The 56,528-nt window shown below is 65.2% G+C and carries 50 protein-coding genes and 1 tRNA gene (2 of these 51 only partly in view); 24 read left to right on the top strand and 27 right to left on the bottom strand.

Going from position 1 to position 56,528, the window contains the following annotated elements; all coding sequences use genetic code 11:
- The 3 genes from WN73_RS10015 to WN73_RS10005 all read left to right on the top strand — a co-directional run.
- Positions 1-629: the 3' portion of an ABC transporter substrate-binding protein gene (locus WN73_RS10015; protein WP_333925363.1), read on the top strand. It extends 349 nt beyond the left edge of the window; 629 of the gene's 978 nt are visible here — the last part of the coding sequence; its start codon lies off the left edge, out of view; it ends in the stop codon at positions 627-629.
- A 230-nt stretch (positions 630-859) separates the two neighbouring features.
- Positions 860-1,864 (top strand): SPFH domain-containing protein, encoded by a 1,005-nt coding sequence (locus WN73_RS10010; RefSeq protein ID WP_011090475.1) that lies wholly within the window; start codon positions 860-862, stop codon positions 1,862-1,864.
- A 61-nt stretch (positions 1,865-1,925) separates the two neighbouring features.
- Entirely contained in the window at positions 1,926-2,369 is a 444-nt protein-coding gene (locus WN73_RS10005) for an NfeD family protein (RefSeq protein WP_011090474.1), read from the top strand.
- Positions 2,370-2,553: 184 nt separating this feature from the next.
- On the opposite strand, the gene WN73_RS10000 is transcribed toward WN73_RS10005, so the two are convergent.
- Positions 2,554-2,880 carry a winged helix-turn-helix transcriptional regulator gene (locus WN73_RS10000; RefSeq protein WP_271552573.1) on the bottom strand — a complete coding sequence of 109 codons (327 nt, stop codon included), beginning with the start codon at positions 2,878-2,880 and terminating at the stop codon, positions 2,554-2,556.
- A gap of 72 nt (positions 2,881-2,952) precedes the next feature.
- On the opposite strand from WN73_RS10000, the gene WN73_RS09995 reads away from it, so the two are divergent.
- Positions 2,953-3,504, top strand: coding sequence for a carboxymuconolactone decarboxylase family protein (locus WN73_RS09995; RefSeq protein WP_271552571.1), 552 nt, complete (start codon positions 2,953-2,955; stop codon positions 3,502-3,504).
- 97 nt (positions 3,505-3,601) lie between these two features.
- Here WN73_RS09995 and WN73_RS09990 read toward each other — a convergent pair whose 3' ends face one another.
- Entirely contained in the window at positions 3,602-4,609 is a 1,008-nt protein-coding gene (locus WN73_RS09990; protein ID WP_028173857.1) for a KpsF/GutQ family sugar-phosphate isomerase, read from the bottom strand.
- Between the two features lie 191 nt (positions 4,610-4,800).
- Here WN73_RS09990 and WN73_RS09985 point away from each other — a divergent pair, with 191 nt between their 5' ends.
- A complete protein-coding gene (locus WN73_RS09985) occupies positions 4,801-6,543 on the top strand; it encodes an outer membrane beta-barrel protein (protein WP_028173858.1) in 1,743 nt (580 codons plus the stop codon).
- 177 nt (positions 6,544-6,720) lie between these two features.
- Here the strand turns inward: WN73_RS09985 and WN73_RS09980 are convergent, their stop codons facing one another.
- Positions 6,721-8,172: a glutamate synthase subunit beta gene (locus tag WN73_RS09980; protein WP_271552570.1), complete on the bottom strand. Its 1,452-nt coding sequence runs from the start codon at positions 8,170-8,172 to the stop codon at positions 6,721-6,723.
- Positions 8,173-8,313: 141 nt separating this feature from the next.
- Positions 8,314-13,047, bottom strand: coding sequence for a glutamate synthase large subunit (gene gltB, locus WN73_RS09975; RefSeq protein WP_028173860.1), 4,734 nt, complete (start codon positions 13,045-13,047; stop codon positions 8,314-8,316).
- A gap of 490 nt (positions 13,048-13,537) precedes the next feature.
- Here gltB and WN73_RS09970 point away from each other — a divergent pair, with 490 nt between their 5' ends.
- Complete coding sequence (locus WN73_RS09970) at positions 13,538-14,320, top strand: hypothetical protein (protein ID WP_028173861.1); 783 nt, start codon at positions 13,538-13,540, stop codon at positions 14,318-14,320.
- 133 nt (positions 14,321-14,453) lie between these two features.
- On the opposite strand, the gene WN73_RS09965 is transcribed toward WN73_RS09970, so the two are convergent.
- Positions 14,454-15,224, bottom strand: a complete 771-nt coding sequence (locus WN73_RS09965; RefSeq protein WP_271552566.1) for an alpha/beta fold hydrolase — start codon at positions 15,222-15,224, stop codon at positions 14,454-14,456.
- Positions 15,225-15,377: 153 nt separating this feature from the next.
- Positions 15,378-15,848, bottom strand: coding sequence for an Hsp20 family protein (locus WN73_RS09960; protein WP_028173863.1), 471 nt, complete (start codon positions 15,846-15,848; stop codon positions 15,378-15,380).
- 207 nt (positions 15,849-16,055) lie between these two features.
- Here WN73_RS09960 and WN73_RS09955 point away from each other — a divergent pair, with 207 nt between their 5' ends.
- A complete protein-coding gene (locus tag WN73_RS09955) occupies positions 16,056-17,003 on the top strand; it encodes an alpha/beta fold hydrolase (RefSeq protein ID WP_011090464.1) in 948 nt (315 codons plus the stop codon).
- Positions 17,004-17,090: 87 nt separating this feature from the next.
- Here WN73_RS09955 and WN73_RS09950 read toward each other — a convergent pair whose 3' ends face one another.
- Both WN73_RS09950 and WN73_RS09945 read right to left on the bottom strand, forming a co-directional pair.
- Complete coding sequence (locus WN73_RS09950; RefSeq protein WP_271552564.1) at positions 17,091-19,889, bottom strand: di-heme-cytochrome C peroxidase; 2,799 nt, start codon at positions 19,887-19,889, stop codon at positions 17,091-17,093.
- 186 nt (positions 19,890-20,075) lie between these two features.
- Entirely contained in the window at positions 20,076-21,872 is a 1,797-nt protein-coding gene (locus WN73_RS09945; protein WP_038966174.1) for an adenylate/guanylate cyclase domain-containing protein, read from the bottom strand.
- Positions 21,873-22,094: 222 nt separating this feature from the next.
- Here WN73_RS09945 and WN73_RS09940 point away from each other — a divergent pair, with 222 nt between their 5' ends.
- Positions 22,095-22,727: a LysE family translocator gene (locus tag WN73_RS09940; protein ID WP_028173867.1), complete on the top strand. Its 633-nt coding sequence runs from the start codon at positions 22,095-22,097 to the stop codon at positions 22,725-22,727.
- 67 nt (positions 22,728-22,794) lie between these two features.
- Positions 22,795-23,205 (top strand): GFA family protein, encoded by a 411-nt coding sequence (locus tag WN73_RS09935; RefSeq protein WP_028173868.1) that lies wholly within the window; start codon positions 22,795-22,797, stop codon positions 23,203-23,205.
- Between the two features lie 8 nt (positions 23,206-23,213).
- On the opposite strand, the gene WN73_RS09930 is transcribed toward WN73_RS09935, so the two are convergent.
- Positions 23,214-23,966: a sulfite exporter TauE/SafE family protein gene (locus WN73_RS09930; protein ID WP_028173869.1), complete on the bottom strand. Its 753-nt coding sequence runs from the start codon at positions 23,964-23,966 to the stop codon at positions 23,214-23,216.
- A gap of 94 nt (positions 23,967-24,060) precedes the next feature.
- On the opposite strand from WN73_RS09930, the gene WN73_RS09925 reads away from it, so the two are divergent.
- Positions 24,061-24,951 (top strand): LysR substrate-binding domain-containing protein, encoded by an 891-nt coding sequence (locus WN73_RS09925; protein ID WP_271552560.1) that lies wholly within the window; start codon positions 24,061-24,063, stop codon positions 24,949-24,951.
- 370 nt (positions 24,952-25,321) lie between these two features.
- Here the strand turns inward: WN73_RS09925 and WN73_RS09920 are convergent, their stop codons facing one another.
- From WN73_RS09920 to WN73_RS09910, 3 genes are all read right to left on the bottom strand, one after another.
- On the bottom strand, positions 25,322-26,287 hold the full coding sequence (locus WN73_RS09920) for a Bug family tripartite tricarboxylate transporter substrate binding protein (RefSeq protein WP_271552558.1): 966 nt from the start codon (positions 26,285-26,287) through the stop codon (positions 25,322-25,324).
- Between the two features lie 18 nt (positions 26,288-26,305).
- Entirely contained in the window at positions 26,306-27,088 is a 783-nt protein-coding gene (gene hisN / locus WN73_RS09915; RefSeq protein WP_011090456.1) for a histidinol-phosphatase, read from the bottom strand.
- A 550-nt stretch (positions 27,089-27,638) separates the two neighbouring features.
- Complete coding sequence (locus tag WN73_RS09910; protein WP_011090455.1) at positions 27,639-28,529, bottom strand: N-formylglutamate amidohydrolase; 891 nt, start codon at positions 28,527-28,529, stop codon at positions 27,639-27,641.
- 377 nt (positions 28,530-28,906) lie between these two features.
- On the opposite strand from WN73_RS09910, the gene cpdR reads away from it, so the two are divergent.
- Positions 28,907-29,266, top strand: coding sequence for a cell cycle two-component system response regulator CpdR (gene cpdR / locus WN73_RS09905; protein WP_007597092.1), 360 nt, complete (start codon positions 28,907-28,909; stop codon positions 29,264-29,266).
- 72 nt (positions 29,267-29,338) lie between these two features.
- Positions 29,339-29,413: transfer RNA gene (locus WN73_RS09900), tRNA-Val, on the top strand.
- 100 nt (positions 29,414-29,513) lie between these two features.
- Here the strand turns inward: WN73_RS09900 and WN73_RS09895 are convergent.
- Entirely contained in the window at positions 29,514-29,966 is a 453-nt protein-coding gene (locus WN73_RS09895) for a DUF4440 domain-containing protein (RefSeq protein WP_271552557.1), read from the bottom strand.
- 289 nt (positions 29,967-30,255) lie between these two features.
- Here WN73_RS09895 and WN73_RS09890 point away from each other — a divergent pair, with 289 nt between their 5' ends.
- Complete coding sequence (locus WN73_RS09890) at positions 30,256-30,726, top strand: L-2-amino-thiazoline-4-carboxylic acid hydrolase (RefSeq protein ID WP_028173873.1); 471 nt, start codon at positions 30,256-30,258, stop codon at positions 30,724-30,726.
- Between the two features lie 15 nt (positions 30,727-30,741).
- Here WN73_RS09890 and WN73_RS09885 read toward each other — a convergent pair whose 3' ends face one another.
- The 3 genes from WN73_RS09885 to WN73_RS09875 all read right to left on the bottom strand — a co-directional run bounded on the left by WN73_RS09885 (position 30,742) and on the right by WN73_RS09875 (position 33,500).
- Positions 30,742-31,209, bottom strand: a complete 468-nt coding sequence (locus WN73_RS09885) for an NUDIX hydrolase (protein ID WP_271552556.1) — start codon at positions 31,207-31,209, stop codon at positions 30,742-30,744.
- A 114-nt stretch (positions 31,210-31,323) separates the two neighbouring features.
- Positions 31,324-31,908, bottom strand: coding sequence for a UbiX family flavin prenyltransferase (locus tag WN73_RS09880; protein ID WP_271552555.1), 585 nt, complete (start codon positions 31,906-31,908; stop codon positions 31,324-31,326).
- A complete protein-coding gene (locus tag WN73_RS09875; RefSeq protein ID WP_271552554.1) occupies positions 31,905-33,500 on the bottom strand; it encodes a UbiD family decarboxylase in 1,596 nt (531 codons plus the stop codon). The genes WN73_RS09880 and WN73_RS09875 overlap by 4 nt, the downstream gene beginning before the upstream one ends.
- Here WN73_RS09875 and ubiT point away from each other — a divergent pair.
- The 3 genes from ubiT to ubiV all read left to right on the top strand — a co-directional run bounded on the left by ubiT (position 33,500) and on the right by ubiV (position 36,010).
- Entirely contained in the window at positions 33,500-34,081 is a 582-nt protein-coding gene (ubiT, locus tag WN73_RS09870) for a ubiquinone anaerobic biosynthesis accessory factor UbiT (protein ID WP_271552553.1), read from the top strand. The genes WN73_RS09875 and ubiT overlap by 1 nt on opposite strands.
- Positions 34,081-35,058, top strand: coding sequence for a ubiquinone anaerobic biosynthesis protein UbiU (gene ubiU / locus WN73_RS09865; protein ID WP_271552552.1), 978 nt, complete (start codon positions 34,081-34,083; stop codon positions 35,056-35,058). Before ubiT ends, ubiU begins: the two co-directional genes overlap by 1 nt.
- 61 nt (positions 35,059-35,119) lie before the next feature.
- The gene (gene ubiV, locus WN73_RS09860; protein WP_271552551.1) at positions 35,120-36,010 is read left to right on the top strand and encodes a ubiquinone anaerobic biosynthesis protein UbiV; all 891 of its coding nucleotides are present in this window, start codon (positions 35,120-35,122) and stop codon (positions 36,008-36,010) included.
- A gap of 5 nt (positions 36,011-36,015) precedes the next feature.
- Here the strand turns inward: ubiV and WN73_RS09855 are convergent, their stop codons facing one another.
- Positions 36,016-37,107 carry an enolase C-terminal domain-like protein gene (locus WN73_RS09855; protein WP_271552549.1) on the bottom strand — a complete coding sequence of 364 codons (1,092 nt, stop codon included), beginning with the start codon at positions 37,105-37,107 and terminating at the stop codon, positions 36,016-36,018.
- A gap of 192 nt (positions 37,108-37,299) precedes the next feature.
- Here WN73_RS09855 and WN73_RS09850 point away from each other — a divergent pair, with 192 nt between their 5' ends.
- Positions 37,300-38,862 (top strand): adenylate/guanylate cyclase domain-containing protein, encoded by a 1,563-nt coding sequence (locus tag WN73_RS09850; RefSeq protein WP_271552548.1) that lies wholly within the window; start codon positions 37,300-37,302, stop codon positions 38,860-38,862.
- Between the two features lie 528 nt (positions 38,863-39,390).
- Here the strand turns inward: WN73_RS09850 and WN73_RS09845 are convergent.
- The 4 genes from WN73_RS09845 to WN73_RS09830 form a co-directional block, all read right to left on the bottom strand.
- Entirely contained in the window at positions 39,391-40,614 is a 1,224-nt protein-coding gene (locus tag WN73_RS09845; RefSeq protein WP_271552796.1) for an ABC transporter substrate-binding protein, read from the bottom strand.
- Between the two features lie 405 nt (positions 40,615-41,019).
- Positions 41,020-41,949, bottom strand: a complete 930-nt coding sequence (locus tag WN73_RS09840) for an alpha/beta hydrolase (RefSeq protein ID WP_271552547.1) — start codon at positions 41,947-41,949, stop codon at positions 41,020-41,022.
- A gap of 109 nt (positions 41,950-42,058) precedes the next feature.
- Positions 42,059-42,553, bottom strand: a complete 495-nt coding sequence (locus tag WN73_RS09835) for a hypothetical protein (RefSeq protein WP_060909038.1) — start codon at positions 42,551-42,553, stop codon at positions 42,059-42,061.
- A 24-nt stretch (positions 42,554-42,577) separates the two neighbouring features.
- Positions 42,578-42,973 (bottom strand): DUF3606 domain-containing protein, encoded by a 396-nt coding sequence (locus WN73_RS09830; RefSeq protein WP_011090348.1) that lies wholly within the window; start codon positions 42,971-42,973, stop codon positions 42,578-42,580.
- A 270-nt stretch (positions 42,974-43,243) separates the two neighbouring features.
- Here WN73_RS09830 and WN73_RS09825 point away from each other — a divergent pair, with 270 nt between their 5' ends.
- Entirely contained in the window at positions 43,244-43,384 is a 141-nt protein-coding gene (locus WN73_RS09825; RefSeq protein ID WP_007597071.1) for a hypothetical protein, read from the top strand.
- Here WN73_RS09825 and WN73_RS09820 read toward each other — a convergent pair.
- From WN73_RS09820 to WN73_RS09810, 3 genes are read right to left on the bottom strand one after another with little or no spacing between them, the layout of a single operon-like run.
- Positions 43,381-44,967 (bottom strand): ATP-binding protein, encoded by a 1,587-nt coding sequence (locus WN73_RS09820; RefSeq protein ID WP_271552543.1) that lies wholly within the window; start codon positions 44,965-44,967, stop codon positions 43,381-43,383. The genes WN73_RS09825 and WN73_RS09820 overlap by 4 nt on opposite strands.
- Positions 44,964-45,668: a response regulator transcription factor gene (locus WN73_RS09815; protein ID WP_011090346.1), complete on the bottom strand. Its 705-nt coding sequence runs from the start codon at positions 45,666-45,668 to the stop codon at positions 44,964-44,966. Before WN73_RS09815 ends, WN73_RS09820 begins: the two co-directional genes overlap by 4 nt.
- 13 nt (positions 45,669-45,681) lie before the next feature.
- A complete protein-coding gene (locus WN73_RS09810; RefSeq protein WP_271552542.1) occupies positions 45,682-47,178 on the bottom strand; it encodes a DUF4153 domain-containing protein in 1,497 nt (498 codons plus the stop codon).
- Positions 47,179-47,367: 189 nt separating this feature from the next.
- On the opposite strand from WN73_RS09810, the gene WN73_RS09805 reads away from it, so the two are divergent.
- Positions 47,368-48,711, top strand: coding sequence for a glycoside hydrolase family 3 N-terminal domain-containing protein (locus WN73_RS09805; RefSeq protein ID WP_271552541.1), 1,344 nt, complete (start codon positions 47,368-47,370; stop codon positions 48,709-48,711).
- On the opposite strand, the gene WN73_RS09800 is transcribed toward WN73_RS09805, so the two are convergent.
- The 3 genes from WN73_RS09800 to WN73_RS09790 form a co-directional block, all read right to left on the bottom strand.
- A complete protein-coding gene (locus WN73_RS09800) occupies positions 48,708-50,330 on the bottom strand; it encodes an ABC transporter substrate-binding protein (protein WP_271552540.1) in 1,623 nt (540 codons plus the stop codon). The two genes, WN73_RS09805 and WN73_RS09800, sit on opposite strands and share 4 nt — an antisense overlap.
- Positions 50,331-50,424: 94 nt before the next feature.
- Complete coding sequence (gene hydA / locus WN73_RS09795; RefSeq protein WP_271552539.1) at positions 50,425-51,879, bottom strand: dihydropyrimidinase; 1,455 nt, start codon at positions 51,877-51,879, stop codon at positions 50,425-50,427.
- Positions 51,880-51,975: 96 nt separating this feature from the next.
- Entirely contained in the window at positions 51,976-52,584 is a 609-nt protein-coding gene (locus tag WN73_RS09790; RefSeq protein WP_028173892.1) for a TetR/AcrR family transcriptional regulator, read from the bottom strand.
- 103 nt (positions 52,585-52,687) lie between these two features.
- Between WN73_RS09790 and WN73_RS09785 the strand changes: the two genes are divergently transcribed.
- The 5 genes from WN73_RS09785 to WN73_RS09765 all read left to right on the top strand — a co-directional run.
- Entirely contained in the window at positions 52,688-53,383 is a 696-nt protein-coding gene (locus WN73_RS09785; RefSeq protein WP_028173893.1) for a PspA/IM30 family protein, read from the top strand.
- 40 nt (positions 53,384-53,423) lie between these two features.
- Positions 53,424-53,699: a YiaA/YiaB family inner membrane protein gene (locus WN73_RS09780; protein WP_011090339.1), complete on the top strand. Its 276-nt coding sequence runs from the start codon at positions 53,424-53,426 to the stop codon at positions 53,697-53,699.
- Positions 53,700-53,917: 218 nt separating this feature from the next.
- Positions 53,918-54,982 carry an amidohydrolase family protein gene (locus WN73_RS09775; protein ID WP_028173894.1) on the top strand — a complete coding sequence of 355 codons (1,065 nt, stop codon included), beginning with the start codon at positions 53,918-53,920 and terminating at the stop codon, positions 54,980-54,982.
- 14 nt (positions 54,983-54,996) lie between these two features.
- Positions 54,997-56,109 (top strand): amidohydrolase family protein, encoded by a 1,113-nt coding sequence (locus tag WN73_RS09770; RefSeq protein ID WP_028173895.1) that lies wholly within the window; start codon positions 54,997-54,999, stop codon positions 56,107-56,109.
- Between the two features lie 7 nt (positions 56,110-56,116).
- Positions 56,117-56,528: the 5' portion of a Rieske (2Fe-2S) protein gene (locus WN73_RS09765; RefSeq protein WP_028173896.1), read on the top strand. The gene runs 2 nt beyond the window's last position; 412 of the gene's 414 nt are visible here — the first part of the coding sequence; its start codon is at positions 56,117-56,119; the stop codon is cut by the window's right edge — 1 of its three bases falls inside, at position 56,528.

The raw sequence follows: 56,528 nt of genomic DNA, 5'->3' as shown, positions 1-56,528 counted from the left end.
TCGCCGTGGTGACCGATCCCGTCAGCCAGGGCTTCGTCCAGAACCTCGCCCATCCCGGCGGCAACATCACCGGCTTCACCGATTACGACGGCCCGCTGGCCGGCAAATGGCTGGAGATGCTGACGCAAGTGACGCCGAAAGTGTCCCGCGTCTTCGTCGTCTACAATCCCGCCACCGCGCCGTTCGCGCCGCTGATGCTGCGCACGATCGAGGACGCCGCACGGACGCTTCACGTGACGGTCGAGCCCGCGCCGGTCCATGACGCAGCCTCGATCGCGGCGCTGGCCTTCCGCAAAGACGGCGGCCTGCTGATCCTGCCTGATTTCTTCACCCTGGCCAACCGCGCGCATCTGCTCGCGGCCGTCAGAGAGGCGCGCGTGCCTGCGGTGTTCTGGAGCCGCACCTTCGTCGACGAGGGCGGGCTGATGTCCTACAGCACCGACAGCGCCGAGCAGCTCCGCCGTGCCGCGGGCTACATCGATCGCATCCTGAAGGGCGCGCAGGCAGCCGACCTGCCGGTGCAGAACCCCACCAAGTTCGAGCTCGCGGTCAACCTCAAGGCCGCCAAGGCGCTTGGCGTCACCATTCCCCCAGGCTTGCTCGCAACCGCGAACGACGTCATCGAATAAAGTCGTCCGTGACGGACGACATGTCCGGATTCGTTAACTTTCGCCGCTAGGTCTGCGCCCGGACGCTTTCAAGAGCCTTTCGGAAATACATATCGTGACCGTTTCCCCCCGAGTTCGTCTTGTGCAGAATCGTCCGAATGCCGACGTGAATCGTAACCGCTGAACCAGTAAGGTCGCGTTCCCGACCAATGACAGCGCGGGAAAGGGCTTTTTCCCGCCTTGGAGGAAATATGAGCGGTTTCGACATTTTCGCGATTGTTCTGGTTTTGCTCGTCATCGTCACGCTGATTGCCGGCGTGAAGACCGTCCCGCAGGGCTATGACTGGACCATCGAGCGGTTCGGCAAGTACACCCAGACGCTGAGCCCCGGGCTCAACCTGATCGTGCCCTATTTCGATCGCGTCGGGCGCAAGATCAACATGATGGAGCAGGTGATCGACATTCCCGAGCAGGAGGTGATCACCAAGGACAACGCCACCGTGACGGTGGACGGCGTCGCCTTCTACCAGGTGTTCGACGCCGCCAAGGCGAGCTACGAGGTCTCCAACCTGACCCAGGCCATCACGGTCCTGACCATGACCAACATCCGCTCGGTGATGGGCGCGATGGATCTCGACCAGGTGCTGTCGCATCGCGACGAGATCAACGAGCGCCTGTTGCGCGTCGTCGATGCGGCGGTCTCGCCCTGGGGCCTGAAGGTCAACCGCATCGAGATCAAGGACATCGTGCCGCCCGCCGATCTCGTCGAGGCGATGGGCCGCCAGATGAAGGCGGAGCGCGTCAAGCGCGCCGACATTCTGGCCGCCGAAGGCCAGCGACAGTCGGAGATCCTGCGCGCGGAAGGCGCCAAGCAGGGCCAGATCCTCCAGGCCGAGGGCCGCAAGGAAGCCGCGTTCCGCGACGCCGAGGCCCGCGAGCGGTCCGCGGAGGCCGAGGCCAAGGCGACGCAGATGGTCAGTGAAGCCATCGCCAAGGGCGACGTCGCGGCGTTGAACTATTTTATCGCCGACAAATATATCAAGGCGTTCGGCCAGTTCGCGGACTCGCCGAACCAGAAGATCATCATGCTGCCGATCGAAGCCACCAGCATGCTCGGCTCGCTCGCCGGCATCGGCGAGATCGCGAAAGCAACGTTCGGCGAAAGCGCGGCGTCTGCGGCTGCCGCTGCTCGCCGCCCGGGCTCTGTGCCTCCGACCGGCAGTACGCCGCCGGCGGTGCCGCCGCGGCAGGGATAGTCACCGGCGCATGACGCGGTTCTTTTGAAAACGGCATGCGTCAATATTCAGAGGTCGTATCATGACCGACACGTTCGTATCGCTCGGCACCTGGAACTGGCTGATCTTTGCCTTCATCCTGATGGCGCTGGAGACGATCGCACCGGGCGTATTCCTGTTCTGGCTCGGGCTCGCCGCTTTGCTGGTGGGCCTGATCTCGTTCGCCGTTCATCTGTCCTGGCAGACTCAGCTCGTGATGTTCGCGATCTTCGCTGCCGCCGCCGTGCCGGTGTGGCGGCGGCTCGCCCGGCCGAGGCCCGATGCAAGCGCAAGCCCCTTCCTCAACAAGCGCACCGAGGCGCTGCTCGGCCGTGAGTTCACGCTGGAGAAGCCGATCGTCGACGGCAACGGCACCATGCGCATCGGCGACACGGTCTGGCGCGTCGCAGGTCCCGATACGCCGGCCGGGACGCGCGTGAAGGTGGTGCAGGTGGACGGCGTGAATCTGACGGTGGCGGTGGCGTAAAGACTCTTTCCCTCTCCCCCTGTGGGAGAGGGTGGCTCGCCGCGTCGCGGCGAGACGGGTGAGGGGTATGTCTCCGCAGACGGCGAGCTGAGCTTGAGGAGGCATACCCCTCATCCGGCGCTTCGCGCCACCTTCTCCCACAAGGGGAGAAGGAATTTCGGAGTGCGCGGCGGCCTTTTGAGCCCTACCTCCTCCACCTCTCCGCGAACCTGTGCAGCGGCATGAACGTCTCGCACAAGTCCCGCCCGAGCGGCGTCAGCCCATAGCCTCCGCCTTCGCCGAGCTCCACGAACCCCGCCTCGCGCAAATCGTCCAGCCGCGCTTGCAGCACCGTGGGCGAAGCCTCGTCGCACGCCGTGCGCAATGCGCGGGAGGTGAGGGGCTCCTCGCGCAACTCCCACAGGATACGCAAGGTCCAGCGCCGGCCGAGCAGGTCGAGCAGCGCCATGATCGGCCGTCCGGTGCGCGAGCCGCGGACGTTGCGTGTTGTCGAACCGGCCTGTTTCGCCATCGTCGTCCTCTTGCGTCGCGCTACAGATAGTGTAGCGTATCGCTACGATAATTGTAGCAACGGAGACGGCCGATGTCCCGGGCCACACCGCGCATTGCGCCGCTCGCGCCGCCTTATCCCCCGGAGATCCAGGCGCAGTTCGACCGCATCATGCGCGGCGCGCCGCCGCTGGTGCTGTTCCGGGTGATGGCGGGCCACGGCCGCGCCTGGGACAAGTTTCGCGCCGGCGGGCTGCTCGATCCCGGGCCGCTGTCCCTGCGCCAGCGCGAGATCGTGATCGACCGCACCTGCGCGCTGAACAGGTGCGAATACGAATGGGGCGTGCATGTCGCGGTCTTTGCCGGGCCGGCGCGCCTCACCGAGGACGAGGTCCGCGCCACCGCAGAGGGCGATGCGACGTCGCCGTGCTGGTCCCCGGCCGAGCAGGCGCTGATTGCCGCCGTCGATGCGCTGCATCACCGCGCGACGTTCACCGACGCGGAATTCGCCGCGCTCGCGGCGCATTACGACGAGGCGCAGATTTTGGAGATCATGCTGCTGTGCGGCTTCTATCGCACGGTGTCGTATCTGGCGAACGGCTTGCGGCTGCCGCTGGAGGAGAAGGCTGCGCAGTTTCCGGCGTAGCCCTCGCTGTCATTCCGGGGCACGCGAAGCGTGAACCCGGAATCTCGAGATTCCGGGTTCGATGCTTCGCATCGCCCCGGAATGACTGTGCTTGAAGCTACGCCACGCCCGCGCGCAGCAGATCGTGCAAATGCACGATGCCCACGACCTTGCCCGCCTCGGTCACCAGCAGCGTCGTGATCTTGCGGGTGTTCAGCACCTCGATCATCTCGGTGGCGAGCATCGAGGGCGGCACGGACTTGGGCTGCCTGGTCATGATGTCGTCGACCGACACTGTCAGCAGGTCTGGACGCATGTGGCGGCGCAGATCGCCGTCGGTGATGATGCCGACGGCCTCATTCGCGTCGTTGACGATGCAGACGCAGCCCAGTCCCTTGGCCGACATCTCGACCACGGCCTCCGACATCTTGGTGCCTTCAGGCTTGACCGGGATCTCCGCGCCGGTGCGCATGTAGTCGCGGACGAATTTCAGCATCGCGCCGAGCTTGCCGCCGGGGTGGAAATGCGCGAACTCGAGCGCGGTGAAGCCGCGGCCTTCGAGCAGCGCGATCGCGAGCGCATCGCCGATCGCGGCCTGCATCAGGGTCGAGGTGGTCGGCGCCAGATTGTGCGGGCAGGCCTCGCGCGCCTTCGGCAGCTCGATCACGAGGTCGGCGGCCTGTCCCAGCGAGGACGCCGCGTTCGACGTCACGGCGATCATCGGGATCGCAAAGCGCGCCGAATAGTTCACGAGGGTCTTCATCTCCGGCTGCTCGCCGGACCAGGACAGCGCCATGATGACGTCGTCCGCGGTGATCATGCCGAGGTCGCCATGGGCGGCTTCAGCGGTGTGAACGAAGAAGGCGGGCGTGCCGGTCGAGGCCAGCGTCGCTGCGATCTTGCGCCCCATATGGCCTGACTTGCCGAGCCCGGTGACGATGACGCGACCCTTGGCCTGCCGGATCATGTCGACCGCCTTGGCGAAGGTCGCACCCAGCGGGCCGCGCAGGGCGGCGGCGAGCGCGTTGATGCCGCCGCTCTCCGTCTCCAGGGTGCGGAGTGCGGATTCGACGCTTGTGGGAATGGGGCCGGATGATTGGGTCATCAGCGGTTTCGAACTCGGCATGTTCAGGTCCAGGGAGGAGGGGCGATGGCCCGTTGGTGCCTGCTTAGCACGCCTCGGCGTATGAGGCGACGCGGCCGCCCCGACCCTCAACGGGTCATTAACCATAATTGTTTTAACTCCATTAACGATGGTTTCTGCCAGCCAGCGGGAACCATCGCGAAAGTATTTGATTTCGTTGGGGTAATTCCATCGTGGGGTCGTCTCCAGGCATGGGCCGGAGCAAACGCGCGCATTTCCTGCGCGCGGCTTTGCCGTGTCTTGCGCTGACGGCCCTGCAAAGCGGTCCAGTCGCCGCCCAGAGCCTCACGCCCGACCTGTTCAATCCCAACCGCGGCGGCTTCGCCGCGCCTGAGACATTGCCGACGCGCCGCACGGCAGGCGTGCCGCAGGCGCCCTCGGACGCGCTGCCGGCGCTGCCCGATCCCAATGCCGACCCGCGCAAGCGCCAGCAGACGCCGGCGACCTCGCGCGTCGGCCAGGTGCCGACCTACGGCCTGCCGGCCGCCAACGGCGCCAGCGGCTCGGGTTACGACTCGCTCAACCGCAAGCGGCAGCAGCCCAAGCTCTATCCCGGGCAGCCGAAGCCGAAGCGCCCGGTCGGACCCGGCTCGCCGGTGCCGCCGGCAACGCCGGACAGGACGCTCGGCCCGCCGCGCATCGCGCCGCCGCCGTCGGAGACCGCGCACAAGGTGCCGGTGCCGCCGGCGATGGCCGGCAACGTGCCCGGCCAGCCGCTGCGCCGTCGCCTCAAGGCCGATGACGACGCGTTCGGCGCGGTCGGCGATTATGCCGGCAGCTTCCTGATCAAGGGCGGGCTCGAGCTCTCCGCCGGCTATGACACCAACCCGGCGCGTCTGAACAAGCCGGTCGGCTCGCCGGTCTACGTCGTCGCGCCCGACCTCCTCGTGGCGTCCGACTGGGAGCGCCACGCGCTGGTCGCCGATTTGCGCGGCTCGTTCTCGGGCTACACCAACAACATGCCGGCGACGATCGACGGCTTCGCCTCGCCCTCGCCGGTCGAGATCGACCGGCCCGATTTCACCGGTCATGTCGACGGCCGCATCGACGTCGACCGCGATCTCAAGCTGACCTCGCAGCTGCGCCTGCGGCTCGCCACCGACAATCCCGGCAGCCCGAACGTGCAGGCCGGCCTTCAGAAATATCCTGTCTATGCGACCTATGGCACGACCATCGGTTTCGACCAGACCTTCAACCGCTTCCAGGTCGCCGCCGGCGCCACCGTGGATCGCACCGCCTACACGGATTCAAAACTCACCGACGGCTCGACCTTCAGCAACAACGATCGCGACTTTAATCAGTACGGCGGGGTCGGCCGCTTCTCCTACGAGCTGAAGCCTGGGCTAAAACCGTTCGTCGAGATCCAGGGTGACACCCGCGTCCACGACCAGGCCGCCGACCGCAACGGCTATTTCCGCGATTCAAACGGCGGTTATGCCAAGGTCGGCTCGTCCTTTGAGTTCTCGCGCATCCTCACGGGCGAGGTCTCGGTCGGCTATTCTGCGCGCAACTATGTCGACCCGCGCCTCAGTCAGCTCTCGGGCTTCCTCACCTCGGGCTCGCTGATCTGGAACGCGAGCGGCCTGACCACGGTGAAATTCGCCACCGACACGCAGATCGCGGAGACCACGGTCCCCGGCTCCTCCGGCGTGCTGGTGCACACCTACGGGGTCGAAGTCGATCACGACTTCCGCCGCTGGCTCACGGCCGTCGGCAAGTTCACCTACGGCACCTACGACTACCAGAACCAGGGTCGTAACGACAAAACCTACTCGCTCGAAGGCAACCTGATCTACAAGCTCAACCGCAACATCTGGATCAAGGGCACCCTGCGCCACGACATCCTGGACTCGAACCAGCCGACCTCGAGCTCGCAGGGCACGGTGGTGATGCTGGGGGTGAGGCTGCAGAATTGACGCCTGTCGGCACGAGTCTGGAGTGAGATGAGGCGCGAGAGCGCGGCTCTCTCCGCTCGTCATTCCGGGGCGCGCCATTTGGCGCGAACCCGGAATCCATCGGGCGTCAGGGGGCGTGGATAAATGGATTCCGGGCTCGCGCTTCGCGCGCCCCGGAATGACCGGCGAGCGGCGAACCTACCGCGGCAGATCCGTCTTCCCCATCAAGAACGTATCAATCGACCGGGCGCACAGCCGGCCCTCGCGGATGGCCCAGACCACCAGCGATTGCCCACGCCGCATGTCGCCGGCGGTGAACACGTTCGGGCGCGAGGTCTGGTAGTCGAGCGTGTTGGCCTTGACGTTGCCGCGCGGGTCGAGCTCGACCGAGAGCAGCTTGAGCAGGCCCTCATGCACGGGGTGGACGAAGCCCATGGCGAGCAGGACGAGCTCGGCATCCAGCTCGAACTCGGTGCCGGCAATCGGCTTGAACTTGTCGTCGACGCGGACGCAGTGCAGCTTCTTGACCTGGCCGTTCTCGCCGGAAAACTTCTGGGTCAGCACGGCGAATTCGCGGATCGCGCCTTCGGCCTGGCTGGAGGAGGTGCGCATCTTCAGCGGCCAGTTCGGCCAGGTCAGGCCCTTGTTCTCGCGCTCGGGCGGGGCGGGCATGATCTCGAGCTGGGTCACGGACAGCGCGCCCTGGCGCAGCGAGGTGCCGATGCAGTCCGAGCCGGTGTCGCCGCCGCCGATGACGACGACATGCTTGCCGCTGGCCAAAATCTCGGTGACGCCGTTCAGCGGCTCCTCGGAGACGCGGCGATTCTGCTGCGGCAGGAAGTCCATGGCGTAGTGGATGCCTTGGAGATCGCGGCCGGGGATCGGCAGGTCGCGCGGGGCTTCCGCGCCGCCGGTCAGCGCCACGGCGTCATACTCGTTGAGCATCTCGCGCGGATCGACATTGCCGTCAGCGCCGACATGGCTGTTGTAGTGGAAGGTGACGCCTTCGCCTTCCATCTGCTTGACGCGGCGGTCGATGATGCCCTTCTCCATCTTGAAGTCGGGGATGCCGTAACGGAGCAAGCCGCCGGCCTTGGCGAACTTCTCGAACAGGTGCACGTCGTGGCCGGCGCGCGCGAGCTGCTGCGCGCAGGCCATGCCGGCGGGTCCAGAGCCGATCACTGCGACCTTCTTGGCGGTCTTGACGGAGGCGACTTCCGGCTTCAGCCACCCATTGTCCCAGGCGCGGTCGACGATCGCGCATTCGATCGTCTTGATGGTGACCGGGTTGTCGTCGATGTTGAGCGTGCAGGACGCTTCGCACGGCGCGGGGCAGATGCGCCCGGTGAACTCCGGGAAATTGTTGGTCGAGTGCAGGTTGCGCGAGGCCTCTTCCCAGTTGCCCTGATAGACGAGGTCGTTGAAATCGGGGATCTGGTTGTTGACCGGGCAGCCCGGCGTGCCGGGCGCGACCGAGCCTGTGCCGTGGCAATAGGGAATGCCGCAGTTCATGCAGCGCGCGGCCTGGTCGCGCGTTTCCCTCTCGGTCAAGGGAACGACGAACTCGTGAAAATGCTTCACCCGCTCGGCGACCGGGGTGTACTTGCGATCGTGCCGTTCGATTTCCAGAAAACCCGTGATCTTGCCCATTAAACCCGAAGTCCCTGCCGCTTAGGTTTGTTTGCCGTCGTTCCGGGATGCGCGCGCCGCGCGCAGACCCGGAACCTGGAGGTTGGTTTGCGAGATTCCGGGTTCGCGCTTTGCGCGCCCCGGAATGACGCGAGTTGAGAATTACGCCCCGATCGCGATCTTCGGCTCGGCGTCCGCGTTGGCCGCCATTTCGCGCAGCGCACGCCGGTACTCGACCGGCATCACCTTGCGGAATTTTGGCAGCCAGTCCTTCCAATTGGCAAGGATGTCGGCGGCGCGCTTGGAGCCGGTCGCTTTCGCATGGCGCGTGATCAGGACGTGCAGCCGCTCGACGTCGGAGTCGAGTAGGCCCTTGAACACGTCGACCCGGCCATGCGCCTCGAGGTCACCGGTGTGATTGTAGGTGCCGGCGTTGATCAGCTCCTCCGACAGGACCGGTTCGAGTTCGACCATGCTGAGGTTGCACAGCTTGTCGAAGTCGCCGGTCTCGTCGAGCACGTAGGCGATGCCGCCCGACATGCCGGCCGCGAAGTTGCGCCCGGTCTTGCCGAGCACGACCACGATGCCGCCGGTCATGTATTCGCAGCAATGATCGCCCGCGCCCTCGACCACGGCGATCGCGCCCGAGTTGCGCACGGCGAAGCGCTCGCCGGCGATGCCGCGGAAGTAGCACTCGCCCTGGATCGCGCCGTACATCACGGTGTTGCCGACGATGATGCTTTCTTCCGGCACGATCGCGGAGTTCTTCGGCGGCTTGACTATGATCTTGCCGCCCGAGAGGCCCTTGCCGACATAGTCGTTGCCTTCACCCTCGAGCTCGAAGGTGACGCCATGGGCGAGCCACGCGCCGAAGGCCTGGCCGGCGGTGCCCTTGAGGCTGACATGGATGGTGTCATGCGGCAGGCCGGCATGGCCGTAGATCTTGGCGACCGCGCCCGACAGCATGGCGCCGGCGGAACGGTTGGTGCTGTTGATCGTAGCGTCGATCTTCACCGGCGCGCCGCGATCGAGCGCGGGCGTCGCCTGCTCGATCAGCGTGCGGTCGAGCACCGCTTCCAGATGATGATTCTGGCGCTCGGAGTGATAGATCTTCTGGCCCTTCTCTTCCTTCTGCTTGACGAACAGCTTGGAGAAGTCGAGCCCCTTGGCCTTCCAGTGCGCGACCAGCTTGGTCTGGTCGAGCAGCTGAACCTGGCCGATCATCTCGTTGAAGGTGCGGAAGCCGAGCGAGGCCATGATCTCGCGGACCTCTTCCGCAACGAAGAAGAAGTAGTTGATCACGTGCTCGGGCTGGCCGGTGAAGCGCTTGCGCAGGACCGGGTCCTGGGTCGCGACGCCGACCGGGCAGGTGTTGAGATGGCACTTGCGCATCATGATGCAGCCGGCAGCGATCAGCGGCGCGGTAGCGAAGCCGAACTCGTCGGCGCCGAGCAGCGCGCCGATCACGACGTCACGGCCGGTGCGGAAGCCGCCATCGACCTGGACCACGATGCGGCTGCGCAGCCGCTCGCGCACCAGCGTCTGGTGGGTTTCGGCAAGGCCGATCTCCCACGGCGAGCCGGCGTGCTTGATCGAGGTCAGGGGCGAAGCGCCGGTGCCGCCCTCGAAGCCCGCGATGGTGACATGGTCGGCGCGCGCCTTGGCGACGCCCGCGGCGACCGTGCCGACGCCGATCTCGGAGACGAGCTTGACCGAGACGTCGCCCGTCGGGTTGACGTTCTTGAGGTCGTAGATGAGCTGCGCCAGATCCTCGATCGAGTAGATGTCGTGATGCGGCGGCGGCGAGATCAGGCCGACGCCCGGCGTCGAGTGCCGGACCTTGGCGATGGTCGCGTCGACCTTGTGGCCGGGCAGCTGGCCGCCTTCGCCGGGCTTGGCACCCTGCGCCATCTTGATCTGCATCATGTCGGAGTTGACGAGATACTCCGTGGTGACGCCGAAGCGGCCCGAGGCGACCTGCTTGATCGCCGAGCGCATGGAATCGCCGTTCGGCAGCGGCTTGAAGCGGTCGGCTTCCTCGCCGCCTTCACCGGTGTTCGACTTGCCGCCGATCCGGTTCATGGCGATCGCGAGCGTGGTGTGCGCCTCGCGCGAGATCGAGCCGAAGCTCATCGCACCCGTGGCAAAACGCTTGACGATGTCCTTGGCCGGCTCGACCTGGTCGAGCGGCACCGGCTTGCGCTTCTCTTCCTCCGCGCTCTTGATCCGGAACAGGCCGCGCAGCGTCAGCAGGCGCTCGGACTGTTCATTGAGGATCTTGGCGAAGGCGCGATAGCGCTCCAGCGAATTGCCGCGCGCGGCGTGCTGAAGCAGCCCGACCGACTCGGCGGTCCAGGCATGGTCCTCGCCGCGGCTGCGATAGGCATATTCGCCGCCGACGTCGAGCGAGGTCTTGTAGACCAGCGCCTCGCCGAACGCGTCGGCATGGCGGCGCACGGCTTCTTCCGCGATTTCGGCCAGACCCACGCCTTCGACGCGGGTATGCGTGCCGGCGAAGAACTTTCCGACAAAGTCCGCCTTGAGGCCGACCGCGTCGAAGATCTGCGCGCCGCAATAGGACTGGTAGGTCGAGATGCCCATCTTGGACATCACCTTCAAAAGACCCTTGCCGATCGACTTGATGTAGCGCTTGACGATCTCGTAGTCGTCGAGCGAGCCGGGCAGGCGGTCCTTCATCGCGATGATGGTCTCGAACGCGAGGTAAGGATTGATCGCTTCGGCGCCGTAGCCGGCAAGGCAAGCGAAGTGATGCACTTCGCGCGGCTCACCGGATTCGACGACAAGGCCGACCGAGGTGCGCAGTCCGACGCGGATCAGATGATGATGCACGGCAGCGCAGGCCAGCAGTGCCGGGATCGGGACCCGGTCGGTGCCGACCATGCGGTCGGACAGGATGATGATGTTGACGCCCTCGCGCACCGCGCTTTCGGCGCGCGCGCAGAGCTCGTCCAGCACCTGGTCCATGCCGGCTGCGCCGAGCCCGGCGTGGAAGGTGGTGTCCAGCGTGCGCGACTTGAAGTGGGTGTCGGCCACGTCGGTGATCGAGCGGATCTTCTCGAGATCCGCGTCGGTCAGGATCGGCTGGCGCACTTCGAGGCGCTTGGTGGTGGCCATGCCCTGCAGGTCGAACAGGTTCGGCCGCGGTCCGATGATCGAGACGAGGCTCATCACCAGCTCTTCGCGGATCGGGTCGATCGGCGGGTTGGTGACCTGCGCGAAGTTCTGCTTGAAGTAGGTGAACAGCGGCTTGGCCTTGTCCGACAGCGCCGAGATCGGCGTGTCGTTGCCCATCGAGCCCGCGGCTTCCTCGCCCGTCGCCGCCATCGGCGTCATCAGGATGGTGATGTCTTCCTGGCTGTAGCCGAACGCCTGCTGGCGATCGAGCAGCGACAGGTTGGAGCGCACGCCGGTGGTCGGAACCTTCGGCAGCTCTTCCAGCACGATCTGGGTCCGCTCCAGCCACTCCTTGTAGGGATGGCTCTTGGCGAGCTCGGCCTTGATCTCGTCGTCGGGGATCAGGCGGCCCTGCTCGAGGTCGACCAGCAGCATCTTGCCGGGCTGGAGCCGCCACTTGGTGATGATCTGGTCCTCGGGGATCGTCAGCACGCCCATCTCGGACGCCATCACGATGCGGTCGTCCTTGGTCACGAGATAGCGCGCCGGCCGCAACCCGTTGCGGTCCAGCGTGGCGCCGATCTGGCGGCCGTCGGTGAAGGCGATCGCGGCGGGGCCGTCCCACGGCTCCATCAGCGCGGCGTGATATTCGTAGAAGGCGCGGCGCTTCTCATCCATCAGCGGATTGCCGGCCCACGCCTCCGGGATCATCATCATGACGGCGTGCGGCAGCGAGTAGCCGCCCTGCACCAGGAATTCGAGCGCGTTGTCGAAGCAGGCGGTGTCGGACTGGCCTTCATAGGAGATCGGCCAGAGCCGGTTGATGTCCTTGCCGTAGAGCTCCGAGCTCACCGAAGCCTGGCGCGCCGCCATCCAGTTGGTGTTGCCGCGCAGCGTGTTGATCTCGCCGTTATGCGCGATCATGCGGTAGGGATGCGCCAGCGACCAGGCCGGGAAGGTGTTGGTCGAGAAGCGCTGATGCACCAGCGCCAGCGCACTCTCGAAGTCCGCCTCGTGCAGGTCGGGATAGTACTTGCCGAGCTGGTCGGCGAGGAACATGCCCTTGTAGATCACCGTGCGGCAGGACATCGAGCAGGGATAGTAGCCCGCAAGGCCGCGGTCGCGGCGCTGGTAGATCGCCTGCGAGATCGACTTGCGCAGGATGTAGAGCCGGCGCTCGAAATCGTCCTCGGTCTTGGCGGTGCCGTTGCGGCCGATGAACACCTGCATGCAGGCGGGCTCGGTCGGCTTCACGGTGACGCCGAGCGAGGAGTTGTCGGTCGGCACGTCGCGCCAGCCGAGCAGGGTCAGGCCCTCTTCCTTGATCTGGTCGGCGATGATGCTCTTGATGACGTTGCGCCAGGCGGTGTCGCGCGGCATGAACAGCGCGCCGATGGCGTATTCGCCGGGCTGCGGCAGCGTGAAGCCGAGCTCCTTGGCCTTGCGGCTGAAGAAGGCGTGCGGGATCTGCACCAGGATGCCGGCACCGTCACCGGCGCGCGGATCGGCGCCGACAGCGCCGCGATGCTCGAGGTTGCAGAGGATGCTCAGCGCGTCCGAGACGATCTTGTGCGACTTCTTGCCCTTGATGTTGGCGATGAAGCCGACGCCGCAGGAATCCTTTTCCAGGCTCGGATCGTAGAGGCCTTCGGCGGGCGGGCGCGAATTGTGTTCCTGAATCGGATCGGTCGTTTTCGAGGCGACCGTCGCCGACAGTTCTTCTGCCACGATGTTTGCGCGCTCGAATTGCGACCCGTTCATGTCCTCGTCCTCTCCATGCGGCAAGCTGTCTCACCGCCATCTTCGGCGCACCTTGGGCGTTCCGCGGCACCCGCCTCTGGGTCACCGCTCGTCCGCTGCGAGCCGCATTTTCTTAAATTCAGGCCAAGGCGTTCTACGTCCCCGTGAACGGCTTTGCCTGTTGCCTTCTTGGTGCTCGGAAGCACCGACTTTCGTTGCAATCCCTATGCCGGAACCGCAAGCAAAATTGAGACAGCTTTCCTGTCCTAACCATCACCTTGCCAAATTTTTGTCTATCACACAAGCACGCGAAAGTCCCGATTCCCGATCTGTCAATCAATCGCTTTCCGAAAGTTGCGCAGCCCCGGTTTTGAAGCAAACGCGCCCTGATCCGGCCCTGTGGACGCCGAAATCCCAAATGAAGCTTCGGATCGACCCTTCGGAAGGCGCGCCACGCCGCAAGAAGCGAAAGAGCGCGATCCATCCGGGGGCTGACAGGAGCGTGTCGACCATGAAGTTTTTCACAGGATGTGTGGCCGCCGCCGCGCTGGCGCTGGCTGTGACCGCGGCAGAGGCGCAAGTTCCGGCGAACGGTATTGCGGGAGGGGCCACGATCGCCGTGTCGGATTTCGACCGGCCCTATGCGCCACCGGACGCCGCGCCGCCTCCGCCGCCGCGATATGGCTATGGCTATGGCTACGAGGAACGCGGCCCGGCGCTGCTGCCGGCCACCGAGGTCTATGCGGTGCTGCGCGACAACGGCTTCTCGCCGCTCGGCATCCCGCGGCTGCGCGGCAGCGTCTACACCATCTCGGTGATCGACCGCCGCGGCGACGACGGCCGGCTCGTGATCGACGCCCGCGACGGCCGGATCATCCGCTTCATGCCCGCCGCCGATGCCTACGGCATGGCACCGGCCTATGAGCAGCCCACGGTCGCGCCCTACGGCCCGCAAAGCGCGCTGCCGCCGCCGACCGTGGTCCGCAGCGGCCCGCCGCGCCCGCCGGCCTCGATCCCGCATGTCGCAAGGCGCACGGTGCCGCTGCCCAAGGCGGCTCCGCAGCGCGGCGAGACGCCGGTCGCGGCAGCGAAGCCGGCCGAGCCTGCGGAACAGCAGGCCCAGACGCCGCAAGCTCAAGCACCGCAGGCACAGCCCGTGCAGCAGACCGCCGCCGTGCAGGCCAAGCCCGCCGAGGCCGCGCCGCAGGCCGCTGCGCCGACAGTGGGTCAGGCGAAGCCCGCCGCGACGATTCTGCCGACACAGGACATGCCGGCCGCGCAGGGACTGGATTAGCGCGCAGTTCGTTTGGCGCGACGGCGCTCACGACATTTTCGGTGTCGTCCTGGCTTTCGCCAGGACGATGTTGGAGCAAAGATAAAAGGCGCCTGAGATTTCAGGCGCCTTTTTGCATCGTGAGAATCGCCTCTCAGCTCCGCGGATACCCCGCAGCTTCCAGGATCAGGTTCGCCACGTCCTTCGGATGCGACACCAGCGAGAGGTGGCCGGCATCGAGCTCGACCGTCGTTGCGTTCATGCGCTTGGCGAGGAAGCGCTCGAAGTCCGGATTGATGGTGTCGTCGTTCTTCGACACCGCGTACCAGCTCGGCTTGGCGTGCCATGCAGCTTCCGTGGTGCGGCCGGCGAAGATCGAGGCCGCGGTCGGCCATTGCACGGCATAGAGCTCCTTGGCCCGTTCCGGCTTCACGCCATTGGCGAAATATTTCAGGAAGGCGTCTTCCGAGAGCTTGGTGTAGCCGTCGCGCTCGATGATGCCGGCGCGCACCGGGCCGGTCGGGAATTGCTTCGACAGCGCGACGAAATCCTCGTTGGCATCGGGCGCGCGTGCGGCGACATAGACGAGGCCGGTGACCTTCGGGTCGGTGCCGACCTCGCTGATCACGGTGCCGCCCCAGGAATGCGCGACCAGCACGGTCGGCCCGTCCTGCTCGGCCAGCGCGCGCTTGGTCGCCTCGACCGAGTCCGCAAGCGACGACAGCGGATTCTGCACGGCAGTCACGTGAAGGCCGGCGGCCTGGAGGATCGGGATCACCTCGGACCAGCTCGATCCGTCGGCCCAGGCGCCGTGCACCAGCACGACGTTCTTGGCCTTCACGGCTTGCGGGCTCTGTGCGTGAGCGAGGCTGAGGGGAGCCGCCAGCAGGCTCGCGGCGACGAAAAGGCTGCGCCAAAGTGTCATGATCGTTCTCCGTCTTGTTTTGGGTTCGATGCCCAAAGGACGGAGGAAGAGGCCGCGCTGTTACGAGGCTCACCAGTCTGTGATGCGGTGCAAACGAAAAAAACGCCCCGGGGCACCGGGGCGTTTTCGCAACCTGGAAGTGGCGTGCGTGTTTTACGCGGCGACTTGCGCGGCCGAGTTCTCGATCACCTGCGCCTTGGGCGCGCCGGCGTTGATCGCGATCTGGCGCGGCTTCTTGGCTTCGGGAATCTCGCGGACGAGATCGACGTGAAGCAGCCCGTTCTCGAGCGAGGCGTCCTTCACCTGCACGAAATCGGCAAGCTGGAAGGCGCGCTCGAAGGCACGCGCGGCGATGCCGCGGTAAATCACTTCGGACTTCGAGTTCTCGTTTGCGACTTTCTCGCCCTTGATCGTCAGCGTGTTTTCCTTCGCGACGATGGAGAGCTCATCCTTGGCAAAGCCCGAGACCGCAACGGTGATGCGGTAGGCGTTCTCGCCGGTGCGCTCGATGTTGTAGGGGGGATAACCGGGGCTGCCGTCCGAACCGGCCTGGTCGAGCAGGTTGAAGAGACGGTCGAAGCCGACGGTGGAACGATAGAAGGGGGTGAGATCGTAGGTACGCATGGTCAAGTCCTCCATTGAGCGACTGTTTGGTAACCCGCCCGCCAATCGGGCCGGGCTTTAGTCTGTGTGCAGCCTGATGTTCCGGTTCCGAAACACTGGTAGCGGCCTGCACCATGGTGATATGGGTTCAAGGGAACGGCGTTCAAGAGGGCGGCTACTTGCGCCTTTTCGGCGCTCCCGCCCTTGATTTTCAGCATTTCTCGCCCAATGACGCTGATCTCGATTCCGTCCAATCCCGTTCCCGAAGACGTCGTCAGCGGCACCATCAAGACACCCGATGGCGCCGAGCTGCGCTTTGCGCGCTGGGCGCCGCCGGCGAACCGCAAGGGCACGGTCTGCGTCTTCACCGGACGCAGCGAGCAGATCGAGAAATATTTCGAGACCGTGCGCGACCTGCGCGACCGCGGCTTTGCGGTGGCGATGATCGACTGGCGCGGGCAGGGCCACTCCTCGCGCCGCCTGCGCGATCCGCGCAAGGGCTATGTGCGCGACTTCGCCGATTTCGAAATCGACGTCGAGACCTTCGTGCAGCAGGTGGTGCTGCCGGATTGCCCGCCGCCCTTCTTCGCGCTCGCCCACTCCATGGGCGGTACGGTGTTGCTGCGCGTTGCGCATGCGGGCAAGCGCTGGTTCGACCGCATGGTGCTGTCGGCGCCGATGATCGACCTGCCAGGCCGCACCACCTCGTTTCCGTCGCGGGCGCTGCTGAAGACGATGCGCCTGATGGGGATGGGCGGCCGCTATGTTCCCGGCGGCAGCGATCGCATCACCGGGCTCGATCCCTTCATCAACAATCCCCTGACCAGCGATCCCGTGCGTTATGCGCGCAACGCCGCGATCCTGGAGGAGGATCCGACGCTCGGGCTGGCGTCACCGACGGTCGCCTGGGCCGATAGCGCCTTCCGCGCCATGCACACCTTCAAGGGCATGAACTACCCCTCCGAGATCCGCCAGCCGATCCTGATGCTGGCGGCCTCCAGCGACACCGTGGTTTCGACCGCCGCGATCGAGGAGTTCGCCTACCATTTGCGCGCCGGCTCCCATCTCGTGATCGCCGGCTCGAAGCACGAGATCCTCCAGGAGCAGGACCGCTACCGCTCCCAGTTCTGGGCCGCCTTCGACGCCTTCGTGCCGGGCACGCCGCTGTTCAAGTGAGCGGCCGTGACGGTGCGCTCCCTCGCCCCGCTCTCGTCCGCTGAAGCTTCAGCGAAGGCGGATGCGGGGAGAGGTGAAAGGACCGCGCTACAGCGTCTTCAGATACTCGATCAGGTCCTTGCGCTCTTCTTCTTCCAGCAGGCGGCCGACGACGCCGTCCTTGTGCGGCGGCCCCTTGCCCTCGAACGAATGGCCGAGATTGCTGTTGCCGTTGATCTCGGTGCCGTCGGGCCAGGTGGTCGAGAACTGCGTTTCTCCGGTCTTGCAGCGCTCGCCCTCGACGACGGCGAAGCCGACCAGCTTCGGATCGTAGTCGCGCTGGCCCATGCAGAATTTCTTGGGTCGCTCGGCAGCAGGCCGCAGCATCCAGTCCAGCGAGGGCACTGAGCCGTTGTGGAGATAGGGCGCGGTGGCCCACACCCCGTTCAGCGGGCGCGCGCGATACCAGGGACCGGGCTCCTTGGGATCCGGCGGCTGCGGCCCGGGATTGGGACAATTGGCGCGGGCGCCCCACCAGCGCTTCTGCGCGTCGGGCGGGATTTGAGCGTCATTCATCGCCTTTCGGCTGACGATGTCGACGATCGCCATCAGCCCAACCGAATAGGGCATTTCGGTCGAGGTCGTCTCCGGCAGGTTGGTGCATTTCCATTGGTCGCCGAGGATGCGTGTCGGATTCAGATCGAGGAAGCCCGGCACCGAGACCGTCCGCTTCTCCAGGACTCTGGCCTGGGCGGAATCCGTCCCCATGCCCGTGACGCTCTTCTGGATCGGGTTGAGCACCATCTCGTCGCCGATGCGCTCCCAGCGCGACGACGACCACACGCTCTCCTGCGGAAACTCCTTGTCGAACTCGGGATCGTTGACGGGACCGAGGTGGCACTCCACGCAGATCTTTGCGTAGAGCTTGCGGCCGCTCTTGACGCGGTCCGGATTGATCTTCCAGTCGTCGCCGAGAATCTGCGAAGGCCATCTCGGCGAGGTCAGTCCGCCGAGCTTCTTCTGCGCGTAGGGATTGGGGCCCGCCAGCAGACTCTCGATCCAGTGCAGGTTGGTGACATCGGCCGAGGACCGGTAGAGCCTGTCCTTGGGATAGGCGTCGGACAGGTTGAGCAGCGCCGTCACGCCGAGCGCCTCGCCGGCATTGCGGATCAGCGGCTGCTCGATCGAGGCATCGTACTGCGCGAATTTGAGCCACGGCACGGTCCAGATCGGAGGGAAGCTGACCGGCGCGTCCTGGGCATGCAGGTTCTTCTCGAATCCCTTGACCCCGCTCAGCGCGAAATCCTGGGAGAACACCTGGTTGCCGATGCGATTGAGCGCATCGAGACGGCCGAAGCCTTCTTCCGTGTCCTTTTGCTGCTTGCCGTCCCAGGTCTTCTTGCCGGCGATCGTCTTGTCGTAACCCTTTTGCCAGTCGAGCAGGAATGTGAGGGTCGCCTTGAGGCTCTGCTTGAGCGCATTGCGGTCGGCGTCGCTCGCATCGGGGCCGAGTACGCGGTCGGCGAACCGCTTGAAGCGGAACGGCACGTAGAGCGTGTAGGCGATCGAGAGCCCGGTCACGCTCTCGAGTTTCTTCAGGTCGGTCATGGCCGGGCCGCCGTCGAAGCGCACGTCCACGCCCTTGTAGCGCACGTGCCCGGTGTGGCAGGCGGCGCAGGTCAGCCCGATCTTGTCTTCCTCGCGGCGGCCGGTCGCGGGATCGACGACGCCCGTCATCCGCGCGAAGCCGACCGGCAGGCCGTCGACATTCTCGACCTGCGACCAATCGGTCGACAGGCTCTTCGGCTGCGTCGTGTCGTAGACATTGGCGTAGCCGAAGCTCCGCAGCGTGGTTGCGTCGGTCTTGATGGATTGCGGGCTCTGGATGAAGCCGAACCGCTCGAGATAGGCGCTGTCCTTCACCATGCCGGGGCGTGAGATCAGGCGAAGACGCGGCTGCTCCAGCGCCATGAACCAGGTGTAGGGAACCGGAAAGGTCGCGGTGCCCTGGCTGGTGTGGTGGAACCAGTGCCGGTCCTCCAGCGACCAGTTCTGCTCGAGCCAGAAGGCCGCCGTCGTCTCCGGGAGCTTTGGCAAGGGCGGCGGCAGCAGCTGTGCGAGGACTCCCTTCTGCGGCAGCATGGCGCGGACCTGGTCGGGGAATTCGGCGACCGCCACGAGAGCGACAAGAGCGGCCGCGAACAGGAACGCTATGATCCCGAGAGCCCAGCGAAACCTGAGCGCGCAGGATGACAGCAGCGACTGCGATAAAATCCGCTGGTTGATGCGGTCGGGGAATTGGCGCGCGTTCAGCAGCGTGCGCACGTCGGCGACGCTGAGATAGCGATCCTCCTTACCCGTGCCCTTGCCCATGATCTTCAGCAGGACGGGCCATTCGAACTGCATCAGCACGGGGTAGTACCAGCGCACGGCGCTGCCTGCGCGCTTGAGGTTCTCGTGCATGAAGGTCTTGATTTCCGCAGCGTTGAGGCCGGGCTCGCTGCTGCCGGTGTCCGGATCGGTGTAGGTCCGGCCGAAGCTCTGGAGCCGCGCGATCTCGTCCTCGTTGACCTTGCCGTCGACGCCGAGGACGCGCGAGCCGGCGCCGCGCTTGTCCAGAGGGCCACCGCGCAGTTCGTCGAGCTGCGGGCCCGACCGGATGCTTTTCAGGATGTGGCTAAATCCGTTGGCGATGAGCGCAACGCCGCGGACCTGGATCCGGGCCCAGCTCTTCATCAGCCCCGTCTCGCCGCTCGCATTCGCGATGGTCTGCGACAGCGTGTTGAGCGGGACGGTCCCGCCGTCGACGAAGCCTTCGCCGACGAGGCCGCGCAGGAATGGACAGGGATTGTTCGGCGAGACCCCGATCGAGGGGTCGAAGGGGGGCTTCGAGGCGGGGTGATGCATGGCCCAATTCCTGAAAACAGCGAATCGTGAAAATCAGACGCGCCGATCAAGCGCGGAAAGTCCTAACAAACAGCCAGCGCGGCCGCCGCCGACTATACTACTTCAGCGTGTGACAAAGTGTGGCTGAATTCACTGTGCTGTCAACAAGAGCGGACGTGAGATCGTCGCGCGGCCGCAGTCCGCCTGTCAGGACTCGGCGGCGCGTTTGACGTCGCTCTGGACCAGCGTCAGCTTGCCGAGCGGCACGCCCGCCTTCAGAAGCCCCTCGCGGTAATGAGCGAGGTCCTCGGGCCGCTTCCAGTGGAAATTGCGCAAATGGCGGTCGACATTCAGGGTCGGGTAGTTGCCCATGAGCACGCGGGTCGCCTCGACGGCCTCGCCGGTCCGCCCCAATTGCGCCAGCGCTGCGGCTCGGATCGCCAGCGCCTGCATGTGGTTCGGGTTGATGTAGAGCTGCTCGCGGGCCCACGACAGGGTCGCGTCATACTGCCCCAACAGATAATGGCTGAACGCGTTCAGTGCGGCCCATTGGTAGCGCGGGTCGCTGTTGTCGCGCTGCGCGGCCATCGAAAACAGCTCGATCGCCTCGCGGTGCTCGCCGATCACGAAATGGCAGATGCCGAGCACGCCGCGCGCGCCGTTGTCGTAGGGGTTGAGTGCGACCGCGCGCTTGGCGGCGTCCATCGCGGCCTCGTAATGCCCTTCCATCGCATGGGCCCAGGACAGGATCGAGAACGCGAAGGAGGAGCGCGGGTCGAGCCGGACACTGGTTTCGGCGAGGTTCATCGCCTCGGCCCACATCTCCCGCGTACCCTTGACCCAGCCGAACTGGATGCTCTGGATCTGGATCGTGGCAAGGTAGGCGTGCGCGATCGACAGCTTGGGATCGACCGCGATGGCCTCCCGGAACAGGTCGATGGCGGCGGCCAGGTCCTCCTTGGTCTGCCGGTAGTAATGCGACAGCCCCTTGAGGAAACGGTCCCACGCGGTTACGTCGGTCGAGAGCCGCGCGGGCGCCGAGGCCTCCGCGCGGACGATCTCGGTGGCGATGGCGGCGGACAGGTTGGTGGTGATCTCGTCCTGCATCGCGAAGAAGTCGCCGATGTCGCGGTCGTAGCGCCCGGTCCAGAGCTGCTCGCCGGTCTCCGGCGCGATCAGCTCCGCGGTGACGCGGATCTTGGCTCCGGCGCGCCGCACCGAGCCCTGGATCAGATAGGTGGCGTCGATCTCGCGCGCGATCAGCCGAGTGCTCGTGTTCTTGCCCTTGAAGGCGAAGGTCGAGTTGCGGCTCAGCACCCGATAGAAGGATTGCAGCGACAGCGCGTGGATCAGATCCTCGGTCAGGCCATCGGAGAAGTATTCGTCCTGGGCGTCGCTGAGATTGGCGAAGGGCAGCACGCCGACGATCGCGGTGCGGTACTGCTGCGAGAGTGCGGAGGCCTCCCTCAGCTCGGGGGCGATCGCCCGTGCGCCCTCGGGCTTCCAGGTCCAGACCCCGACCGCATCCTTGATGTTCTTGAAGCGATGGTTGCCGCCATCGACCAGCGGCACGGTGAGATGCTTGTTTGCCTCGCTGTAGGCCTTGGCCGAGATGGCGAAGCCGCCGGGGCTCGCCACCGATTCCAGGCGGACGGCAATGTTGACATCGTCACCGAACACCTCGTCCTCGTCGGCGATGACGTCGCCCATGTGGATGCCGAGCCTGAACTGCATGGCGCGGTCAGCCGGCAGATGGTGGTTGCGCTCCGCCATCAGCGTCTGCATCGCGATCGCGGCTTCGGTGGCGCCGACGATCGAGGGGAACTCCAGCAGGAAGCCGTCGCCGGTGTTCTTCACGACGCGGCCGCCGTGATTGAGGATGATGGGGTGAATCGCGCTGCGATGCGCCTTGAAGGCGGCATGGGTGCCAGCCTCGTCGCTGCCCATCATGCGCGAATAGCCGGCGACATCGGCGCAAACAATGGCAGCCAGACGTCTTTCCATATTCTCGGAGCTCCAAAGGATGGAGGACTGGCCACGGCGTGGCAGTCGCCTCGAATCCCGCATTTCAAGAACCCTGCCTTTATAGAGCAGATGAGGCCGCGGGAAAGTATGATCCGCATTGCAAATTCAAGGTAAATCCTACGCAGTCCCGGCGGTGGACGACGGCCGCCGAACCGACTAAGCCCGATCCCTTGAGACGGACGGGGCGGCGGGGCACCTCACATGCTGGGCATTCACGAAATCTGGCTCTTCATCCTGTCGGGCGTGCTGCTCAACATCACGCCGGGACCGGACTCCGTCTACGTCATCGGCCGCAGCATGCAGATGGGCTGGCGGGGCGGGGCTGCCGCCGCCTTGGGCATCAGTTGCGGCTGTTTTTTCCACGTCGCAGGCGCGGCAATCGGCCTTTCGGCCCTGCTGATGGCCTCATCTACCGCTTTTTCGATCCTGAAGCTGGTTGGCGCGGCCTATCTGGTCGTCACGGGACTTCAGATGCTGTGGTCGCGCCCGACGCTGGCATCGGCGATCGACGAGCCGGCGCGGAGCTCGTTGCGGCGGGTGTTCCTCCAGGGCGTCTTCACCAACGCGCTCAATCCCAAGGTCGCGCTGTTCTTCCTGGCCTTCCTGCCGCAATTCGTCGCAGCCGATTCTCCGCACAAGCCGCTCGCCTTCCTGACCCTCGGCCTGATTTTCATCTGCACGGGAACGCTGTGGTGCCTGGTGCTGGCGGCGTTCGCGGCAAAGGCCGCGCACCGCTTGCGGGCCTCCGAGGGCGCGATCGCCTGGGTCAACCGTGCGCTCGGCGGCCTGTTCATTTATCTCGGCATCCGCGTCGCCATGCTGGAGACGCGGTAACTCGTTCGAACGAATGACTGGTGTGGCATGCAATCGGCCCGATAGAGGCCACGCGCGGGAGGTTTCGATGATTCGTGGAAGCTGTCTGTGCGGCGCCGTGCGTTTCGAGATCGACGAGGTTCGCACGCTGACGCATTGTCATTGCGTCAATTGCCGCAAGCTGACCGGCGCGGCATTCGCCACCTATGCCCATGTTGAAGCCGACAAGTTTCGCTTTGTCGCGGGCGAGGACATGACGGTGGCTTACGAGTCCGCGCCGGGCAGTTTTCGCCATCGCTGCAAGACCTGCGGCTGCCTGACGCCGGGCAAGGCGAGTTATTTGCCGACCGTCAGCATTCCCGCCGGCCTGCTCGATGACGATCCTGACGTCAGGCCCCGCCTCCACGTCTTCACCTCGTCGCGCGCGCCGTGGTGGACGATCCAGGACGATCTGCCTCAATACGATAAATGGGTGCCGGGCTACGCGCCGAAGGCGTGAGCCTCTTCTCAGGCGAATTCCTTCAGAAGCGCGCTGCCGGCCAGATAAAGGCCGAGCAGGATCATCGCGATCAGGAACCAGCGGCGAAACGCCTCCGCCGGCATCCGCGCCCGCACCGACTGGCCGATGAGCATGCCGGCAAAGGCCATGGCGAGGCCCACGGCGCCCGGCACCGCATTGGCCGGCGTCAGCAATCCGCCGGCGGTGAGGTTGAAGGCGAGCGCCAGCGTCGCGGTCGTGAAGAACACGCCGAGTGCCTGCACCAGCTCGTCCTTCTCCATGCCGATCGCCTGCATGAACGGCATCGAGGGGATCACCTGCACGCCGGTCGAGGCGGAGATCACGCCGGTGACCACGCCGACCACGCCACCAACCCATTTCTCGTTCTGCGGCGCGACGCGGAACTGGAATTTGTTCAGGCCTATCACCGCGTAGATCACGAGCAGGGCGCCGAGCACGATCGTGCCGTAGCGCGCATGCGGGCCGGTCAGCGCGCCGGCATTGAGCCAGCAGCCGATCACGGTGCCGATCATCAGCGGCCACAGCCGCCTGAGGATGTCGCGCAAGTACGGTCCGACGAAAGTCTGCCAAATGTTGGTGATGATGGCGGGCACGATGACGATGGCGATCGCGCGGCTCGGGGCCATGCTCACCGCGAGCAGGCCCATGGAGACGGTCGGCAGGCCGAGCCCGACCACGCCCTTGACGAATCCGGCGACCAGGAAGACGGCGGCGATGACAATGAGGAAAGGGTCGATCATGACCTGCACATTGACCGAAGCCGCGCCCGGGCACAATCTGGAGGTTACGGAGACAGCCTTCGCTATGGACGAAGGCTTGGTTGGAGGAGACCAAATGCGTTTCGATCTCGTCGATCTCCAGCTGTTCATCGCAGTCGCCGACCAGCGCAGCATCACCCGTGGCGCGGAGCGGTCGCATCTGGCGCTGGCCTCGGCCAGCGCGCGCATCAAGGGGCTGGAGGATGCGCTCGGCGTCGCGCTGCTCAAGCGCGGCCGCCGCGGCGTTGAGTTGACCGCGGCCGGCGAGAGCCTGCTCGATCATGCCCGTCTCGTCATTCACCAGATCGACGCCATGCGCGGCGATCTCGCCGGCTTTGCCAGCGGCGTGCGCGCCAGCGTGCATTTTCTCGCCAACACCTCCGGCCTGTCGGAGCATCTGCCGAAGGCGCTGGCCGGCTTCCTGCGCGAGCATCGCGACGTCGCCATCGACATCGAGGAGCGCGAGAGCACCGACATCGCGGCGGCGATCACCGCCGGTGCCGCCGACCTCGGCTTCGCCGCGGAGCACGCGCTGCCCGACCATATCGAGCGCTTCGTCTTCAGCGAGGATCACCTGACGTTGGTGACGTCACGGCGCGGCCCGTTCGCCGGCCGCCGCCAGATCGATTTTCAGGAGGCGGGCGCGTGCGACTTCGTCGGGCTCACCAGCGCCACCGCGCTCCAGGTTCATATTTCGAAACACGCGGCCCGGCTTGGCATGCGGCCGCATTACCGCGCGCGCCTGCGCGACTTCGATGCGATCTGCCAGATGGTCGCCGCCGATGTCGGCGTCGCCCTGGTGCCCGAAGCCGCTGCCCGCCGCTGCGCCAAGCTGATGCCGCTCGCCATGGTCCGCCTGCGCGATGCCTTCGCCAACCGCAAACTCGTGATCTGCGCGCGAAGCTTCAAGACGCTGCCGCGCCCGGCCAAGATGCTGGTGGAGCATTTGCGGGCCGAGGCGGTGTGAGGGTGGCGGTGATGTGAGCCTGCGCCGCGGCCGCGACCTCAACTGCGCTCCCTCCCCCCTGCGGGCAGGGCTATCGCATATGGTGTGCACGATGCGGCGGCATCGGCACTGGGCTCCCTCTCCCGCTTGCGGGGGAGGGTTGGGGTGGGGGTGTCTCCGCGTCGGGATTGTTGGGGATTGCGGATGACATCCCTGCGTGGCGAGAGCCCTCACCCGCCGCGCTCTGCGAGCGCGTCGGCCTCTCCCGCAAGCGGGAGAGGCGGAGCAAGCCCGCGGAAAATCCTCGTGAAATCCATATGCGATTGCCCTCCCCCGCAAGGGGGGAGGGAACGCACCTACCTCGTGGCGGCGTCACGACTCAAACCGTTGTTCACTTCGCCGTCTCCACCCCGGCGTCCTTGATTACCTTCGTCCACTTCCTGGTCTCGTCCGCGATGAATTGGCGAAAATGCTCCGGCTCGTCGCCGATCAGCGTCGCGCCTTGCGCGGCGAGCTTTTCCTTCACGGCCGGATCCGCCATCGCCTTCGTCGCCAGGCCATGCAGCGCTGCGACGATCTCCTTCGGCGTGCCCTTGGGCGCGACCATGCCGTACCAGTTCTCGATGCGCAGATCAGGAAAGCCCGCTTCCGCCGTCGTCGGCACCTCGGGCGCGGTCGGTGCACGCTCGACTGAACCGACCGCGATCGGCCGTAAGGCGCCGGCCTTGACCTGCGGCAGCAGCACCGGAAGATCGAGGAACGTCATCTGCACCTGCTGGCCCAGCAGGTCGTTCACCGCGGGTGCGGCGCCGCGATAGGGCACGTGCACGATGTCGATCTTCGCGGTCAGCTTGAACAATTCGCCGGCGAGGTGCGGCAGGCTGCCGGGGCCGGAGGAGGCGAAGTTGAGCTTTCCGGGCTGCGCCTTGGCCAGCGCGATCAATTCGCCGATGTCCTTGGCGGGCACGTTGGTGGCGACGACAAGCATTTCCGGCACGGTTGCAACCAGCGTCACCGGCGTGAGGTCGGACAATGCGTCGTAGGCGACCCGCTCCATGCTCGGGCTGATCGCGAGCGCGCCGGCTGAGGAGATCGCGATGGTGTAGCCGTCGGGCGCGGCCTTCGAGACCGCGTCGGTGCCGAGCACGCCGCCTTGGCCGCCGCGATTGTCGATCAGCACCGGCTGGCCCGAGAGCTCGGACATGCGCTGGCCGATCACGCGCGCGATGATGTCGTTGGGGCCGCCGGCCGGGAACGGCACGATCAGCTTGATCGGCTTGGCCGGAAAATTCTGGGCGGAGGCGAGGGCGGGAAACAGAAGCAGGCTTGCGAGGAAGAGCTTACGCCAGTTTTTCATACAAGCCTCTTGGGGCGGCTATCCGTTGAGCAGTTTCATTGCTTCTTCGTGAACCCTGGCATCGCCCGCCGCGATGATGCGGCCGCCGCCCTGGGCCGGCTTGCCTTCCCAGGTGGTGACGACGCCGCCGGCGCCGGTCACGATCGGGATCAGGGCCGCGATGTCGTAGGGCTTCAGCTCGGTCTCGACCACGAGATCGACGTGGCCGGCCGCCAGCATGCAATAGGAGTAGCAGTCGCCGCCATAGCGCGACAGCCGCGCGCCCTTCTCGATACGGCCGAAAATGGCGCGGTCGCGCTCGTTCATGAGCAGCGGGCTCGTGGTGTAGGTCGTCGCCTCCGACAGCGAAGCGCAGCGGCGGACCTGGAGCCGACGCTCGCCGGAGGGGCCTTTATAGTTGGCCGAGCCGTTGTCGCCGGAAAAACGCTCGCCGATGAAGGGCTGGTGCATCATGCCGAACACCGGCGCGCCCTTGTGCAGCAGCGCGATCAGCGTGCCCCAGATCGGGAACCCGCCGATGAAGGACTTCGTGCCGTCGATGGGATCGAGCACCCAGACATAGTCGGCGTCCTCGCGCTCATTGCCGAATTCCTCGCCGACGATGCCGTGCTGGGGGAAATTGGCCTTGATCAGCCGCCGCATCACCGCCTCCGCGGCGCGGTCGGCTTCGGTCACCGGATCGAAATCCTTGGTCTTGCTCTTGTCGTCGATCGACAGCGAGGTGCGGAAGAACGGCAGGATGGTTTCGCCGGAGGCGGTGGCGAGCCCTCCGATGAAGGCTGAGAAGTCGATCACCGTCACGGCGCATCCTCAAAACGAAAGTCGGGTGAAGCTCGCATCTGCCTATCTCAATTCGCCTCTCGCGTGCAGCGCTGTCTTGATTTGCACCCTGGTATTTTGGATGCCGATGCCGGTTGCCTCATCCGAGCCATCTCCTGGCCAAATATCGATCATTGAGTTGAAAACTTAGTTCCGAACATGCCTTGTTCGTATGCAAATGACTATCAACCCATTGAATTTCCTTATCAAAGGAACTGAATCTGGGTTTCTCTGGAAGCAACAGAGCCATGTGTGTTTTGCATGGGAAATGGCTCAAAAGCCCTTGCACTTTGTGCGGCGCGGCCGCATATTGTTGCGGTGCGGTAGCGCTCTGCGTTACCGCTGCCCTCCTTGGGCGTTTCCTCCCTAGACTTGGGCCGCTTGCGTCATTCGCGAGCGGCCCTTTTTTCTTTGGGTCGCCTGTTTCACTTCGGCTGTGCGAAAACGCGAAGTGAAGATCCGGCGCCCGATACGCTCGCAGCTTTGTCTGGTCCCTGATCCGCGACGTGGTCGCGCGTCGCAGGCTTGCCGCCTATTCCGCCGCGGCCTGGAACGGTCCGAGATCGCCGAACGGGATCGTGGCCGCCAGCACGTCGGCGAGCACGCCGAAGTCGGTTGCCACTTGCGCAAAGCGCGGACTGCGCTCGCGCCGACGCTCGTCCATGTAGATCGCGCGGTTGAGCTCGAGCTGCACCGCGTGAAGCCCGCTCGCCGGGTTGCCGTAATGCTCGGTGATGAAGCCGCCGGCATAGGGCTTGTTGCGGCCGATCGAATAGCCGAGCCCGCCCATGGTCTCTTCGACCCGGTCGGGTAACAGCGGGGTGCAACTCGTACCGTAGCGGTCGCCGATCACGATGTCGGGCCGGCGCGGCTCGTCCCTGCTGACGCCGACCGAGGGCATCGAGTGGCAGTCGACCAGCACCACCGTGCCGAACATCTGGTGCACCTTGTTGATCAGCCGGCGCAGCGCGCGGTGATAGGGCTTGTAGAGCGTCTCGATCCGCGCCAACGCATCGTCGACCAGGATACGGTCGCGATAGATCTCCTGGCCATCGCCGACCACGCGCGGGATGGTGCCGAGGCCGCCGGCGACCCGCATCGAGCGGGTATTGGCAAAGCTCGGCAGCCGGCCGGTGAACATGCGGGGGTCGAGCTCGTAGGGCTCGCGGTTGACGTCGACATAGGAGCGGGGAAAATTAACCCGCACGGTCGGAAAGCCGCGGGCGCTGAGATGGCCGATCAGCTCGTCCATGAAGGAATCTTCCGACCGCCGCAGCGTCGGCAGGTCGATCCTGGAGGCGCTGAGGAATTCGTCCGGATAGGTCGAGCCGGAATGGGGCGAGTTGAAGATGACCGGCGCGCGCCATTCGGCGGGCTCGACGATCTCGAATGCTGGCGACATCTCGCCGTCAAACCGGGTCATCTTCTCAGGCTTCGTCCCTTATTCCCAGGCTTCGTCCCTTCACGCCACAAGATCCGGCCCCGCAGGATCCTGTAAGGCCCGGCAAAGGCTTGAACGGATTGATTCGGCCGGTCGAGCGGCTCTCATGTGTCGTCATTGTCCGGAATCGCAACCATTCTGCCAAGCGAAAAGATGTGATCTGCGCTGGAACATGTCTTAACCGTGCAGGCAGCGAGGCGGGGATCGTCCGGTCGGCTTCGATTGATTCGATCCGCATTCCGGTTCACAAGGAGCCGGCAGCGCGATCCGTCCAGGGTAAAGATTTTCACCCCAAATTTACCCTCTGTCGGGCTTAGTGACCTCTGCTGATATCCTCTGGGGATTCGACGTTTCCTGCCATGCCAAAGATCCTGCTCGCCGAAGACGACAACGACATGCGCCGTTTCCTGGTCAAGGCGCTGGAAAACGCCGGTTTTCAGGTCTCGTCCCATGACAACGGCATGGCCGCCTACCAGCGGCTCCGCGAAGAGCCGTTCGAGATGCTGCTGACCGACATCGTGATGCCGGAGATGGACGGGATCGAGCTCGCCCGCCGGGCCTCGGAACTCGACCCCGACATCAAGATCATGTTCATCACCGGCTTCGCCGCGGTCGCCCTGAACTCGGATTCGGACGCCCCCAAGAACGCCAAGGTGCTGTCCAAGCCCGTGCATCTGCGCGAATTGGTCAGCGAAGTGAACAAGATGCTGGCGGCCTAAATCGGCCTCCTTCCGTCCTTGCGCCGGGTCCCCTGAGCCGTTATAGGGACCCCACCGATGAAATGACCTCTAGGGCACGTAGCTCAGCGGGAGAGCACTACCTTGACATGGTAGGGGTCACAGGTTCGATCCCTGTCGTGCCCACCATCCTTCGCTCGCGATAGCGAGAGAAGGATGCCGCGCCGGAGCCAAAAGGGCGAAGGCGGGCTTGCAGCCGCGAGCTTCGGCCAGGCAAGCCCAATCCCCTCTACTTCAGTTCCGTATTCGCCACCGGCATGATCGAGGCGACGTGCCAGCCGGCCGCATCCTGCACGTAGGTCTGGCTGATCAGAAATGTATTCTGCTGCGCCGGCTTGCCCGGAAGTGCGCGCGTGAAGACGATCGGGACGAGGATCTGCATGACCTCGTTCGAAATCACGGCGACGTGGAATTTCGACATGTCGGGCTCGAGGTGCCAGGTGCCCTCGTAATACGTCTTGAACCGGGCGGCGACCGCGTCGCGGCCGCGCGTCTCGATGCCTCTGGCAAACAGCAGCGTGCCGGGCGAATTCAAGAGCATCGCCTTCACCGCATCGGCATCATGCGCATTCTGTGCCGCGATGAATTTCTCGAAGATGGCTCGTGCCTCGGCGTCATTCGCGGCAGCCTGCGCGCCTCCGACTGACCAGTACGTGGTGGCGAGAAACAGTGCCGCGGCCACCGCCGCAACATGACGGCGTCGTGAAGAACGTCGTGGCCTGACGTTGCTTGGAGACATCTCGGGTCGGATCATGTTCACCTCTGGTCATCTGCCGGCGGCATTTGAATGGTACGCATCATACCATTGATGGCTGCGTCGACGTTTTCAGAATTGCACGATCGGCGATAACCCTGACATCACGGAAACGTAGGCTTTGGGATGTCATAGGACGAAACAGGCAAGCTCTCGCCGCCAACAGCAAGTTGAGTTATCGTGCTGTGGCGTGAAGTAACCCGGATGAAGGTTGCCCATGAGCGTGTCCGTCATCGAACAGGCAAAAATCCAGGCCCAGGTGCTGGTGCCCTTGGTCAAGGCGCTCCAGGCCGAGCTCGGCGAGGCGCGCGCCAATGCGCTGGTGCGCAAGACGCTCGGCGATCTCTATCGCGGCTTCGGCGAGGAGTTCTGGAAAGCCAGGAACGAGAGCGATCTCGGCAAGGCCGTCTCGTCGGCGTTCGGGACCTATGCCCGCGACGATGCGCTCGCCTATGACGTGATCGAGCAGAGCCACGACGCCTTCGCGTTCGACGTCAAGCGATGCGCCTATGCCGAGTTCTACAAGGCGCTGGGTGAGCCGGAGCTCGGTTTTCTCCTGGTCTGCACCGCCGACTTCGCGACCGCGGAAGGGTTCGGCCCCGACGTCAGGCTCACGCGCACGCAGACGATCATGCAAGGCGCGCCGCATTGCGACTTCCGCTATCGGCGCGATACGGGCGGAACGTGACGAGAGCGGCGCCTCTCACGCAGTTCCGTCTTTTGCCTCCAGCAGCAGATCCTTCAATCCGGTCGGATAGAGGCTGGGTCCGCCCTCCACGTCGAGATCGGCGAGGTCGAACCAGCGCGCGACGATCTGCTCGCCGTTATCCTCGCGGAAATCGATGCGGTCCTGTCCGCTGAATGCGCCGTCGGGAAGCGCGACCTCGGCGATGAACATCACCTCGTGCCCGGTCTCTCCCTCATGCGAAAAAATGTTCTCCATCACCAGCGGTTCGCCCGTGATGGCAATGTCGATGCCGAGCTCTTCGCAAAATTCCCGCACGAGCGCCGCCCGCCAGCTCTCGCCGAACTCGATCTCGCCGCCGAGCGGACGGACGCCCTTGATCCGGCCCGCATCGTCGCGCACCTCGGCCGCGAGCAGGCGCCCGTCCCGCCAGTGCAGGCCGATCGCGACGACGCGGATGTGAGGATGAGGGCGCCAGGTGGTCATGGAGCATCGATAATGCTTGTCGCACTTGCGCGCAACGATGAACGCCTTCATCGCCTGGCGCCAGAACGGCCTGCCCGAGACGACGGACCTGAACGCCGCCGCGCGCGCTGGCGCTTATCTATCGCCGTGCCATTTCTGCGCGGGCGCCGCAATGTCCGGCAGGTCCAGGAGATTGATCGCGCGGCAGGCGATCTGATCGACGATCTCGGCCAGCGACTGCGGCTTCAGATAGAAGGCCGGCAGCGGCGGCGCGATGATCGCGCCGATCTCGGTGGCCTGGACCATCGCGCGGAGATGGCCGAGATGCAGCGGGCTCTCGCGCACCAGCAGCACCAGGCGTCGTCGCTCCTTGAGCTGCACGTCAGCGGCGCGCACGAGAAGATTGTCGAGCTGTCCGAAGGCAACCGCCGACAGCGTCCGGATCGAGCACGGCGCCACGATCATGCCGCCGACCGGAAACGAGCCGCTGGCAATGCTGGCGCTGATGTCCGAAGCCGCATGGTCGCGGAAGGCGAGGGCGCGCAGCCGCGGCAGCGCCGAAGGGCCGACCTCCTCGGCGAGCGTACGCTCCGCTGCCGGTGAGATCACCAGATGCACCGCGCAGTGTGGATTCTCCGCCAGCCGCTCGACGATGCGCACGCCGATTGCCGCGCCCGAGGCACCGCTGATGCCGACGATCACGCCATGCCGCTCGCTCATGCGGGCTCGCGCAGCTGCAGCCCGCCGATCCCGCCGATCCCGCCGAGACCGAGCGCCGGCCACATCGCATCGACCTTGGCGATCACGGCGGAATCCATCGCCAGCGGCTCGCCCCATTCCCGCTCCGTCTCCGGCGGCATCTTCGTGGTGGCGTCGATCCCGAGCTTGCCGCCGAGGCCGGATTTCGGCGAGGCGAAGTCGAGATAGTCGATCGGCGTGTCGGACAGCGCCACGAGATCACGCGAGCTGTCGCTCCGCGTCGCCACCGCCCACATCACCTCGCGCCAGTCGCGAATGTCGATGTCGTCGTCGACCACGATCAATAGTTTGGTGTAGCTGAACTGCGGCAGCATCGACCACAGGCCCAGCATCAGCCGCCGTGCCTGGCCGGGATAGCGCTTTTTGATCGATGCGATCGCGACCCGGTAGGAGCAGGTCTCGGGCGGCAGCCAGCAGTCGGTCACCTCGGGGAATTGCTGCCGGATCAGCGGCACGAACAGCCGGTTCAGGGCCTCGCCGATCCGGGACGGCTCGTCCGGCGCGCGGCCCGTGAAGGTCGACAGATAGATCGGCTGTTGCCGCGACGTGATGGCGGTGACGCGCAGCACCGGAAACTGCTCGACCGAATTGTAGTAACCGGTGTGATCGCCATAGGGACCTTCGGCCGCCGTCTCGGTCGCCGAGACAAAGCCCTCGATGACGATCTCGGCCGTGGCAGGGACCTCGAGCGGTACGGTGAGGCAGGGCGTCAGCTCGGGCCGCTCACCGCGCAGGATGCCCGCGAAGCGCAGCTCGGAGATCGTCTCGGGCAGTGGCATTACCGCGGCAAGGATGGTCGCGGGGTCGGCGCCGATGACGATTGCGACCGGCATGTCGCGCCCTACGGCCTTCCATTGCTGATGATGCCGGGCGCCGCCGCGATGGGCGAGCCAGCGGACGATGGCGCGGTCGCGGCCCAGGATCTGCATGCGATAGACGCCGACATTCTCCTCCTGGTCGGCGGCCGGCGATGCCGGCGGCGCGGTGATGACCAGTGGCCAGGTGATCAATGGGGCAGGCTCGCCCGGCCAGCAGATCTGCGCCGGCAGTTTCGTCAGATCGATGTCCTCGCCCATGGCGGCGCGATCCTGCACCGGCGCGGCTGCGCGCGAGCGCGGCCGGGTCGCAAGCGCGGCGCGGGCCAGCGGCAGCTTGCGCCAGGCGTCCCGAACGCCGTGCGGGGGGCGCGGTGCGCGCAACTCGGCCATCATCGCGCCGAGCTCTTCGAGCCGGTCAGGCGTGATGCCCATGCCCCACGCGGTCCGCTCCACCGTGCCGAACAGATTGGTCAGGAGCGGCATGCCGGATGGTAGGCCGTCGGCCCTGATCGGCCGTTCGAACAATAGTGCCGGTCCGTGCTCGCCGATGACGCGCCGGTGAATCTCCGTGATCTCATGGACCACGGAGACCGGTTCGCGAATGCGTCGCAATTGTCCCTTGCCTTCGATGAAGCGCAGGAAGTCGGATAATTCGCGGAAGCGCGGAACGTCACGTTGCAAGCGGACAATCTCCTGAAAGGAGCAGAAGCTAGCCGGAGCGATTTCGCTCCTCATTGTTCCCGCTCAAATACATTCGCGCGCAATCGGCTCAGATATGTCCCATGAGTCATTCGTCCCTCGCGTCCGGCCCGTTGCAGACAATCCCGCCGCTTCTCGCGCTCGCGCTGCGTCCCTTGCCCCTGCTGCCGCTGCAACTCCTTCTCGGTGGGTTCCTGGAGCGGATCCTGAGGCGCAATCCCGGCCTGCTCGACAGGCTCGGCGAACATCGCCGTGCACGGTTCGGAATCAAGCCGACCGACCTGCCGTTCGCGTTCATCGTCGAGGCCGCGCCAGCGCGATTGTCGGTGGTGCGCGAATTGCCATCCGGCTTGGACGCCTGCGTCTCCGCCTCGCTCGCGAACCTGCTGGCCCTGGTCGAGGGCAGGGTCGACGGCGATGCGCTGATGTTCTCGCGCCAGCTCGGAATCGAGGGCGACATGGAGGCGGTGCTGGCCTTGCGTAACGCGATCGACGATGCGCGGCTCGATCTGGCCGCGGAGCTGGCGTCCCTGTTCGGTCCGCTGGGCGAGCCGGCCAGGCGTTCGTTCGAGCTCGCGCGGGACAGGTTGACCGGCGCGCCCCGGGAGCAGGGGTGATGGAGCTGATCTGTCCCGCCGGCACGCCGGCCGCGCTGCGGAGCGCCATCGAGGCCGGCGCGGACGCCGTCTATTGCGGCTTCAACGACGAGACCAATGCGCGCAATTTTCCGGGGCTGAACTTCAGCCGCGACGAGCTGCGCAAGGGGATCGCCTTTGCCCATGGACGCGGCGCGCGCATCCTCGTCGCTATCAACACCTTTCCGCGGGCGTCGTCCGTGGCACTCTGGCAACGGGCGGTGGACGATGCCGTCGATGCCGGTGCGGACGCGCTGATCGTCGCCGACATCGGCTTGATGGATTATGTCGCAAGGCGCCATCCGAACCAGCGCCTGCATGTCTCGGTGCAGGCGGCGGCCGCGAACCCCGACGCCATCGCTTTCTATGTCGAGACGTTCGGAGCGCGCCGCGTCGTGCTGCCGCGCGTGCTCAGCGTTTCGGAGATCGCCGAGATCGCCCGCGAGACGACATGCGAGACCGAGGTGTTCGTGTTCGGCGGCCTCTGCGTGATGGCCGAAGGGCGCTGCTCCCTGTCGTCCTATGCCACCGGGAAATCGCCGAACATGCAGGGCGTCTGCTCGCCGGCAAGCCACGTGGCCTATGAGGAGACCGCGAAAGGAACGACATCCCGGCTCGGCGGCTTCACCATCAACCGCTTCGCTCCACAGGAAGCCGCGGGCTATCCGACCCTTTGCAAGGGGCGCTTCTCGACGGCGCTTGGTGACGGCTACATTTTCGAGGATCCGGTCAGCCTCGACGCCACGACGCTGCTCGGCGGATTGCGCAGCGCCGGCGTGGCCGCGCTGAAGATCGAGGGACGCCAGCGCGGACGCGCCTATATCGAGAGCGTGGTCCGTCACTTCCGCCGCGCGCTCGATACGCTGGAGGATGGAAGCGAAGCCGATATCGTGAGCCTGAAGCCGTTCACCGAAGGCCAGGCCTCCACGCTCGGCGCCTATCGCAAGACATGGCGATGATCGTTCGGCGATGACTGGTGAAGCGAGGGCTGGCGGTCCAGCATGAATGAGAGATGCCCCGATGCAGCTTAGTCTCGGCCCGGTCCTGTACAATTGGGCGCCGGAGCGCTGGCGCGATTTCTACTTCCGGATCGCCGACGAGGCGCCGGTCGACGTCGTCTCCGTCGGCGAGATCGTGTGCTCGAAACGGTCTCCGTTCTTCGCCGAGCATCTGCCTGAGGTGATCCAACGCCTCCAGCAGGCCGGCAAGCAGGTCCTGCTGGGCTCGCTGATCCTGGTGTCGCTGCGGCGCGAACGGCGCCAGACCGAAGAGCTCTGCGCCGCCGGGGACGCGCTGGTCGAGGTCAACGACCTCACTTGCCTCAGGTCGATCAAGGGCCGGCCGCACGCCATCGGGCCCTTCGTCAACATCTACAACGAGACCAGCGCGGCCTTTCACGTCCGGCAAGGCGCCGCGCGCATCTGCTTGCCGCCCGAACTGCCGGTCGCATCAGCGGCGGCGATCGCCGCGGCGCTGCCGGAGGCCGTGATCGAGATATTCGCTTTCGGCAGGGTGCCGCTGGCGATCGCGGCCCGCTGCTATCACGCGCGGCTTCACAAGCTCTCCAAGGACAATTGCCGCTTCGTCTGCGAGAAGGACCCCGACGGGCTCGCGCTGAAGACGCTGGACCAGCAGGATTTCCTGACCATCAACGGCGTGCAGACCCTGTCGCATGCCTGCACCAATCTCGTCAGTGACATCGGTGCGCTGCGCGAGGCCGGGATCGGCTCGCTGCGCCTGTCGCCGCAGGATTGCGACATGGTCGAAGTCGCAAAGACCTTTCGCGACGTGCTCGACGGGCGCAGGTCAGCCGAGGAGGCAAATGGCCGCCTGTCCGAGCTTTACCCGGGCGTCGCCTTTGCCAACGGTTTCCTTCGCGGCCAGCCCGGCTTTTCCTTCGCGCGAGCGTAGCCGGATCAGCTGACCAGATATTTCTTCACCGCTCCCTCGTCCCACGCGATGCCGTTGCCCGGCTCCTCGTTCGGCAGCGCAAAGCCGTCCTTGATCTTCAATCGCGTCGAAAGCACCGCGTCGGCCCAGTCGACATATTCCAGCCAGTGCGCGGTCGGCGTCACGCACAAAAGATGCGCGCTGACTTCCGAGAACAGATGGGTGGACATCTCGATGCCGGCGGCATGCGCGAGCGCGGCGGCGCGGAGCCAGCCGGTGACGCCGCCGATGCGCTGCACGTCGGGCATCACGTAGTCGCAGGCTTCCGCCGACAGCGCCGCTTGCATCGAGAAGGCGCTATCGAAATTCTCGCCGATCTGGACCGGCGTGCGCAGCGCGTCCGCGATGCGGGCGCAACCCTCGTAGTCGTCGTGGCGGATCGGCTCCTCGATCCAGCTCAAGCCCTCGTCGTCGAGCATCTCGCCGCGGCGGATGGCTTCGGTGACCGTCAGGGCCTGGTTGTAGTCGCACATCAGCGTGACCTGATCGCCGACGGCTTTTCTCACCGCGCGCACCACCGCGAGATCCTCCCGCGCATCGGGCCGGCCGACGCGGATCTTGGCGGCGTGAAAACCCTCCGCCAGCAACCTGTGCGCCTCCTCCACCGCGGCGCCTGCCGGCATGATGCCGAGCCCCTTCGAATTGTAAGCCTTGACCGGCTTCGGCGCGCCGCCGAGGAGCCTTGCCAGCGGCAGGCCTTTGCTGCGGGCCAGCGCGTCCCAGGCCGCCATGTCGATGCCGGATTGCGCCAGCCGCTGCAGGCCGGCGAGGCCCAGCAGCGTGAAGCGCTGGGTCAGCTTGCGCTCGATCTCGAACGGCAGCAGCTCGTCGCCGGCAAGCAGCTCCGACATTTCCGTGACCATCGCCGTCAGCGGCTTCAGGGCCGACGGCGTGATCGAGAACAGATAGGCGTGCCCGCGGGCGCCCTGGTCGGTCTCGCAGTCGATCAGCACCAGCGGCGCCCTGGCAACCGCCCCGGTCGAGGTCTGGAGCGGCAGGTTCATCGGCACGATCACGGGCCGCGCATTGAAGCGCTTGATGCGGACGGTCTCGGTCATGGGTGCTGGCTCCGGATGATCAATGCAGGTTGATCCCGATCTTAAACCTTCGTGATGAAACGGAAAGACGCTTGGTGCGACCACCATAAAATGGGGTTGCGCGCGCCCGCTTTTGTTGGCTCTGTGCCGCCGCAGGCTTTGCCGCAAATCCCGGGAGGTTTGCGACAAAAGCGCACACAACGGAGCCACAGTGTGAAACAAGAGATCGCCGAAGAACAGCGCAAGAGCGGCGTCCTGACCGGTGCCGCGATCGCGTTCCTGCTGCTCGCTCTGCCGCTCGCGGTGTGGCTGGACCTGACCGAGCTCTCCAAGACGGCGCTGCGCCGGCAGGCCGCCGATCTCAATTCGGTAATCACGAGTGTGCGCAGCTATTACGCGACCAACGTGGTCGGGCGCATCATCGCCAATCCTGATGGTACGACCAGGGTGGTTCACAATTACGAATCCGTTCCTGGTGCGATCCCGATCCCGGCGACGCTGTCGCTGGAGCTCGGACGGGTGATCGGCGCGCAGCAGGAGAACATCACCTACCGCTTCGTCTCGGACTTCCCGTTCCAGAACCGTGCGCCGCACCAGCTCGACAAGTTCGAGAAGGACGCGCTCGACGCGCTGCGCAGGGATCCCGAACAGAAGATCTTGGAGACCGAGACCTCGCTGTTCAACGACAAGGTCCGCCTCGTCGCCCCCGTCACGATGGGCCCGGCCTGCGTGAGCTGTCACAACAGCCACCCCGAAAGCCCGAAGAAGGACTGGAAGGTCGGCGATATCAGGGGCATCCAGGAGGTGATCATCGCCCAGCCGATCGCCGCCAACATCTTCTCGTTCAAGTTCCTGCTGGCCTATTTTCTGATCGCCGCGGGCAGCGGCCTGTCCTTCCTCTCGCTCCAGCGCCGCCAGGCGAGCCGCATCAAGGGCATGAACAAGGAGCTCGAATCCGCCAACGACTTCCTCGCCTCGCTCTCGATGAAGATCTCGCGCTACATCCCGCCGCAAGTCTACAAGAGCATTTTCTCCGGCCAGAAGGACGTCATCATCCACACCGAGCGCAAGAAGCTCACCATCTTCTTCTCCGACATCCAGAATTTTACGGCGACCGCGGAGCGGCTCCAGCCCGAGCAACTGACGCAACTCCTCAATGAATATTTCACCGAGATGTCGGCGATTGCCCACGACCATGGCGGCACCATCGACAAGTTCATCGGCGATGCCATGCTGATCTTCTTCGGCGACCCCGAGACGCGGGGCGACCGCGCCGACGCCGAGGCCTGCCTCCAGATGGCCTGGCGCATGCAGCAGCGGCTCGCCGAGCTCAATGCGAAGTGGCGGGCCTCCGGCATCGAGCAGCCGTTCCGCTCGCGCATGGGCATCAATTCGGGCTATTGCAATGTCGGCAATTTCGGCAGCAGCGACCGCATGGACTACACCATCATCGGTGCCGAGGCGAACCTCGCTGCGCGCCTGCAATCGATCGCCGAGCCCGGCGGCATCGTGCTGAGCTACGAGACCTTCGCGCTGGTCAGCGACATCGTCCGCGCCCATGCGCTGCCGGCGATTACGATGAAGGGCATCAGCCGCGAGGTGATTCCCTATTCGGTCGACGCGCTGAACGATGCCGAGGCTGCGAAGAGCGGCATCATCACCGAACGCGCGCCCGGCCTCGAGCTCTATCTCGACCCCGCCGTGGTGAAGTCAGGCGATGCCGCGCGTGTGCGCTCGCTGCTGGAAAGCGCGCTGGCGTCGCTGAAGCCGGCGTGAGGGTGAACGCTCGCGAGCGTCTTCTTTTCTCATCGGGAGAGTGCGCCGTGTCGTACCCCTCTCCCTAACAAGACGGGACACGAAATGAAGAGATCAATTTGGGGCCGTTTGATCGCCTTGGTCGTGGTTGAATTGGTAATAGGCGGTATGTGGCTGTTCGGTACTGTCAACCCGGCGGTTTTCGCTGTGCTGATGCTTGGCGTGCCCGCACTAGCCCTGACGGTTGCTCTGCCAATAGTGTCTTTGATCAGGTCCAATCGCTTAAATCGGTCTTCAACTCAAAACGAGCCGCCTTCAAACCCTAACTAGGCCAAATGCTCCCGCTGGGATGACGCGTCTCTCTTCAGCTTGTGGCGTTTGCGCCATAATACCGCGCTTTTGCTATCGGCGCCGCTCTGCACTCCGCCGCCAATCGCGCCTTAGGAGACTTGCAGGACTAATGTCGTTGGGTTTGCAATCGCGCATATTCCCCTTGTGGGGGAGGGCGGGGGAGAGGGGTAGCCCAGCAAAAGGTGCGCGTAAGTCAGTTCACCGCGCCGCGCCTTCCGTGAACGCCGTCTCGATCACATCACCAAAAGGCTGCCACGACCGGCCGTCGAACTGGACCAGCCGCATCTGCCTGATCGGCAGATAGCTGTCGGGCGAGGTGCTCATCCTGATGTTGGGCAGCGCGAGGGAAGGCTGGTAACTCTTCAGCGAAGCCGCCTGACGCATGATGTTCTCGCGCGAGACATCGTCGCCGCATTGCTTCAGCACCTTGGTCAGCGCCTCGGCCGCGGCGTAGCCATAGACTGCCGCGCTGTTGTTGGTGCTTTCGACCTGGTGGTATTTATCCATGAAGGCGAACCAGTCCTTCATGGCGGGATCGTTCTTCCATGCGGGATCGCTCGGATCCTTCAGGAAGGCGGCCGAGATCACGCCGGCCGAATTCTCGAGGCCCGCGGGCGCCATCGCATTGGCGATCGAGGCGGAGGCGTCGTTCACGATGAAGACCGGGCGCCATTTGAGCGACGCCGCCAGCTTGATCACCTGGGACGCCGTCGACGGCACGCCGAGAAAGACGAAGATATCGGCGCCCGCGCGCTTGAGGATCGAGACGTGCCCTTCGAGATGCTCGTCGTTGATGTCGAAGGCGATGTCGACGAGGATGTGACGGTTCAGATCGCCGAGGCCTTCCTGGATTCCTTTGTAGACCGTGCGTCCGAACTGGTCGTTCTGCCAGAGCACCACGATTTTCTTCCTGGGATAATAGGCCTGGATGTAGTTGGCGTAGATGCGTCCCTCCGACCGGAACGACGGCTGCCAGCCCATGGTCCAGGGAAACGCCTTGGCCTGGCTCAGCTCCTCGTCGCCGGAGGCGAGGAAAAGCTGCGGGATTTTCTTCTCGTTCAGATACCAGCGCGTGGCGAGATTCCCGGGCGTGCCGAACGAGCCGAACATGAGATGGACCTCGTCCTTCTCGACCAGATTGCGGGTCAGCTCCAGCGCGGCCGCCGGATCGGAATTGTCGTCGCGGGTGATGAAGCGGATCTTGCGGCCGTTGATGCCGCCGCGCGCGTTGATCATGTCGAAATAGGCGGCCTCCGCCGTGCCGATCGCGCCGAATTCCGAGAGCGGCCCCGAATACGGCATGACATTGCCGATGCGGATCTCGTTGTCGCTTGCCGGTTGTTCGGACCGTTGCTGGGACATCGCCCCGAGCGAAGCGAAGGCGACGATCACAATGAATAGCAGCCTGCCGGTGACGCGCATGCTCGACACCTTGTCGTTGGCCCCCAACGAGGTCGGCTCAGTCCGCACCAAGGCGAGTTGATCTACGTCAAGCGTTTGTCAAAGCTGTGGCTTGGTGGCGCACTTCAAAGCAGCGCAGCTGTTAGCGCGAACGAAAGCGGCAGGCGTGCTGACGCGCTGACAAACGAGGGAGTGTGCCGTGTGGCACCCCCCTCCCTAACCCTCCCCCGCAAGGGGGGAGGGAACGCACCTTCGTTGTGGCACGCGTTCGTTCTTATCAATTGCGACAATGCGGTGAGGCACAGCGTAGCGGCGCACTCCGCTGCGCTCCCTCCCCCCTTGCGGGGGAGGGCGGGGGAGAGCGGGGGAGAGGGGTGGCCCAGCAAAAGGCGGGAGCAATTAAAGCGCACCGCCGACAACTCCCCGCTACGGCAGCCCCCGCGCCTCCAACTGATGCACCAGCAGCAGCGTTGGTTCGGCAAGGCTGTCGCCGGAGCCGTCGAGGCCGAAGGCGGCGGCGATGCCGTTGCGGCTGCGCAGGATGGTGCCGCGCGGACAATGGCCGGCGCCGCAGAGCGTCTTCTTCAGGGTCTCGCCCTGTGCCACCAGCCTGGTGGAATCGTCCGCGGCCCAGGCCAGCACGATCGGCACGTCGACATTGAGAATGCCGGGGAAGACCGAGCGCTTGTCGTACTGGGTGGCGTCAGTGCCGAGATAGGCCTTCTCGTTGTCGCTGGCGTCCTTGCCCACGCGATAGATCCCTGACACCAGCACGACGCCCGCGACGTCGGCGCGGTCGGTCTGGAGCTCGGGATGCGCCAGCAGGGTGGCGACGTGAAAGGCGCCGGCGCCATAGCCGACCGCGACGATCTCGCGGGCATCGCCATTGAACAGGTCGATATTGCCGTGGACCCAGGACAGTGCCGCCGCCACGTCCGTCGCCCCGGCGGGCCAGCCTGCCGCCGGCGCGAGGCGATAGTTGACGCGCACCCCGATCATGTCGTTGCGCGCGGCAAAGCACATGATCTGGTCCTGGATCTGGCGCGACAGCTCCGGCGCCGCATGGTCGCCGGTGAAAGTGTCGCCCGCCACGAACAGCAGGACCGGCCGCGGCGTATCCGCCTTGGTCGCGCTGGTGGCGACATCGAGCACATTGGCTTCGCTCTCGCCGTAGCGCAGGCCGCGCGCGAAGGTGACCTGCTCGCAGAGCCGCGCGGTGCCGCCGGCGGTGGTGTCGTTGTCGGTCAGCCCGACGCGGACGAGATCGGATGGCGCAGCCAGCCGCGTCGGAACCGGACCATGCGCGGAAGCTGTCGAGACGGTCAGAACAAGCAAAAATGCGAGATAATTCTTCATGATGGTGCCGGGCCTTGCGCGCTCATATTGGCTCGCTCTTGGGGCCTGTCTTTTCAATTCGCCTTATTAGTTGGCTGGTCTTGAGGCGATTTGACGGCGCCCTCGGCGCTCAATTCCCCGGCTCGAATGTGCAATCCGCGCCGCTGCCGTCCTTCCGCCTGATCGCGTTGGGGTCGATCGTGCAGCTCAGCTTGGCGAGGCTCTCGAAATTCGATCCCGCCGCGCCGTCGGGCGGAACGCCGGCCAGCGCTTCCGTCGCGAAGATCTCGTTGGCAGTGGAGCCGTTCACGGTTTTCACCTTCTTGCCGAAGGTCACCTCGCAATTGCGAACGGTGATGTCGACATTGCCGGTGCGGCAGACGATCCGGTCGGCGGTCACCACAATGGCCTTCTTGTAGGGAATGTCGGCATTGGCGGCGAACAGCATCGCCACCGCCTTCTTCTCGGCGCCGGTGAGGTTCGGCGACAGCGGCGCGATCACGCCCGCGAGCGCCAGCGCCGCCGAGCCCGAGACCTTTGCGGGCGTGGCTGCGGAGGCGCCGGCGACGTGGGACGTGGCGGCAAGAACAAGGGCGCAGGATAGGATCGATCGGCCGGATTTCATCCCTGCCTCCATGGGCCCGAAATCTCAGGCGGCCTTCTTCCGTTTGACCGTTTTCTTCGCCTTCCTGGCCTTTTTTGCCGCCTTCTGGGCCGCGAGATACGCTTCCACCTTCTTGGCGGAATGGCCGGCTGCGGCCACGGCGGCCTTCAGCTTGGCCGGGGTGATCTTGAATTTCTTCGACCAGTAGCGGACCTCATAGGCCTCGCTCAGCGCGATCCGGCTCTTGTCGGAGGCGCGGTGCTTCTGGAGCTTGATGTAGGCCTCGACCTTCTTGGCGGAGTGGCCGACCTTCTTGACGGCGTATTTCAGCTTGGCCGGCGTCACTTTGAACTTCTTCGACCAATAGGCGACTTCGTATTTCTCGGTGAGCGCAATCAGGGCGCGATCGGCTCCGCCCCGCTTTGCCTTGTTGTCGGCCATGCTTCCCTCCTGCCGTGGACAGCGTCCAGTCTAGCATGCAACCGGATTTGGAAGGCAAGGCGCGGGGCACGCGGGAATTGCGCGGCGGGGACGTTTTGCACCGATGTGTCAGAAGGTTGTGCGGCGCGACCGGGCCGCGCGCCGGAGCGGGCTTTCTACTGTGCATGGGGTTGTTTTCGCGTCTTTGTGTCCCTCGCACGTCCGTGATGGAACCTTATCGCGGCTGGCGCGACTTATCCTTAGACACGCGGAGAAACGTGCGAGGCTGTCATGGCAGAGAAGCATACCGCCGATCCGGCAGAGATCATGCGGGCGACCGGTCACCCTGAGCTGGAATATGCCGCCGGCTGGACCATCGCCGGTCTCGTCACCATCGGCACCATCGTCGCCGCCTGGGTGTTCGCGATCTAGGCGACCGGAAACTGCAGCTCGAAAGCCGCGCCCTCGTCGGTCGGCTTCAGCCTGATCGAGCCGCCATGGCTCGCCATCACCGCGCGCACGATTGCCAGCCCCATCCCGGTGCCGCCCTGGTCGCGGCGGGTGGTGAAGAACGCGTCAAAGATCCTGTCACGGTTCGGCGCCGAGATCGGCTCGCCGTCATTGCTCACGGTCAGAAGCAGGGTCGTGCGCTCGTCCACCGCCTCCAGCCTGATTGTCCCAGCCTTGTGCCGCACCGCGTTGTCGGCGAGATGCGACAGCACGATCAATGCCTTCTCGCCGGACATGCCGATCGCCCGGTCGAGGCTGCCGCTGGCCTCGATGGAGCTTTCCGGAAACCTGTTCCTGAGGTCGGCGATGACGGGCGCAAGCTCGGTGCGCTCGTTCTGCGGCAGGCTTTCGGCGCGGGCGAGCTCGCGCAGCCGCTGCGCCATCGCCTCCAGCCGCTGGGTGTCGGACAGGATGTTGGCGATGAACGTTTTCTGCTCGGCCGGCGTCAGGCCCTCGGATTTGCCTTGAACCGAATCCTGCAACAGCTCGGCCGCGCCCTTGATCGAGGTCAGCGGCGATTTCAGCTCGTGGGTGAGGTGCGCCGAGAAGGTCGCGATGTAGTCGGAGCGCCGCGCCAGCTGCTCGGCCATGCCGAGGAAGCTGTGCGAGAGCTGGGCGAACTCGCGCGTGCCGTAGTGCCGCAGCGGCCTGAACGCCTCGCGGTCGCCGCGGCCAATTCTGGCGGCGCGGTCGATCAGCTCGCGCATCGGCAGCGTGATGGTGCGGGAGAACACGAGGCCGATCGCGATCGTGCCGAGGATCACGGCGAGCCCGGCCAGCACGAACTTAGCCCGCTCCTGGTAGAGATGGTCGAAGATGTTGCTCGGCGTCCGCGTGGTGTAGATCACCCCCGCGACGCGGTTGTTGACGATGACGGGCATCGCCGAGAACACGTGCACGCCGAGGCCGCGGCTGAAGGAATAGATCGGCGGCGGCGGCTTGTCCGGCACGCGGTTGCGCAAGGTGGCGCGATACTGCCCGTGCAGCGCGTCCGCGACTTCCTCGATATGGGCGAGCGACTGCCCGACCTCCTGGCGCCCGGCGATCACCACGCCCTGCGGATCGAGGATCCTGAAACCTGCCAGCGTCACCTTCTGGGTCTCGCGGATGATCGGCGTCAGCCTTGCGCCGATCTCGACATAGGCGGGCTGCGCCGGCCGGACTGCTGCTTGTGCGTCGGGCCGCCGGCGGAGCAGATCGTTGGCGGTGAGGTCAAGCGCGGGGCGGATCGGCGTGACCTGGTCGCCCGGATCAGGCAGCACGTTCGGCGGCACCTCGGCTCCGAGCGTCAGGCCACTGTCGAGCCTTGCCGCGACCTCCTGCACATAGATCGTCGCGAGCACGCGGCTCTGCGCGATCAGCTCGGCCTGGGTCTGGCGGATCAGCTGGTTGTCGTAGAGGCGGAAGAAGAACAGGCCGACCAGCGGCAGCACCGCGACGGTCGTCAGCACCGCGAAGATCACGAGCCCCAGCGACGGCCGCCATTTGTCGGGGGCCGCGCTCATGCCTCTTTCTCGCAGCGGCCGAGCTTGAAGCCGACGCCGTGGATGGTCTCGATGACGTTGTCGCAGGAAAGCGCCGCGAGCTTGGCGCGGATGTTGCGGATGTGGCTATCGATGGTGCGGTCGGAGACCTGGATGTTGAGTTGGTAGGCCGCGCGCATCAGCTGCTCGCGGTTGAACACCGAGGTCGGCCGGGTCAGGAACGCGCGCAGAATGCCGAACTCGATCGCGGTCAGCTTCAGCGGCGTGCCGGCGAACGACGCCACATGCTGCTCCGGATCGATCAGCAGGCCACCTTGCGCCAGCGCGCTCGGCCCGGCCTTGGCCTCGCCATTGCGCGGGCTGAGCCGGCGCAGGATGACGTTGACCCGCGCCACCAGCTCGCGCGGGCTGAACGGCTTTGTCACGTAGTCGTCGCCGCCGATCTCGAGGCCGAGCACGCGGTCGATCTCCTCGTCGCGCGCCGACAGGAACAGGATCGGCACGTCGGAGCCTTTGCGTATCTCGCGGCAGACGTCGAGGCCGTCGAACTCGGGCATGCCGACGTCGAGCACGATCAAATCGGGCCTGTCGGCGGCAAAGCGGGCGAGTGCCTCCTTGCCGTCGCGGGCCTCGATCACGTCCATGCCGGCCTTCTTCAGGGCGACCCGGATGACCTCGCGGATGTGGCCCTCGTCGTCGACGATGAGAATGCGATGCGCCAAGTAAACTCTCCGCTCACCGTGCCGGCTGGTTCTTCACCTGCGCCTCCAGCCTGCGCTGGAGCCGCCAGTTTCGAAAGCCCCAGCTCCGCCAGGCCAGATCCTGACGTTGCAGTTCTACAAGGCGGTCGCGGCGCGACACAAGGCAGCTCTCGGGGCTGCCGGGCCGCAGCAAGATCGCCTTGTCGATGGCGGGGAGCGCCTGTGGCCCAAGCGTCAGGAGATAGTTGATGTCGATCTGCACGCCGTTGCCCGATGCTTCCCGACTGTGGGCAACATTATAGTCGGCAATGAACGCATCGAAGTTCACCAGCGAAGCAGTATAGAGCACGATCGTTAACGCGATCAGATTGGCGCCGACAAGCCACCGGTTGGATTGGTCGAGCGCGATGCGGGCCACGATCAGGATCAGCCCGAGTGCCACCAGACCCATCCAGATGAAGGCCGCGATGCGCCAGTAGGTCAACGTGTAGACGTCTACGTAGAGGTCGAGGCGCAGGATGGAGGAGGCGACGAGCAGCACGTTCTGGCCCACCCAGAGATAGACCAGCGGTCGGATCACCTTCGATTTCTCAGCCGGTTCACCCGGGCGCATCGCCACCAGTACGAAGGCAGCAGCGAGCAGGGCGGTCGCGATCAGCGGGTAGGCGCCGCGATGGGCGTAGGCCGCATAAGTCATGTTCGCGGGCAGCGCGACGTGACCCCAGAGATAGATGCCGTCGAGAATGGACTGTGCCGCGAACAGCAGATTGAACAGGATCAGCGAGCGCAAGATCGCCGAGGGGCCCACGAACTCGGCCGGGACCAGGGGCGGGAGCGGCGGCGGCACCGGGCCATCGGCATCCGTCGTGGTAACAACTTTCCTCCGCCGCCAGCGCACATGGATGAACGGCCAGACCAGCGCCAGCATCGTCGTCCAGAACAGCACACGCGGGACGCTGACATATTCGAGGAGGATTTTTGGATTGAGCAGCGACACCCACTGCTCGATCACCGGATTGGCCGCCGCGAACAGCGCGACGAAGACGGTGCCGAGCGCCACCGGCAGCAGCCAGAGCGCGATGCCGCGGGTGAACGCCGACATGTTGAACACCTGGAGCGCGTCGAGGAAGAACCTGAAGGGACCGAGCAGGAAGAAATTGCGTAGCGCACGGGCACGCTCGGTGAACTCGGTCGTTTCCGGATTGGTCGCGACCATGAGCGCAATGGCCAGCGCCGTGATGAGGATCAGGAAGGACAGCGTGTTGAGCTCCTCGACGGCCGGCACGAGGCCGGCGACGAGAATGGCCGCAGCGATCATGGCGCGCCGCAGATCCAGGGCCGCATGATTGAGCAGCGCCGACACGCAAGCCATCGCGGTCGCAAACAGCGTGAGCGACAGTCCGATGCGCTCGCCATAGAACAGCCAGTCGGCGAGCGCAGCCAGCGCCAGCGCGCAGCCAAGCTTGGCTGGAATCGAGGAATGCCTGATCGGCTGGATGTCCGCTGCGATCGTCGAAGCCAGGCTCGTCATGTCCAAAAGACCTCTCGTTATGGGTAACGTCACGAAGTCTGAACAGCGTCTGTGCAGAAGGCGGGATCATCGTCTGCACGGTTTCAGGAGTCTTTTGCAGTTTTCGTGCAGGTGCGCTTTTGCCTCTCGCGCACCGCAAATCGCTTTGTTAGGTGCGAAGCATTCGCCACTCCTAGCGTGTGACGCATCATGCAATTCCTCCGCCGTATCGGTCTCATCCTGCTCTGGCTGGCCGCGCCTGTCGTCGCGTTCGCGGCCGCGAACAAGAACGATCCCTATCTGGTCCCGCTGCGCGGCGCCGGAAACATCGTGCTTGTCGTTGCAAGCATCGCGATCGTCATGCTTCTGCTTCGCAGAGGGCGGTGGCGCACCATGGCCGGCAAGCTTCTCGTCATGCTCTGGTGCCTGCCGCCGCTGCTGATGTCGGCAGCGCATCTGAAGTTCGAGTTGCGCAAGCACGATGTTCTCGGGGCCAGTGCCGCCGAGGCGCGCCAGCTCGGGCCTCACTTCATGGTCGGCTATTCCGCCTTTCCCGAGGTCGCGCGCCTTGCCGAGCAGGGATTGATCGGCGGCGTCTACGTCACCCGGCATAACATCCGGGGCCGGACCATCGAGGCGCTGCGCGCCGAGATCGCGGCGCTCCAGGACAAGCGGCGCGCTGTGGGGCTGCCGCCGCTGGTCGTCGCCGCGGACCAGGAAGGCGGGATCGTCGGGCATCTCGCGCCGCCGTTGACAAAGGTGCCGGCGCTCGCGACCCTCTCCTCGCTTGCCCCCGACGAGCAGCAGACCAAGGCCGAGGAGTTCGGCCGCATCCACGGCCGCGAGCTCGCCGGCCTCGGCGTCAATCTCAATCTGGCGCCGGTGCTCGACCTCAAGCCGCCGCAGAGGCGCAACCGCCTCGATTTCCATACGCTGATCGGCCAGCGCGCGATTGCGACCGATCCCGTCGTGGTCAGCACGATCGCAAACGCCTATGTCCGCGGGCTGGAAGACTCAGGCGTCGGCGCCACGCTCAAGCATTTTCCCGGCATCGGGCGCGTGCGCACCGACACTCATCATTTCAGTGCCAGTCTCAACACGCCGGTGAGGGAGCTGGAGGCAACCGACTGGCTGCCGTTCCGCGAGGTGCTTTCGCATTCGCATAGCGCGCTCATGGTCGGCCATGTCACGCTCACGGCCGTCGATCCCGATCGTGCCGCGTCGCATTCGAAGCGGGTCGTCCAGGGCATCATCCGCGACAAATGGAATTACCAGGGCATGGTGATGACCGACGACCTCGTGATGGGCGCGATCTACCAGAACGACGTCTGCAAGGCTGTGGTCGAGGCGATCAATGCCGGCGTCGATATGCTGCTGGTCGCCTATGACAGCGCGCAGTTCTACCGGATCTTTGCCTGCGCGCTGGACGGATCGCGGCAGGGCAGGCTCGGCGCGGCGATGCTTCACGCGAGCGAAACGCGACTGGTGCGGAGCTTTCCGACCGAGCAGGCGCGAGCCGCCTCAGGCCGCGTCCGCGTCGTCGATCGGCACTAGCCCTTCGCGAACTGGCGGTAGTCCGGCTCGCGGTGAAACCAGAACTCGTAGCCGGTGACGGCCTTCTGCATGGCGACGTCGTGGATCGGCTGGTTGAGCGGGATGACGGGAACGTCGCGCATGCAGAGCGCGATGAAATCCTTCACGCACCTGTCGTATTCCGCCGCATCCGTGGTGAAGCGTGCCTTGTCGATCAGCGCGTCCATCTCCTTGTTCTGGTAGGAGGAGATGTTGAAGATCGAATTGTTGCCGTGAAAATTCCAGTAGAAGTAATATTCGGGATAGTCCAGCCAGCCGCTGAAGCGGTTGAGGGCAATCGGCAGCTCCTTCTTGTTCAGCGTCGTGCGCCAGTTCGCGCCGGGGATTTTCTCGATTCCTGCCTTGATGCCGATCTTGGCGAGGCTCTCCTGGATCAGGATCGCGGTCGGCTCGCCGACGGTCGCCGTACCGGTGTCGAGCGACAGCGTCGTTTCCAGTCCGGACTCGAAGCCTGCCTCTTTCATCAGGGCCTTGGCCTTGTCGAGATCGGTGACATAGGGAAACGGCTGCGGCCAGACCGGCTTTGAGACATCGGCCGCGCCGCCATACATCGGAACGGCGCGTCCGAAGAAGGCGCTGCTCTGGATCTGCTCGTAAGGCATCGCCCAGGCGACGGCCTGGCGCAGCCTGGCATTGTCGAACGGAGGCTTTGCCGTGTTCAGCGCGACGTACCAGAGCGCGTTCGGGATCGGCACTCCTGATACCTTGACCTTGCCCTCCCTGATGATCTGCTCGAAATCGCGCGGCGCAAAGCCGCTGGAGATATCCGCATCGCCCCGCTCCAGCATCGCGCGCCGCGTGCCTGCGGAGGGGACGTCGCGCGCGATCACGCGCTTGACCTTCGGCAGCGGTCCGCTCTTCCAGTCGTCAAAGCGCGCCAGCACGGTCTCGCTGCCGGGCTTCCAGCTCTCGATCCTGTAGGCGCCGCCGCCGGCCTCGTTGGTCTTCAGCCAGGCCAGCGCCCACGGATCCTCGGGCGCTGCGTTCTTCTTGGCGAGCTCGGAATTGATGATGAAGGGCACGACCACCGCGACATTGAACAGCAGCATCTTGTCCTTGCGCACATAATCGATGCGGAAGGTGTGGTCGTCGACCACGACGAACTGCTCGGGCTTTTCCAGCGATCCCGCCGACATCTGGAAGGTCGGAAAGCCGCCGACCTTCACGGCGCGGTCGAACGACCATTTGACGTCCCTGGCCGTGACCGGCGCGCCGTCGTGGAATTTCGCATCCTTTCGCAAGCGAAAGGTGCAGGCCATGCCGTCGGCCGCGACCTCCCAGCTCTCGGCGAGTTCAGGCGCGAGCTTCTCGCGATCATAGGACACGGTCCCATCGGGCAGCGTCTTGGAGGCGTAGGTCAGCAGGCGATCGTAGCAATTCCAGGACAGGCCGTTCACGGTCTGGTTGGAGCCGACGCCCTGCATGTCCAGCGAGTTCGGCCCCAGCTCCTGCACCACCAGCAGCGTCTCGCTGCGTCCCTGCGCCCGGGCGAAGGGAGGCGCGACGGCCGTCATTCCGGCGATACCGAGGCCACCGAGCACGACGCTGCGACGGTTCATGTCGGAAGATGATGCGCTCATCGCGGCCTCCTTGAGAGAAAGTTGCGACATAAAGAGGCAAAGCGCGTGCCATCAACCGCGCTTCATGGCGTCGCATCCCGCGTGGATCGCGTTCTCAAGGCGTCACCGCTCCGCGTGCGACTGCGCGCGGGGCGGTCAGCTCTTTCCAGGTCGAATTCGCCACATGCACGGGCGAGAAGGCGGGGCGTTCGATGTAGCGGCCATCGCCTGCCTCGGCGCGCAGATCGCCATCCGTCCAGACGACGCGGCCGCGCGAGAGCGTCGCCGCCGGTCCGCCGGTGCAGGCAAAGCCTTCGAACACATTGTAATCGATCCGGCTCATCTGCCGCTTCGCGCTGATGCTCTTTGTCGCCTTGGGATCCCACACCACGACATCGGCATCCGAGCCGACCGCGACCGCGCCCTTGCGCGGATAGATGTTGAGGATGCGGGCGATGTTTGCCGAGGTCACCGCGACGAACTCCTCCTTTGTCAGCCGCCCCGTGGCGACGCCCGCGGTCCACAACAACGCGAGGCGGTCTTCGAGGCCGCCGGTGCCGTTCGGGATCTTCCTGAAATCGCCGAGCCCGAACCGCTTCTGCTCCGTGGTGAAGGCGCAATGGTCGGTCGCGACCACCTGGAGCGAGCCGGCTTGCAGGCCGGCCCAAAGACTATCCTGGTGTGACTTGTCGCGGAACGGCGGCGACATCACGCGCTGCGCGGAATGATCCCAGTCCTTGTTCTGATATTCGCCGGCATCGAGCAGCAGATGCTGGATCAGCGGCTCGCCATAGACGCGCTTTCCCGCCGCGCGCGCCCGCGCGATCGCCTCATGCGCCTCGCGGCAGCTGGTGTGCACGATATAGACCGGCGTGCCGGTCATGTCCGCGATCATGATGGCGCGGTTGGTGGCTTCGCCCTCGACCTCCGGCGGCCGCGAATAAGCGTGGCCCTCGGGGCCGGTGACGCCGCGCGCGATCAGCGCCTCCTGCATCAAGGCGACGACGTCGCCGTTCTCCGCATGGACAACAGGCATCGCGCCGAGATGGGCGCAGCGCGCGAACGAGTTGTAGAGCTCGTCATCATTCACCATCAGCGCGCCCTTGTAGGCCATGAAATGCTTGAAGGTGTTGATGCCGTAGGTTTTGACCACGGTCTCCATCTCGTCAAAAATCTGCTTCGACCACGACGTCACCGCCATGTGGAAGCCGTAGTCGCTGGCGGCCTTCTCGGATTTGTGCCGCCACTCCTGATAGGCCGCGAGCATCGACTGGCCGGGATCGGGCAGGCAGAAATCCACCACCATGGTGGTGCCGCCGCTCAGTGCCGCCTTGGTTCCCGATTCGAAATCGTCGGCGGTGACGGTGCCCATGAACGGCATTTCGAGATGGGTATGCGGATCGATCCCGCCCGGAATGACGTAGGCGCCGCCGGCATCGATGACCTCGGTGCCTGTGGGCGCCTCGAGCGACGGGCCCACCGCCACGATGGTCTCGCCGTCGATCAGCACGTCCGCACGACGCGAATGATCGTGATTGACGACGGTGCCGCCGCGGATGAGGAGGGGCATGAGAGACTCCGGATAGAGGTGAGGGGACGGCCCGAAGGCTAAGCGCACCACTCGCGATGCGACAGGCGAAATTTTAGTCAGCCGCCGCCGATCTTTTTACTCCGCCCGCGCGATCAGCCCGTCGATCATCGCGCGCACGAGGTTTGCGATCTCCTTGCGCAGCGCCGGCAGGGGAACGGCGACCAGTTTCTGCTCCAGTCCCAGCGCCACCATGCCATGCACGGCCGAGAACAGGCTGCGCGCGGTGATGCCGAGCTCTTCCTGATTGCGCTTGGGAAGCAGCAGCGCCAGCGGGTGGTAGATGTGGCGGAACAGCTGCAGCTGATCGTCGACGGACCAGTCGGGGAGGATCTTGTCGGCGGCCATGCGGTGCTCGAACAGCGCGCGCCAGAGTTCGAGGTTTTCGGCGGCGAAGTCGCAATAGGCAATGGCGATGCGGACCAGCGTTTCCTGCGGCGAGGGCTCCCCGGCGCGTTCCGCCGCGCTGAGCGCCTCATCGAGGCGATGCAGCGTGCGCGAGCCGACCCGCAGGACGAGCTCGTCCACGTCGGCGACGAGATTGTAGACCGCGCCATTGGCGCAGCCGATCTCGCGGGCCAAATCGCGGGTTTTCAGACCTGCCAACCCCCGCTCAGCGATCATCCGCTCGGCCGCCTGGATCAGGTCGGTCCGAAGTTTCGCTCGACGTTCCAAGGCCTTAGTCATCTGGAGTCAAATTCTTGAGCGTCGCTCAAATATTTATTGAACGATGTTCAATATTCCTGCTACAAAGCATTTGTGAGCAACGCTCATAAACAGGGAGCTGCAGATGTTCAAGACCGTCGTGACACTTTTCCGCGGCAGCGTGGCCGCCGCAGGCGAGGAGCTGGAGGACCGTACAGCCCTGCTGATCCTCGATCAGCAGATGCGCGATGCCGCTGCCGCGGTGGAGCGCAGCAAGCGGACGCTGGCGCTGGCGATCGCGCAGGACCAGCAGGAAGGCCGCAAGCTCGAGGCGACCCTCGCCCGCATCGCCGATCTCGAGACCCGCGCGGTGGCGGCGCTCGATGGCGGCCGCGAGGATCTCGCCAAGGAGGCCGCCGAAGCCATCGCGGGTCTCGAAGCCGACCGCGATGCGGCGATGACGGCACGCGCGCTGTTCGCAACCGAGATCGCGCGGCTGAAGCGCCACGTCGCGACTGCGCAGGCCCGCATCACCGAGCTCGATCGCGGCCGTCGCCTCGCCCGTGCCTCGGAAGCGGTGCGCTCGCTTCGCCGCAGCGGCATCGAGGCCGCACGTCCTTACGAATCCACGCTGCCGGAAGCGGAGAGCACCTTGAGGCGCCTGCGCGAGCGCCAGATGGAAGCCCAGGCCGCCGATGACGCGCTGTTTGAGCTCGATGCGGCCACCGGTCCGCTAACGACCGCCGAACGACTCGCCGAGCAGGGCTTCGGCCCCCGGCTGAAGACGACCGCGGACGACGTGCTGGCGCGGTTGAAGTCCAAGCACCAGCCGACTGCCTGAACTCAGATCCCATCATCATTCGAACCAACAGGAGACGACCATGAACCAGAACGGCCAGCCCCACAGCAGCGCCTGGGTGACCTTCACTTACGTGTCCTTCGCGGCTTCCGCCTTCCTCGTCGCAATCGGCATCTTCTTCCTGCCGATCGACCTCTGGATGAAGGGCTATCTCACCATGGGCGTCGCGATGCTGCTCCAGACCTGCGTCACGCTGACCAAGACCGTGCGCGACAATCACGAGAGCAGCCGGCTGATGAACCGCATCGAGGATGCCAAGGCCGAGCGCCTCTTGATGGAGGTTTCCAAGGCCGCTTGAGGAGAGAAGTGCGCAAAGGTTTGCAATCCGACGCGGTGGGTGCCAGAGCATCCACCGCGCGGCTGATCCACATATCGCGCCCGCGAAATGCAACCGAGCCATGACGGATCGCGCGGGCGCGCGCCCTTGCGTGGCGGCGCCGGCCGGCGCACTCTGCCCGGGCGGCGCGAAGAACGCCGCTAATAAAGACTGCGCGAGGAAACTCCGAGGAACCCCCAATGGCGGCGACGCGGATCGACTGCGACATCCACCCGGCCGTTGGTGGCACGCGCACGACGCTGCTTCCCTATCTCAGCGATCACTGGAAAGAGCAGGTGGTGAGCCGCGCCATCGATGGGCTCGATCTCACCTCCTATCCACCGAGCATGCCCCTTTCGGGCCGCGCCGACTGGCGGCCGGCCAACGGCGCCAAGCCCGGCTCCGATCTCGCCATGGTGCAGAAGGGCGCGTTCGACCAATTGGGTGCGAGCCACGCCATCCTCAACGTGCTCTACGGCGCGCAGGCCGTCTTCGACGCCTACATGGCGGCCGACTTCTGCAAGGCCATCAACGACTGGATCGCCGCCGAATGGCTTGCGCGCGATTCCCGCCTGCGCGCCTCCATCGTGGTGCCGATGCAGGCGCCGGATCTCGCGATCGAGGAGATCGAGCGCCGCGCCGGCGACAATCGCTTCGTCTCCATCCTGGCGCTAGCGCAGGGCGAGACGCTACTGGGACGGCGACATTTCTGGCCCGTCTATCAGCTCGCAGAAAAGTACAAACTGCCGCTCGCGATCCACGCTGGCACGCAATATCGCCAGGCGCCGAGCTCGGCCGGCTGGCCGTCGCATCGTTATGAATATTACTTCGTCGAGGCCCAGGCGTTTCAGGCGCAGATCCTCAGCCTGATCTATGAGGGGGTGTTCGGCAAATACCCAAACTTGAAGGTCGTGCTGATGGAGTCGGGCGTAAGCTGGCTGCCGGCCTTCATGTGGCGGGCCAACAAGACCTGGCGCGGCGTGCGCGTCGAGGTTCCCTGGGTCGAGCGCGAGCCGGCATCGATCATCCGCGACAATTTTCGCGTCACCATGCAGCCGTTCGATGCACCTAGCGACGCGAAAAGCGTCGAGGAGATCATCGACCAGATCGGTTCCGAAAAAATGTTCCTGTTCGCGTCCGACTACCCGCATTGGCAGTTCGACGGCGACGATCCAATCCCGCCGAATCTACCGAAGGGCATCATCGCGAAGATGTGCGTCGACAACCCGCTGGAGACGTTTCCGCGGTTGTCGCTCGCCAACTGATTTTGGAGGACAGCATGAGCGAAGTCATCGACCGTCCGCTGCGCGACGACGAGAAGCCCGCCGCGTCGCGGCTGCGCATCGTCGATTGCGACGTCCATCCGAGTCTTCGCTCGACCGACGATCTGAACGAATTCCTGCCGAAGCGCTGGCAGCAGCACCTGAAGGAATACGGCAGCCATCTGCGCACGCCCTATCTGTTCACCACGCCCTATCCGCGGTCCTCGCCGCTGATCGCGCGGCGCGATGCCTGGCCGCCGACCGGGGGGCCGCCCGGTTCCGATCTTGATTTCATGCGCAAGCAGCATCTCGATCCGCTCGACGTCGAGTTCGGCATTCTCCAGGTGCTCGATCTCTTCATCTTCTCGCAGCAGAACCTGGAGTTCGGCGCCGCGATCCAGCGCGCCATCAATGACTGGCAGCTGGCGTTCTGGTCGCACCGCGATCCGCGCCTGAAGGCCTCGATCCTGGTCGGGCAGGACGGCAACGAGCTAGCCATTGCCGAGATCGAGCGCTGCGCCAAGATCGGTGAATACATCCAGATCAACGTCTCGCCGCGGGCCAACGAGCCGCTCGGCCGCCGCCGCTACTGGCCGATCTACGAGCGCGCGCAGGCACTGGACTTGCCGCTCGGCGTCCATGTCGGCGGCTATGGCGGCCACGCGCCGACCGGCGGCGGCTGGCCGTCTTATTATGTCGAGGAGCACCAGTCGAACGCACACACCATTGCTGCGCAGCTTGCGAGCCTCGTCATCGAGGGCGTGCCGGAGCGCTTTCCAAAGCTGAAGATCGTCTTCATCGAGGGCGGCTTTGGCTGGATCCCGTCAGCGGTGTGGCGCATGGACCAGCATTTCGAGCGGTTCCGCAGCGAGGTGCCACACCTCAAGCGCAGGCCCTCGGAATACGTCCGCGAGCACTTCTGGTTCACGACCCAGCCGATCGACGAGCCGGACGAGGCCCGGCACCTGCGCGCGCTGATCGAATGGGTCGGCATCGACCGTCTGCTGTTCTCGTCGGACTATCCGCATTGGGACTTCGACGATCCGCGCTTCGCCTTCAAGACGCCGCTGACCGAGGCTGAGCGGAAGAAGATCTTCAGCACCAATGCCCGCGCGGTCTACAAGTTCTGAAACCAGCATGGCCCGCCACATCGTCGCCCGCACTTCCGAGATCCCGCCCGGCGGCAACAAGGTCGTCGACGTCGCGGGCCGCGACATCGTTGTGTTCCACGTCAACGGCGAGTTCTTTGCGCTTCTGAACCGCTGCCCGCACGAAGGTGCCCCGCTGGACAAGGCGGCCTGCGTGGCGCGGCTGACCTCGCCCGAGCCGGGCATCTATCAGCGCTCTCGCGTCGGCGAGATGCTGCGCTGTCCCTGGCACGGCTGGGAGTTCGACATGCGCAACGGCCAGTCCTGGTTCGATCCGAAACGCGTCAGGATCAGGTCATATCCGGTCGCGGTGGAGCGGGGCGACGAATTGCAGAAGGGCCCGTATGTTGCCGAAACGTTTCCGGTGCATGTCGAGGACAGCTATGTGATTGTCGAGGTCT

The sequence above is a fragment of the Bradyrhizobium sp. CCBAU 45394 genome (assembly GCF_028128655.1).
GTDB classification, from domain to species: domain Bacteria; phylum Pseudomonadota; class Alphaproteobacteria; order Rhizobiales; family Xanthobacteraceae; genus Bradyrhizobium; species Bradyrhizobium diazoefficiens.
Note: the sequence above shows the minus strand (reverse complement) of the source record. Positions and strands in the feature narration are given on the sequence as shown.

Bases quoted from the DNA above. Each gene is read 5' to 3' on its own strand.
- WN73_RS10010 (WP_011090475.1), top strand. From the start codon at position 860: ATGAGCGGTTTCGACATTTTCGCGATTGTTCTGGTTTTGCTCGTCATC.
- WN73_RS10005 (WP_011090474.1), top strand. From the start codon at position 1,926: ATGACCGACACGTTCGTATCGCTCGGCACCTGGAACTGGCTGATCTTT.
- WN73_RS10000 (WP_271552573.1), bottom strand. From the start codon at position 2,880: ATGGCGAAACAGGCCGGTTCGACAACACGCAACGTCCGCGGCTCGCGC.
- WN73_RS09995 (WP_271552571.1), top strand. From the start codon at position 2,953: ATGTCCCGGGCCACACCGCGCATTGCGCCGCTCGCGCCGCCTTATCCC.
- WN73_RS09990 (WP_028173857.1), bottom strand. From the start codon at position 4,609: ATGCCGAGTTCGAAACCGCTGATGACCCAATCATCCGGCCCCATTCCC.
- WN73_RS09980 (WP_271552570.1), bottom strand. From the start codon at position 8,172: ATGGGCAAGATCACGGGTTTTCTGGAAATCGAACGGCACGATCGCAAG.
- gltB (WP_028173860.1), bottom strand. From the start codon at position 13,047: ATGAACGGGTCGCAATTCGAGCGCGCAAACATCGTGGCAGAAGAACTG.
- WN73_RS09970 (WP_028173861.1), top strand. From the start codon at position 13,538: ATGAAGTTTTTCACAGGATGTGTGGCCGCCGCCGCGCTGGCGCTGGCT.
- WN73_RS09965 (WP_271552566.1), bottom strand. From the start codon at position 15,224: ATGACACTTTGGCGCAGCCTTTTCGTCGCCGCGAGCCTGCTGGCGGCT.
- WN73_RS09960 (WP_028173863.1), bottom strand. From the start codon at position 15,848: ATGCGTACCTACGATCTCACCCCCTTCTATCGTTCCACCGTCGGCTTC.
- WN73_RS09955 (WP_011090464.1), top strand. From the start codon at position 16,056: ATGACGCTGATCTCGATTCCGTCCAATCCCGTTCCCGAAGACGTCGTC.
- WN73_RS09950 (WP_271552564.1), bottom strand. From the start codon at position 19,889: ATGCATCACCCCGCCTCGAAGCCCCCCTTCGACCCCTCGATCGGGGTC.
- WN73_RS09945 (WP_038966174.1), bottom strand. From the start codon at position 21,872: ATGGAAAGACGTCTGGCTGCCATTGTTTGCGCCGATGTCGCCGGCTAT.
- WN73_RS09940 (WP_028173867.1), top strand. From the start codon at position 22,095: ATGCTGGGCATTCACGAAATCTGGCTCTTCATCCTGTCGGGCGTGCTG.
- WN73_RS09935 (WP_028173868.1), top strand. From the start codon at position 22,795: ATGATTCGTGGAAGCTGTCTGTGCGGCGCCGTGCGTTTCGAGATCGAC.
- WN73_RS09930 (WP_028173869.1), bottom strand. From the start codon at position 23,966: ATGATCGACCCTTTCCTCATTGTCATCGCCGCCGTCTTCCTGGTCGCC.
- WN73_RS09925 (WP_271552560.1), top strand. From the start codon at position 24,061: ATGCGTTTCGATCTCGTCGATCTCCAGCTGTTCATCGCAGTCGCCGAC.
- WN73_RS09920 (WP_271552558.1), bottom strand. From the start codon at position 26,287: ATGAAAAACTGGCGTAAGCTCTTCCTCGCAAGCCTGCTTCTGTTTCCC.
- WN73_RS09910 (WP_011090455.1), bottom strand. From the start codon at position 28,529: ATGACCCGGTTTGACGGCGAGATGTCGCCAGCATTCGAGATCGTCGAG.
- cpdR (WP_007597092.1), top strand. From the start codon at position 28,907: ATGCCAAAGATCCTGCTCGCCGAAGACGACAACGACATGCGCCGTTTC.
- WN73_RS09890 (WP_028173873.1), top strand. From the start codon at position 30,256: ATGAGCGTGTCCGTCATCGAACAGGCAAAAATCCAGGCCCAGGTGCTG.
- WN73_RS09885 (WP_271552556.1), bottom strand. From the start codon at position 31,209: ATGACCACCTGGCGCCCTCATCCTCACATCCGCGTCGTCGCGATCGGC.
- WN73_RS09880 (WP_271552555.1), bottom strand. From the start codon at position 31,908: ATGAGCGAGCGGCATGGCGTGATCGTCGGCATCAGCGGTGCCTCGGGC.
- WN73_RS09875 (WP_271552554.1), bottom strand. From the start codon at position 33,500: ATGAGGAGCGAAATCGCTCCGGCTAGCTTCTGCTCCTTTCAGGAGATT.
- ubiU (WP_271552552.1), top strand. From the start codon at position 34,081: ATGGAGCTGATCTGTCCCGCCGGCACGCCGGCCGCGCTGCGGAGCGCC.
- ubiV (WP_271552551.1), top strand. From the start codon at position 35,120: ATGCAGCTTAGTCTCGGCCCGGTCCTGTACAATTGGGCGCCGGAGCGC.
- WN73_RS09855 (WP_271552549.1), bottom strand. From the start codon at position 37,107: ATGACCGAGACCGTCCGCATCAAGCGCTTCAATGCGCGGCCCGTGATC.
- WN73_RS09845 (WP_271552796.1), bottom strand. From the start codon at position 40,614: ATGCGCGTCACCGGCAGGCTGCTATTCATTGTGATCGTCGCCTTCGCT.
- WN73_RS09840 (WP_271552547.1), bottom strand. From the start codon at position 41,949: ATGAAGAATTATCTCGCATTTTTGCTTGTTCTGACCGTCTCGACAGCT.
- WN73_RS09835 (WP_060909038.1), bottom strand. From the start codon at position 42,553: ATGAAATCCGGCCGATCGATCCTATCCTGCGCCCTTGTTCTTGCCGCC.
- WN73_RS09830 (WP_011090348.1), bottom strand. From the start codon at position 42,973: ATGGCCGACAACAAGGCAAAGCGGGGCGGAGCCGATCGCGCCCTGATT.
- WN73_RS09825 (WP_007597071.1), top strand. From the start codon at position 43,244: ATGGCAGAGAAGCATACCGCCGATCCGGCAGAGATCATGCGGGCGACC.
- WN73_RS09820 (WP_271552543.1), bottom strand. From the start codon at position 44,967: ATGAGCGCGGCCCCCGACAAATGGCGGCCGTCGCTGGGGCTCGTGATC.
- WN73_RS09810 (WP_271552542.1), bottom strand. From the start codon at position 47,178: ATGACGAGCCTGGCTTCGACGATCGCAGCGGACATCCAGCCGATCAGG.
- WN73_RS09805 (WP_271552541.1), top strand. From the start codon at position 47,368: ATGCAATTCCTCCGCCGTATCGGTCTCATCCTGCTCTGGCTGGCCGCG.
- WN73_RS09800 (WP_271552540.1), bottom strand. From the start codon at position 50,330: ATGAGCGCATCATCTTCCGACATGAACCGTCGCAGCGTCGTGCTCGGT.
- hydA (WP_271552539.1), bottom strand. From the start codon at position 51,879: ATGCCCCTCCTCATCCGCGGCGGCACCGTCGTCAATCACGATCATTCG.
- WN73_RS09790 (WP_028173892.1), bottom strand. From the start codon at position 52,584: ATGACTAAGGCCTTGGAACGTCGAGCGAAACTTCGGACCGACCTGATC.
- WN73_RS09785 (WP_028173893.1), top strand. From the start codon at position 52,688: ATGTTCAAGACCGTCGTGACACTTTTCCGCGGCAGCGTGGCCGCCGCA.
- WN73_RS09780 (WP_011090339.1), top strand. From the start codon at position 53,424: ATGAACCAGAACGGCCAGCCCCACAGCAGCGCCTGGGTGACCTTCACT.
- WN73_RS09775 (WP_028173894.1), top strand. From the start codon at position 53,918: ATGGCGGCGACGCGGATCGACTGCGACATCCACCCGGCCGTTGGTGGC.
- WN73_RS09770 (WP_028173895.1), top strand. From the start codon at position 54,997: ATGAGCGAAGTCATCGACCGTCCGCTGCGCGACGACGAGAAGCCCGCC.